Annotated in this window: 44 protein-coding genes (2 of these 44 only partly in view); 19 read left to right on the forward strand and 25 right to left on the reverse strand. The window is 69.4% G+C overall.

What is annotated here, in order from left to right:
* From EJP67_RS12420 to EJP67_RS12450, 7 genes are all read left to right on the forward strand, one after another.
* A protein-coding gene (locus EJP67_RS12420) for an FAD-dependent oxidoreductase (RefSeq protein ID WP_126022012.1) crosses the window boundary here: on the forward strand, positions 1-887 show its 3' portion. Its footprint begins 568 nt before the window's first position; 887 of the gene's 1,455 nt are visible here — the last part of the coding sequence; the start codon falls outside the window, past its left edge; it ends in the stop codon at positions 885-887.
* A gap of 105 nt (positions 888-992) precedes the next feature.
* The gene (locus EJP67_RS12425; RefSeq protein WP_126022013.1) at positions 993-1,856 is read left to right on the forward strand and encodes an IclR family transcriptional regulator; all 864 of its coding nucleotides are present in this window, start codon (positions 993-995) and stop codon (positions 1,854-1,856) included.
* Positions 1,857-1,911: 55 nt separating this feature from the next.
* Complete coding sequence (locus EJP67_RS12430; protein WP_126022014.1) at positions 1,912-3,207, forward strand: aconitase X; 1,296 nt, start codon at positions 1,912-1,914, stop codon at positions 3,205-3,207.
* Positions 3,204-3,659: an aconitase X swivel domain-containing protein gene (locus EJP67_RS12435; RefSeq protein WP_126022015.1), complete on the forward strand. Its 456-nt coding sequence runs from the start codon at positions 3,204-3,206 to the stop codon at positions 3,657-3,659. Before EJP67_RS12430 ends, EJP67_RS12435 begins: the two co-directional genes overlap by 4 nt.
* Positions 3,656-5,356 carry a dihydroxy-acid dehydratase gene (gene ilvD / locus EJP67_RS12440; protein ID WP_126022016.1) on the forward strand — a complete coding sequence of 567 codons (1,701 nt, stop codon included), beginning with the start codon at positions 3,656-3,658 and terminating at the stop codon, positions 5,354-5,356. Before EJP67_RS12435 ends, ilvD begins: the two co-directional genes overlap by 4 nt.
* Before the next feature lie 120 nt (positions 5,357-5,476).
* Complete coding sequence (locus EJP67_RS12445) at positions 5,477-6,610, forward strand: porin (protein WP_126022017.1); 1,134 nt, start codon at positions 5,477-5,479, stop codon at positions 6,608-6,610.
* Positions 6,611-6,627: 17 nt separating this feature from the next.
* The gene (locus EJP67_RS12450) at positions 6,628-7,593 is read left to right on the forward strand and encodes a Bug family tripartite tricarboxylate transporter substrate binding protein (protein WP_126022018.1); all 966 of its coding nucleotides are present in this window, start codon (positions 6,628-6,630) and stop codon (positions 7,591-7,593) included.
* On the opposite strand, the gene EJP67_RS12455 is transcribed toward EJP67_RS12450, so the two are convergent.
* Positions 7,580-8,518 (reverse strand): aldo/keto reductase, encoded by a 939-nt coding sequence (locus EJP67_RS12455; protein ID WP_126022019.1) that lies wholly within the window; start codon positions 8,516-8,518, stop codon positions 7,580-7,582. The genes EJP67_RS12450 and EJP67_RS12455 overlap by 14 nt on opposite strands.
* A 137-nt stretch (positions 8,519-8,655) precedes the next feature.
* On the opposite strand from EJP67_RS12455, the gene imuA reads away from it, so the two are divergent.
* From imuA to EJP67_RS12475, 4 genes are all read left to right on the forward strand, one after another.
* Positions 8,656-9,456, forward strand: a complete 801-nt coding sequence (gene imuA / locus EJP67_RS12460; RefSeq protein WP_126022020.1) for a translesion DNA synthesis-associated protein ImuA — start codon at positions 8,656-8,658, stop codon at positions 9,454-9,456.
* Entirely contained in the window at positions 9,425-10,786 is a 1,362-nt protein-coding gene (locus EJP67_RS12465) for a Y-family DNA polymerase (protein ID WP_126022021.1), read from the forward strand. Before imuA ends, EJP67_RS12465 begins: the two co-directional genes overlap by 32 nt.
* The gene (locus EJP67_RS12470; RefSeq protein WP_126022022.1) at positions 10,779-14,150 is read left to right on the forward strand and encodes an error-prone DNA polymerase; all 3,372 of its coding nucleotides are present in this window, start codon (positions 10,779-10,781) and stop codon (positions 14,148-14,150) included. Before EJP67_RS12465 ends, EJP67_RS12470 begins: the two co-directional genes overlap by 8 nt.
* A 77-nt stretch (positions 14,151-14,227) precedes the next feature.
* Positions 14,228-15,154 (forward strand): hypothetical protein, encoded by a 927-nt coding sequence (locus tag EJP67_RS12475; RefSeq protein ID WP_126022023.1) that lies wholly within the window; start codon positions 14,228-14,230, stop codon positions 15,152-15,154.
* A gap of 10 nt (positions 15,155-15,164) precedes the next feature.
* Here the strand turns inward: EJP67_RS12475 and EJP67_RS12480 are convergent, their stop codons facing one another.
* The 4 genes from EJP67_RS12480 to EJP67_RS12495 form a co-directional block, all read right to left on the reverse strand.
* Positions 15,165-16,184, reverse strand: coding sequence for a phosphotransferase enzyme family protein (locus EJP67_RS12480; protein WP_126022024.1), 1,020 nt, complete (start codon positions 16,182-16,184; stop codon positions 15,165-15,167).
* 32 nt (positions 16,185-16,216) lie between these two features.
* Positions 16,217-16,738, reverse strand: a complete 522-nt coding sequence (locus EJP67_RS12485; protein ID WP_126022025.1) for a 2'-5' RNA ligase family protein — start codon at positions 16,736-16,738, stop codon at positions 16,217-16,219.
* 21 nt (positions 16,739-16,759) lie between these two features.
* Positions 16,760-16,963, reverse strand: a complete 204-nt coding sequence (locus EJP67_RS12490) for a hypothetical protein (protein ID WP_126022026.1) — start codon at positions 16,961-16,963, stop codon at positions 16,760-16,762.
* Between the two features lie 103 nt (positions 16,964-17,066).
* Positions 17,067-18,347 (reverse strand): SGNH/GDSL hydrolase family protein, encoded by a 1,281-nt coding sequence (locus EJP67_RS12495; protein ID WP_126022027.1) that lies wholly within the window; start codon positions 18,345-18,347, stop codon positions 17,067-17,069.
* A 108-nt stretch (positions 18,348-18,455) separates the two neighbouring features.
* Here EJP67_RS12495 and EJP67_RS12500 point away from each other — a divergent pair, with 108 nt between their 5' ends.
* Positions 18,456-19,364: a LysR family transcriptional regulator gene (locus EJP67_RS12500; RefSeq protein WP_126022028.1), complete on the forward strand. Its 909-nt coding sequence runs from the start codon at positions 18,456-18,458 to the stop codon at positions 19,362-19,364.
* Positions 19,365-19,500: 136 nt separating this feature from the next.
* Here the strand turns inward: EJP67_RS12500 and EJP67_RS12505 are convergent, their stop codons facing one another.
* Entirely contained in the window at positions 19,501-20,172 is a 672-nt protein-coding gene (locus EJP67_RS12505; protein WP_126022029.1) for a GntR family transcriptional regulator, read from the reverse strand.
* A 196-nt stretch (positions 20,173-20,368) separates the two neighbouring features.
* On the opposite strand from EJP67_RS12505, the gene EJP67_RS12510 reads away from it, so the two are divergent.
* The 5 genes from EJP67_RS12510 to EJP67_RS12530 all read left to right on the forward strand — a co-directional run bounded on the left by EJP67_RS12510 (position 20,369) and on the right by EJP67_RS12530 (position 24,836).
* Positions 20,369-21,250, forward strand: coding sequence for an NAD(P)-dependent oxidoreductase (locus EJP67_RS12510; RefSeq protein ID WP_126022030.1), 882 nt, complete (start codon positions 20,369-20,371; stop codon positions 21,248-21,250).
* Between the two features lie 80 nt (positions 21,251-21,330).
* Positions 21,331-21,969 carry a 4-carboxy-4-hydroxy-2-oxoadipate aldolase/oxaloacetate decarboxylase gene (locus EJP67_RS12515; RefSeq protein ID WP_126022031.1) on the forward strand — a complete coding sequence of 213 codons (639 nt, stop codon included), beginning with the start codon at positions 21,331-21,333 and terminating at the stop codon, positions 21,967-21,969.
* 28 nt (positions 21,970-21,997) lie between these two features.
* Positions 21,998-22,972: a Bug family tripartite tricarboxylate transporter substrate binding protein gene (locus EJP67_RS12520; RefSeq protein WP_240650629.1), complete on the forward strand. Its 975-nt coding sequence runs from the start codon at positions 21,998-22,000 to the stop codon at positions 22,970-22,972.
* 23 nt (positions 22,973-22,995) lie between these two features.
* Positions 22,996-23,949, forward strand: coding sequence for a tripartite tricarboxylate transporter substrate-binding protein (locus tag EJP67_RS12525; protein WP_126022032.1), 954 nt, complete (start codon positions 22,996-22,998; stop codon positions 23,947-23,949).
* The gene (locus tag EJP67_RS12530) at positions 23,946-24,836 is read left to right on the forward strand and encodes an amidohydrolase family protein (RefSeq protein ID WP_126022033.1); all 891 of its coding nucleotides are present in this window, start codon (positions 23,946-23,948) and stop codon (positions 24,834-24,836) included. Before EJP67_RS12525 ends, EJP67_RS12530 begins: the two co-directional genes overlap by 4 nt.
* A 92-nt stretch (positions 24,837-24,928) precedes the next feature.
* Here EJP67_RS12530 and EJP67_RS12535 read toward each other — a convergent pair whose 3' ends face one another.
* From EJP67_RS12535 to EJP67_RS12575, 8 genes are all read right to left on the reverse strand, one after another.
* Positions 24,929-25,534, reverse strand: a complete 606-nt coding sequence (locus EJP67_RS12535) for a hypothetical protein (RefSeq protein WP_126022034.1) — start codon at positions 25,532-25,534, stop codon at positions 24,929-24,931.
* 74 nt (positions 25,535-25,608) lie between these two features.
* Positions 25,609-26,928: an MSMEG_0569 family flavin-dependent oxidoreductase gene (locus EJP67_RS12540; RefSeq protein WP_126022035.1), complete on the reverse strand. Its 1,320-nt coding sequence runs from the start codon at positions 26,926-26,928 to the stop codon at positions 25,609-25,611.
* A 40-nt stretch (positions 26,929-26,968) separates the two neighbouring features.
* On the reverse strand, positions 26,969-27,256 hold the full coding sequence (locus EJP67_RS12545) for an MSMEG_0570 family nitrogen starvation response protein (RefSeq protein ID WP_126022036.1): 288 nt from the start codon (positions 27,254-27,256) through the stop codon (positions 26,969-26,971).
* Complete coding sequence (locus tag EJP67_RS12550; RefSeq protein ID WP_126022037.1) at positions 27,247-28,260, reverse strand: sll0787 family AIR synthase-like protein; 1,014 nt, start codon at positions 28,258-28,260, stop codon at positions 27,247-27,249. The genes EJP67_RS12545 and EJP67_RS12550 overlap by 10 nt, the downstream gene beginning before the upstream one ends.
* The gene (locus tag EJP67_RS12555) at positions 28,257-28,817 is read right to left on the reverse strand and encodes an MSMEG_0567/Sll0786 family nitrogen starvation N-acetyltransferase (RefSeq protein WP_126022038.1); all 561 of its coding nucleotides are present in this window, start codon (positions 28,815-28,817) and stop codon (positions 28,257-28,259) included. Before EJP67_RS12555 ends, EJP67_RS12550 begins: the two co-directional genes overlap by 4 nt.
* Positions 28,818-28,819: 2 nt before the next feature.
* Positions 28,820-29,902 (reverse strand): MSMEG_0568 family radical SAM protein, encoded by a 1,083-nt coding sequence (locus EJP67_RS12560; protein ID WP_126022147.1) that lies wholly within the window; start codon positions 29,900-29,902, stop codon positions 28,820-28,822.
* Positions 29,865-30,917, reverse strand: coding sequence for a Nit6803 family nitrilase (locus EJP67_RS12565; protein ID WP_126022039.1), 1,053 nt, complete (start codon positions 30,915-30,917; stop codon positions 29,865-29,867). Before EJP67_RS12565 ends, EJP67_RS12560 begins: the two co-directional genes overlap by 38 nt.
* A gap of 143 nt (positions 30,918-31,060) precedes the next feature.
* Positions 31,061-31,543: an MSMEG_0572/Sll0783 family nitrogen starvation response protein gene (locus EJP67_RS12575; RefSeq protein ID WP_126022040.1), complete on the reverse strand. Its 483-nt coding sequence runs from the start codon at positions 31,541-31,543 to the stop codon at positions 31,061-31,063.
* A 355-nt stretch (positions 31,544-31,898) separates the two neighbouring features.
* On the opposite strand from EJP67_RS12575, the gene EJP67_RS12580 reads away from it, so the two are divergent.
* Positions 31,899-33,308 (forward strand): aminotransferase-like domain-containing protein, encoded by a 1,410-nt coding sequence (locus tag EJP67_RS12580; protein WP_126022041.1) that lies wholly within the window; start codon positions 31,899-31,901, stop codon positions 33,306-33,308.
* A 20-nt stretch (positions 33,309-33,328) separates the two neighbouring features.
* Here the strand turns inward: EJP67_RS12580 and EJP67_RS12585 are convergent, their stop codons facing one another.
* Genes EJP67_RS12585 through EJP67_RS12630 form a run of 10 tightly spaced genes read right to left on the reverse strand, consistent with a single transcriptional unit; the run spans position 33,329 to position 47,497 of the window.
* A complete protein-coding gene (locus EJP67_RS12585) occupies positions 33,329-35,179 on the reverse strand; it encodes an FAD/NAD(P)-binding protein (RefSeq protein WP_126022042.1) in 1,851 nt (616 codons plus the stop codon).
* A complete protein-coding gene (locus tag EJP67_RS12590) occupies positions 35,169-36,098 on the reverse strand; it encodes a DMT family transporter (protein WP_126022043.1) in 930 nt (309 codons plus the stop codon). The genes EJP67_RS12585 and EJP67_RS12590 overlap by 11 nt, the downstream gene beginning before the upstream one ends.
* The gene (locus tag EJP67_RS12595) at positions 36,091-39,135 is read right to left on the reverse strand and encodes an AMP-binding protein (protein ID WP_126022044.1); all 3,045 of its coding nucleotides are present in this window, start codon (positions 39,133-39,135) and stop codon (positions 36,091-36,093) included. The genes EJP67_RS12590 and EJP67_RS12595 overlap by 8 nt, the downstream gene beginning before the upstream one ends.
* Entirely contained in the window at positions 39,132-40,919 is a 1,788-nt protein-coding gene (locus EJP67_RS12600) for an NAD(P)/FAD-dependent oxidoreductase (RefSeq protein WP_126022045.1), read from the reverse strand. Before EJP67_RS12600 ends, EJP67_RS12595 begins: the two co-directional genes overlap by 4 nt.
* On the reverse strand, positions 40,916-41,941 hold the full coding sequence (locus tag EJP67_RS12605) for an ABC transporter ATP-binding protein (protein WP_126022046.1): 1,026 nt from the start codon (positions 41,939-41,941) through the stop codon (positions 40,916-40,918). Before EJP67_RS12605 ends, EJP67_RS12600 begins: the two co-directional genes overlap by 4 nt.
* A 4-nt stretch (positions 41,942-41,945) precedes the next feature.
* Positions 41,946-42,959 carry an ABC transporter ATP-binding protein gene (locus EJP67_RS12610; protein WP_126022047.1) on the reverse strand — a complete coding sequence of 338 codons (1,014 nt, stop codon included), beginning with the start codon at positions 42,957-42,959 and terminating at the stop codon, positions 41,946-41,948.
* Entirely contained in the window at positions 42,956-43,873 is a 918-nt protein-coding gene (locus EJP67_RS12615) for an ABC transporter permease (RefSeq protein WP_126022048.1), read from the reverse strand. The genes EJP67_RS12610 and EJP67_RS12615 overlap by 4 nt, the downstream gene beginning before the upstream one ends.
* The gene (locus EJP67_RS12620; protein WP_126022049.1) at positions 43,870-44,847 is read right to left on the reverse strand and encodes an ABC transporter permease; all 978 of its coding nucleotides are present in this window, start codon (positions 44,845-44,847) and stop codon (positions 43,870-43,872) included. The genes EJP67_RS12615 and EJP67_RS12620 overlap by 4 nt, the downstream gene beginning before the upstream one ends.
* A gap of 32 nt (positions 44,848-44,879) precedes the next feature.
* Positions 44,880-45,908 carry a M14 family metallopeptidase gene (locus tag EJP67_RS12625; protein WP_126022050.1) on the reverse strand — a complete coding sequence of 343 codons (1,029 nt, stop codon included), beginning with the start codon at positions 45,906-45,908 and terminating at the stop codon, positions 44,880-44,882.
* Positions 45,905-47,497: an ABC transporter substrate-binding protein gene (locus EJP67_RS12630; protein ID WP_126022051.1), complete on the reverse strand. Its 1,593-nt coding sequence runs from the start codon at positions 47,495-47,497 to the stop codon at positions 45,905-45,907. Before EJP67_RS12630 ends, EJP67_RS12625 begins: the two co-directional genes overlap by 4 nt.
* A gap of 310 nt (positions 47,498-47,807) precedes the next feature.
* On the opposite strand from EJP67_RS12630, the gene EJP67_RS12635 reads away from it, so the two are divergent.
* Positions 47,808-48,542 (forward strand): helix-turn-helix transcriptional regulator, encoded by a 735-nt coding sequence (locus EJP67_RS12635; protein ID WP_165909622.1) that lies wholly within the window; start codon positions 47,808-47,810, stop codon positions 48,540-48,542.
* A 42-nt stretch (positions 48,543-48,584) separates the two neighbouring features.
* Here EJP67_RS12635 and EJP67_RS12640 read toward each other — a convergent pair whose 3' ends face one another.
* Positions 48,585-57,671, reverse strand: the 3' portion of a protein-coding gene (locus EJP67_RS12640; RefSeq protein ID WP_126022053.1) for a DUF4781 domain-containing protein. Its footprint extends 783 nt past the window's final position; 9,087 of the gene's 9,870 nt are visible here — the last part of the coding sequence; its start codon lies beyond the right edge, outside the window; its stop codon occupies positions 48,585-48,587.

Raw genomic sequence — 57,671 nt, forward strand, 5'->3', positions numbered from 1 at the left:
TCAAGGGCATGGTGTTCGAGAGCAAGGAAGGCCGCATGGCCATCATGGCCGACGTGGTGGTCGACGCCACCGGCGACGGCGACCTGTTCGCCCGCGCCGGCGCGGAGTACGTGAACGACATCGAGGAGGCCGACGTGCATCACTGCATGAACACCTCGTGGCTCTTCGGCGGCGTGGACATGAACCGCTGGATCGAATTCAAGGCCGGCCAGCCCGAGGCCTTCACCGCCTTCATGGCCGGCGGGCGCGAGCAGTGCGGCCTGTTCGAGCGGCCCTTCGTCTCGTGGCGCAACGACGTGGCGCTCTTCATGGGGCCGCGCCAGTCGGGCTACTCGGCGCTCGACGTGGACGACCTCACCGCCGTGGAGGTGCGCTCGCACCGCGCCATGGCCGCGCACCTGGACTACTTCCGCGCCCATGCGCCCGGTTTCGAGAACGCCTACCTGATGCTGAGCGCGCCGCAGATCGGCGTGCGCCACGCGCGGCGCCTGGTCGGCGTGGGCTCGGTGCTGCGCAGCCAATGGCCCGACGGCGTGCCGCTGGCTGACGAGATCGGCGTGTCGCCCGCCGTCTCGCCCAAGTTCCCGAACATCTCCATTCCCTACGGCGCGCTGGTGCCCAGGCAGCTCGACGGCCTGCTGGCCTGTGGGCGCCACATCTCCTGCGACCGCAACTCGCATGGCTTCATGCGCGAGATCCCGCAGTGCTGGATCACCGGCCAGGCGGCAGGCGTGGCCGCGGCGCTGGCCTCGCGCGGCGACATCGCGCCGCGCTTCGTCGACGTGGGCGCGCTGCAGTCCGCGCTGCTGGAGCAGGGCGTGCACCTGCGTGCCGGTGCCGGGCAGGGCGACAGCGCTCCGCTGGCCACGGCCGAGGCCGGCGCCTGATGGGCCTGCACTGGAACTCGCGCGGCCATGAACCCGGCAACCCTCCGTCCGCGAGCCTCTACATTCGGGAGTCCCGATCCTGAGAGTCTTGCGAAGGGTTCCTCCATGTCCACCGAAAAGAACGACACCTCTTTCCCCCAGGCCGAACAGCAGGCCGACGCGCGCGGTGAGCGCTCCGACACCGTGAGCGCGCTGGAGCGCGGCATCTCCGTGCTGCGCTGCTTCAGCGAAGACCGTCCGGTGCTCGGCCATGCCGACCTGGCGCGCATGACCGGCATTCCGCGCGCCACCGTCAACCGGCTGGTCGCCACGCTGCTCTCGCTGGGCATGCTCAAGCCGGCGCAGGCGGCCGACCGCTTCATGCTCGGCCCGGGCGTGGTGTCGCTGTCGCGCGTGTTCCTCGGCAGCCTCGACGTGCGCGCCGCCGCGCGGCCCAGCATGCAGGCGATGGCGGAAGAGGTCGGCGCCTCCGTCTACCTGGCCGTGCGCGACGGCATGGAGATGGTGCTGATCGAAGCCTGCCGCCCGCGCTCGTCGATGCTCTCGGCGCGGCTCGACGTGGGCTCGCGCGCGCCGCTGGCCAACTCGGCGCTCGGCCGCGCGTACCTCTCGGCGCTGCCGGAGGCGCAGCGCAACCAGCTCATCGATTCGATGCGCCTGCTGCGCGGCCCCGAGTGGGACAGCATCGCGCCCGGCATGAACCGCGCCATCGGCGAGTCGAAGCGGCTGGGCTACTGCCTCTCGCTGGGCGAGTTCCACCGCGAGATCAACTCGGTGTCGGTGCCGCTCATCGGCCCCGACGGCGAGGTGATGGCGCTCAACGGCGGCGGCGCCGCCTTCGTCTTCACCGAGGAGCGCCTGCGCAACGAACTCGCGCCGCGCCTGCACGACATCGCGCTGAGCATCGCGCGAGACATCGGCGGCCACGTGCCGACGCCCACACCCACACCCACACCCTCGCCGGGCTAGCAGGCCCGGCCGGGGCCCGATCCCCACGACACAAGAAAGAACGGAGACACAGGTCATGCACCTGAGCGATGAAGAAAAGGCCATGTACGACGGGCGAGACGGCCCGGCCGTGCAGAAGGCGATGGACCTGCTGGTGCGCTACGGCGAAGCATTGGGCGCCGAGCGACTGGTCGAGACGCGCAACGTCTGCGCGTCCATCACCTCGACCACGCCCTTCCAGCGCGACTTCGCGCTCGCCAAGGGCGGCGGCATGGACGCGGTGTTCTCCGAATTCAGCCTCGACAGCCAGGAGACCGTCGAGATCCCGAAGTTCAAGGTCTTCACCAGCCACCTCCAACTGGGCTTCGACCCCGGCCAGCCCGAGCGCATGGGCGTGAGCGAGGAGATCGTGCGCTTCTACGAGAAGAGCGAGCGCCATGCCGCCGGACTCGGCGCGCAGATCATGAACACCTGCACGCCCTACCAGGTCGGCAACATCCCGACGCGCGGCGAGCACTGCGCATGGATGGAGTCGTCGGCGGTCGTGTACTGCAATTCGGTGCTGGGCGCGCGCACCAACACCGAAGGCCGCGAGAGCACCGGCGCGGCCATGCTCACCGGCCGCATTCCCTACTGGGGCTACCACCTCGACCAGAACCGCCACGCCACGCACGTGGTCGAGCTCGACATCGATGTCGAGTCGGTACAGGACTGGGGCCTGCTGGGCTACTACATCGGAGAGCACGTGCAGGAGCGCGTGCCGGTGGTGCACAGCCGGCGCGGCATCTCGCGGGTGCCGAACCTGCCGAGGCTCAAGCACTTCGGCGCGGCGGCGTCGTCTTCGGGCGGCGTGGAGATGTATCACATCGCCGGCGTCACGCCCGAGGCGCTCACGCTCGAACAGGCACTGGGCGGGCGCGCCCCGGTGCAGGTGCTGCGCTACGGCGAGGCCGAGCGCCGCGCCACCTACGAGAAGATCAATATCACGGCGAAGGACGCCGAGGTGCAGTACGTGATGCTGGGCTGCCCGCACTACACCATCGAGCAGATCTGGGAGGCCGCGCAGCTCATCGAAGGGCGCAAGGTGCACCCCGACTGCGAGCTGTGGATCTTCACGCCCCGCGCCATCAAGGCGCTGGCCGACCGCAACGGCTACACCAAGATCATCGAGGACGCGGGCGGCATCATCATGGGCGACAGCTGCTCCGCCATGAGCCGCGCCGTACCCAAGGGCACGAAGACCGTCGCGCTCGATTCCGCCAAGCAGGCGCACTACCTGCCTGCCATCCTCGGCGTGCAGGCCTGGTTCGGCAGCACGGCCGAATGCATCGACGCGGCCTGCACGGGGCGCTGGAATGGAGCCTACGCATGAACGCCGCAGTCTTGAACGAACAACAAACCATCGTCATCCGCGGCCGCAAGGTGGTGGGCGGCGTGGCCGAAGGCGAAGCGCTGGTCACGCGCGACCGCATCTCGGGCTGGGGCGGCATCGACCCGCGCACCGGCACCGTCGTCGAGACGCGGCACGAACTGCGCGGCCAGAGCTTCGCGGGCAAGGTGCTGGTGTTTCCGGGCGCCAAGGGCTCATCGGGCTGGTCGGCCATGTTCCACATGACGCGGCTCATGAACTCGGCGCCGGCCGCGTTCCTGTTCAACGAGATGACGACCAAGATGGCGCTGGGCGCCGTGGTCACGCACGCGCCTTCGATGACCGATTTCGAGCGCGACCCGCTCGAATGCATCGAGACCGGCGACTGGGTGCGCGTGGACGCCGACCGCGGCGTGGTCGAGATCACGAAGAAGAAACAGGAAGGTGCCGAATGACCCGACCGCTACGCAGCAACTTCCCGCGCGGCTCCTACCTCTGGTCGGTGCGCAACGCCCACTGGCGCGCGCTAGGCATTCCGGAAGAGGACTGCGAGAAGCCCAAGATCGCGATCGTCAACAGCTCCTCCGAGCTGGCCGCCTGCTTCAGCCACCTCGACCGCGTGGCGGCGGAGATCAAGGAGGCCATCCGCGCGGCGGGCGGCGTGCCCTTCGAGATCCGCACGGCCGCGCCCAGCGACTTCATCACCGGCGCCGGCGCGCGCGGCGCCTACATGCTGGCGGCGCGTGACCTCGTCACCAACGACATCGAGGTGGCCGTCGAAGGCGCGCAGCTCGACGGCATGGTCTGCCTCACCTCCTGCGACAAGACCGTGCCCGGCCAGCTCATGGCGGCCGCGCGGCTGAACATCCCGACGCTGCTCGTGCCCTGCGGCTACCAGCCCAGCGGCGAGTACAAGGGCCACCACATGGACATCGAGGAGGTGTTCATCGGTGCGATGCATGCCGTCACGGGCAACCTGCCGGTGGAAGAACTGGTGGGCATGAGCCGGGAGGCCATCCGCGGCCCCGGCGTGTGCTCGGGCCTGGGCACGGCGAACTCGATGCACATCGTCTGCGAGGCGCTCGGCATGGCGCTGCCGGGCAGCGCGCCGGTCGCGGCGCTGAGCCCGAAGATGATGGCCGACGTGCGCGCGGCCGGCACGCGCATCGTGCAGATGGTGTGGGACGACCTGAAGCCCCGCGACATCCTCACGCCCGGCGCCTTCGCCAACGCGGTGCGCGCGGTGCTGTCCATCGGCGGCTCGCTCAACACCGCCAAGCACCTGCAGGCGGTGGCGACGGAGGGCGAGACCGGTGTCGACGTGTACGGCATGTTCGAGCGCCTCGGCCCCGAGACGCCGGTGCTGGCCGGCGTGCGGCCCATCGGAAGCGATTCCATCGAAGCCTTCGAGGCGGCCGGCGGCTGCCGCGCGCTGATGAAGCAGCTCGAGCCGCTGCTCGACACCGGCGCGCGCACCGTCACCGGCGGTACGGTCGCCGACAACCTGCGCGATGCCGAGGTGGCCAATGCTGAGGTGATCCGCCCCATCGGCCGGCCTGTGGCGCCGCTGCCGGCCATCGTGCTGCTGCGCGGCAACCTCGCGCCCGAGTCGGGCCTCATCAAGACCGGCATCGCCGAGCGCAAGGTGCGGCGTTTCACCGGCCCGGCCGTGTGCTTCTGGACTTCGGACGCCGCCATCGCCGCGCTGAAGAAGGGCGAGATCGTGCCCGGCCAGGTCGTCGTGATGCGCGGCGCCGGTGCCTGCGGCGGCCCGGCCATGGGCGGCGGGGCGTCGCGCGTGGTCTTCGCCGTCGACGGCGCGGGGCTGGGCGACCAGGTGGCGCTGCTGACCGACGGGCATCTCTCGGGCCTGGTCTGCAAGGGGCTGGTGGTGGCCGAGGTGTCGCCCGAGGCCGCGCTCGGCGGCCCGCTCGGGCTGGTGCGCGACGGCGACACCATCACCATCGATCTCGACGCGCGCCGCCTCGACATCGACCTGAGCGACGCCGAACTGCAGGCGCGCCGCGACGACTGGCAGGCGCCGCCGCCGGTGCACGACACCGGCTGGCTGCAGCAGTACCGGCGCAACGTGGGGCCGCTTTCGAAGGGCGCCGTCCTCGTGCGCGTCGAGCGCACCGCGCCCCCGGGCTAGACCTCTTCCGATCACGGCTTTTGCCAACCGGTGCGGACCCCCGTCCGCATCCGGTGGCGCAGCCCTGCGCGGTCGTTCCGAGTTTTTCAACCCAAGAGAAGAAGCAGGAGACAAGAAACCATGAAGAGAATCTTGATGTGGTCAGCGCTGGGGCTCGCCAGCAGCGGCGTCGCACAGGCGCAATCCAGCGTGACCGTGTTCGGCGTGATGGACCTCGGCATCCAGTACACCAGCGGGGCGGGTCCGGGCGGCGGCTCGGTGAAGGCGCTGTCCAACGGCGGGCTTTCCACCAGCCGGCTGGGCTTTCGCGGCACCGAGGACCTGGGCGGCGGCCTGCGCGCGGGTTTCTGGCTCGAAGGCAGCCTGAACCCCGACACCGGCACCGGCCGCCCGAGCAATTCCAACAACCAGGCAAGCGGCGCGGGCACGGCGGGCCCGATCACCTTCGACCGCATGTCCTTCGTGAGCCTGTCGTCGGACAAGCTGGGCGAGCTGCGGCTGGGCCACGACTTCATTCCCACGCACTACAACAGCATCTACTTCGACCCGTTCAACGCCAACGGCGTGGCGCGCGCGGGCAACCTCACCTTCGCGGCCGTGGGCACCGGGCCGCTGCCCACCACCATCACCGGCAGCAACACGGTGAGCTACTGGCTGCCGCCCAACCTCGGCGGCTTCTACGGCATGGCGATGGTGGGCACCGGCGAGAACGACTCGACCCTGGCGAACCGCCACGACGGCAACTTCGCGGGCGCGCGCTTCGGCTTCGCATCGGGCGCCTTCGACGTGGCGGCGGCCGTCACCCGCTCGAAATTCAATGCCACCGCCACCGTCGGCAACTACACGCACGCCAACATCGGCGGCTCGTGGGACGCGGGCTTCGCCAAGTTCTTCGCGCTCTACAACAAGGTGACGGTGAAGCTGGCGGCCGGCACGGTACGCAAGAACACGGCCGAGATCGGCGCGCACATCCCGGCCTTCGAGGTGGGGCGCATCCGCATCAGCTACGCCTACCTCGACGACCGCAGCGACGAGAGCCTGCGCAACGCCAACGGCATGCCGCGCAACCGCGACGACGCGCGGCAGTTCGGCATCGGCTACGTCCACAACCTCTCCAAGCGCACCGCGCTCTACGGCACCTACGCACGGCTGATGAACAGCGGGCAGGCGCGCTACGTGGTCAGCGGCGGCGTGGCGCCGGCGGCCGGGCATCGCTCGACCGGCTGGGAATTCGGCGTGCGCCATCTCTTCTGAAGCGGAGGGCCGTCATCATGCGACGCAGAACACTCGCCCTGGCGGCCCTTGCCGCCGCCACGGCATTGCCCGGCACGGCGGCATGGAGCGCCGACACATTCCCCAACAAGCCGCTGAAGCTGATCGTGGGTTTCGCGGCCGGCGGCGGCGCCGACGTGCTCACGCGCATCATCGCGGAGGGCCTGGCCAAGCAGCTCGGCCAGCAGGTGATCGTGGAGAACCGCCCCGGCGCCGACGGCGTGCTGGCCGCGCAGGCCACCTCGTCGGCCAGGCCCGATGGCTACACGCTGCTGATGGGCACCAACACCGCGATGGTGGCCGCGCCCACGCTGCGGCCGACGCCGCCCTACGACCCCTTCAAGGCCTTCACGCCGATCAGCTCGGCCGGGCAGTTCTCGATGTTCCTGGTGGTGCCTGCGAGCCTGCCGGTGAAGAGCGTGAACGAGTTGCTCGCGCTGGTGGCGTCGAAGCCCGGCGCGCTCAATTCGGCGTCGAGCAACAGCGCCTCGGAGCTCGCGATGCTGCAGCTGCTGGGTGACCGCAAGGTGGTCAACGCGCGCTACAAGGGCGACATGCAGGCCATGACCGACCTGCTGGGCGGGCAGATCCAGATGATGTTCACCACCGGCACGCTGGCGCCGGGCTTCGTGAAGGAAGGGCGCATCCGCGCGCTGGTGACGCTGCTGCCGCAGCGCAGCGCCCTGTTGCCCGACGTGCCCACGGGCGGCGAGCTGGGGCTGGGCAAGCTCACCATCACGCCGTGGGCCGGCTTCTTCGGGCCGCCGGGGCTGCCGCGGGAGATCACCGACAGGCTCTCGCAGGAACTGCAGAACACGCTCAAGCGCCCCGAGGTGCACGCGCAGCTGGTGCAGCAGGGCTTCGAGGGCTATGGCATGAGCCCCGCGAAGTTCACCGAGTTCTTCCGCACGCAGTACGACGCCTTCGGCGCCACCGTGCGCGAGCACAACGTCAAGTTCGAATAGCAGCGGCCTCGCGGCGCCAGAAGGCCGCGTCGGGAAAGCTGCCCGCGCCGGCGGCCGCGTTGTCGGCCATGTGCTCGCGGCGGCTGGTGCCTGGAATCGTGCATGTCACGGCCGGGTGGCTCAGCACGAACTTCAGCAGCACTTGCGCCCAGCTGGTGCAGCCGATCTCGGCGGCCCAGGGCGGTAGCGGCTTGTCGCGCAGCCGGCGCAGCAGTCCGCCGCCGCCGAAGGGCATGTTGACGATCACCGCCACGCCGCGCTCGGCGGCCAGCGGCAGCAGGCGCTGCTCGGCCTCGCGCGCGTCGAGCGAGTAGTTGATCTGCAGGAAATCGAGCTTCTCGGCCTTCAGCACCGCCTCGACCTCGCCGTAGGCCGAGGCCGTGTAGTGCGTGACGCCGATGTAGCGCACGCGGCCCTTTTCCTTCCAGCCGCGCAGCGTGGCGAGGTGCGTGCGCCAGTCGACGAGGTTGTGCACCTGCATCAGGTCCATGTGCTGCGTGCGCAGCCGCGCGAAGGACTGCTCCATCTGCGCGATGCCGGCCTCGCGGCCCGAGGTCCAGACCTTGGTGGCGAGGAAGGGCCTGACCTGCTGCTTCGATGCTGCCAGCAGCTCGCCGGTGGTTTCCTCGGAGCGGCCGTACATGGGCGAGCTGTCGATCACCGTGCCGCCGGCCGCGAAAAGGGCATCGAGCACGCCGGGCAGGCGCGCGTATTCCTCGGTGCCGGGGCGCTGGTCGAAGCCGATCCAGGTGCCGCAGCCGATCACGGGCAGCGCCTCGCGGGTGGAGGGGATGGGGCGGGTGTTCATGGCTGGCTTGGACTGGGGTTGGGCGAAGGCGGGGAGCGCGGCGCCGGCGCACAGCGCGGCGCCCATGCGCAGCAGTTCGGCGCGGGTGAGGTGGAAAGGAATCGTCGGGGGCTGCATCCGTGGCCAGTATCCGACGATGGGAAAGGCGCAGCTCGCCGCAATGTGAAACGCTCTGTGAAGAAGAAACGGCTTTTCCGGGCTTCGGGTTGTGGCTCATGAAATACTGTATGAAAATACAGTTAACAGTCATCGCCATGGGCCTCCCTTTCCTCGATTCCTTCTCCGCTGCCGCGGGCCGTGGCGTCTGGCATGCCGACGAACTCGGCCTTGCCGACGCGCAGGTCGTCGCCACCGGCCATGCCGCGCTCGACGCGGAACTGCCGGGCGGCGGCTGGCCGGTCGGCGCGATGACGGAACTGCTGCTGCCTGCGCCCGAAGCCCATGTCTGGCGGCTGCTGCTGCCCGCGCTGGCGCAGGCGGTGGCCGCGCGGGGCGGGCCGGTGGTGCTGATCGGCGCGCCCTACGAGCCCTGCGGCGCCTCCCTCGCGGCGCAGGGGCTGCCGGTGGAGGCGCTGATGTGGGTGCGCAGCGAGGCCCCGGCCGCGCGGCTGTGGGCCTGCGAGCAGGCGCTGCGCTGCGCCGACGTGTCCGCCGTCGTGGCCTGGCTGCCGCAGGCGCGGGTGGGCGAACTGCGGCGGCTGCAGCTGGCGGCCGCACAGCACGAGGTGCTGCTCTTCGTGTGCCGGCCCGAGTCGGTGGCGCTGTCGGCATCGCCTGCGCGGCTGCGCATCAGGGCCGACCGCAGCCAGGCCGATGTCTCGCAGATCGAACTGAACATCCTCAAGCGACGCGGCCCGCCGCTGGCCGCACCGGTGATGCTGCCGGCGCGCAACGAGCGCATGGCGGCACTGCTTGCCGCCGCCCGGCTGCGGCGCAAGCTGCGTCTGCAGCAGCAGGGCACGGTGCCGGCCGGTGCGGCGTCGGCCACGGTGGTGCGCATCGACGCATGGAAAGGAGGCCCGGATGCACTGGATCGCCTTGCGGTGGTTGCCTGAAGCCGACGCGTCCGACGCCCCGACGCTTCCCACGCTCGAAGCCCTGGGCTGGTGGGCCCTGAAGTACACGCCCCACGTCGCCTGGCTCGACGAAGCCCTGATGCTCGAAGTCTCCGCCTGCGAGCGTCTCTGGGGCGGGCGCATGCAGCTGATGCGCCTGCTGGTGGCCGACAACCCCGTGCCCGACGCGCGCATGCTGGGCACGCAGGGCGCCACCAGCCTGATCGCATTGGCGCGGCTGCGCCTGTTCGCGCGCGAGGAGAAGCGCCCGAAGGACGTGCCCGCCGGCCTTCCGCTCGACACGCTGAGCGCCGCGCGCGAGCACCTCGACCTGCTCGCGCGCCTGGGCTGCCGCACCTGGGGCGAGGTGGCGGCGCTGCCGCGCGGCGGACTCACGCGGCGCTTCGGCGCCGGGCTGCGCGAGGCGCTCGACATCGCCTGGGGCCTGCGTCCCGAAAGCCATTGCTGGCTCACGCTGCCCGACGTGTTCGAGCAGAAGCTGGAGCTGCCCGCGCTGGCCGAGACCGCGCCCGAGCTCATGTGGTCGGCCAACCGGCTGCTGGCGGCGCTGCAGATCTGGCTGCGCGCCCGCCAGCGCGGTGCGCGCGCGCTGGAGCTGCAATGGACGCTCGACCTGCGGCGCCTCAACGGCGTGAACCTGCCGCCGCACGAGCAGCTCATCGTGCGCACGGCCGAGCCTACGCAGGACATGGCGCACCTGCGCCGCCTGCTGTCCGAAAAGCTGGCCCTCGCCACGCTGGCAGCGCCCGCGAGCTGGATCAGGCTGCGCACGCTCGAAACCGACCCGTGGGCCGGCGCCAGCACCAGCTTCCTGCCGGAGGACAACCGCAAGGGCGACAGGCTGCACGAGATGGTCGAGCGGCTCAGCGTGCGGCTCGGTCCGCAGCAGGTGGTGGTGCCGGCTGCGCAGGCCGACCACCGGCCCGAGCGCAAGCAGGCGTGGCAGCCTGCATTGCAGAAGGAAAAGGGGAAAGAGAAAGCGGCCGACGACAGGAGCCGGAAGCAGGCTGCCGCAGTGGCTTCGCAGCCCGACGCCGTCTACCCGCCGTGGCTGCTGCCCGAACCGCTGCTGCTCGAAATGGATGGCGAGCGCCCGTGCTACCGCGGCCCGCTGAGCCGGCTGATCGGCCCGCAGCGCGTCGAGACCGGCTGGTGGGGCGACAAGGAAGAGGGCGGCCAGCCCGCGATGCGCGACTACTACGTCGCGGAAAGCCCCGAGGCCGGGCTGGTGTGGATCTTCCGCGAGCGGCCCGCCGCGCGCTTTTCTTCCGGCGAGGTCCGCTGGTACCTGCAGGGCTTCTATGCCTGAGCTCAGCGGCAAGCAGGAAAGCAGGCGGCAGCCCGCCAAGGTGCATGCGCTGCCGGTGCCGCTGCGCAAGGCACCTGAGTCCAGGCTGCCCGACTATGCAGAGCTGCACTGCCTGACCAACTTCAGCTTCCAGCGCGGCGCCTCGACGCCCGAGGACATCGTGGACCGGGCCTACCAGCTCGGCTACAAGGCGCTGGCCATCACCGACGAGTGCTCCGTGGCCGGCATCGTACGGGCGCATGTGTGCCTGCGCGACATGGAGAACAAGCTTTGCGAATACGAGCGCGAGCACCCGGACGAGCCGAAGATCCCGCGCAACCCGAGCTTCCGCCTGCTGTTCGGCAGCGAGTTCCGGTTCGAGCGCTTCAGGCTCGTTGTGATAGCGAACGACACCGAGGGCTGGGGCAACCTCTGCGAGTTCATCACCGCCGCCCGCAACACCGAGCTGCCCAAGGGCGAGTACCGCGTGGGCTGGGAAGAAAGCGACGTGGCCTCGCTGCAGCATTGCCAGATTCTTTTCGTGCCCAACCGAAACCCCGGCGGCGCGATGGATACGGCCACGCTGCACGAAGACCTGCTGGCCGCCAAGGCGCTGTACGGCGGGAACCTCTGGCTGGCGGTGGAGCTTTTCAACGAACTCGACGACGACCTCTGGCTCGTCACGCTGATGCAGGCGGGGGAGGAGGCGGGCGTGCCGCTGGTGGCAGCCGGCGACGTGCACATGCATGCGCGTTCATGCAAGCCGCTGCACGACATACTGACGGCCGTTCGCGAAGGCAAGACGGTGGCCGAGTGCGGCTTCGCGCTGCAGTCGAATGCCGAGCGGCACCTGCGACAGCGCGTGCGGCTTGCGGAGATTTATCTGCCGCAGATGCTGGAGAACACGCTGGTGGTGATGGAGCGGTGCAGGTTCGATCCGAAGGTGATCCGGGATACCTACAAGTACCCGCTGGAGACCGTGGGCAACCACGAAACGCCGGCGCAGACGTTGGTGCGAAAGACGTGGGAGGGGGCGCTCGAGAAGTACCCGCTCGAAAGATACGCCTCGGGCATTCCGGAAAGCGTCTGCAGGCAGGTCCGCAAGGAGCTCGACCTGATCCTGGAGCTCGAATACGAGATGTTCTTCCTGACGGTCGAGAACGTCGTGAGCTTCGCCAAGTCTCGCGGCATTCTTTGCCAGGGGCGCGGCTCCTCGGCTAACTCGGCGGTCTGCTTCTGCCTGGGCATCACTGCCATCAACCCGGACAAGGGCACGCTGCTGTTCGAGCGCTTCCTGAGCCGCGAGCGCCGCGAGCCTCCCGACATCGACGTCGACTTCGAGCACCAGCGGCGCGAAGAGGTCATCCAGTACATCTACGAAAAATACGGCCGCCATCGCGCAGCCATCGCCGCCGTCGTCATCTGCTACCGCTCCCGCAGCGCACTGCGCGACGTGGGCAAGGCCATCGGCATCGACGAGCGGCTGATCGACGAGTTCGCGAAGGACCACTACTGGTTCGACGACACCGTGCTCGGCGAGCAGCTGCAGCGGGCGTCGGCGCGCGCAGGCGTGCAGGAAGACGAGCTCAAGCTGGAGCACTGGATCGAGATGACGCGGCGGCTCAAAGGCTTTCCGCGCCACCTGAGCCAGCACGTGGGCGGTTTCGTGCTCACGCACACCAAGCTCACGCGGCTGGTGCCGGTGGAAAAAGCGTCGATGAAGGACCGCTCCGTCATCCAGTGGGAGAAGGACGACCTCGAGGCGATGGGCATGCTCAAGGTCGACGTGCTGGCGCTCGGCATGCTCAGCGCGATCCGCCGGGGGCTTGCGCACATGAACAGCTGGCGCAACTCGGCCATCGAGATGCATCAGATACCGGCCGACGACCAGAAGGTGTTCGACATGATCTGCGACGCCGACACCATCGGCGTGTTCCAGATCGAGAGCCGCGCGCAGATGTCGATGCTGCCGCGCCTGAAGCCGCGCACCTACGAAGACCTGGTGATCGAGGTCGCCATCGTGCGGCCGGGGCCCATACAGGGCGGGATGGTGCATCCGTATCTCAAGCAGCGGGAGCGGGTCGCCAAGAAATTGCCCATCCGCTACGAGAAGGACGAACTGCGCCCAGCGCTGGAGCGCACGCTGGGCATACCGATCTTCCAGGAGCAGGTGATGCAGATCGCGATGATCGCGGCCAAATTCACCGCCGACGAGGCCGACCAGCTGCGCCGTGCCATGGCCGCGTGGAAGCGCAAGGGTGGCCTCGGCAAGTTCCACGACAAGCTGGTGGACGGCATGGTTCTCAACGGCTACAAGGCCAGCTTCGCCGAAGCCATCTTCAAGCAGGTCATGGGCTTCGGCGACTACGGCTTCCCCGAGAGCCACGCCGCCAGCTTCGCGCTGCTGGTGACGGTGAGCAGCTGGCTCAAGAACTACGAGCCGGCCTGTTTTCTCGCCGCACTGCTCGATTCGCAGCCGATGGGCTTCTACAGCCCCTCGCAGCTGGTGCAGGACGCGCGCCGCCATGGCGTGGAGGTGCGCCCGGTCGACGTCACGCGCAGCGGGATCGACACCACGCTCGAAGCCCGCGACCCCGGCGCGCCGCGCATGCCGCCCGGCACCGACGAGCGCTATGCCGACCGTCTCGGCAGAGAGAACCAGCCCGCGGTGCGGCTGGGCCTGAACCGCATCGCGAGCCTCAGCGATGGCGGGGCCAAGCGCCTGCTGGAGGCACGCGCGCAGGCGCAGTTCACGAGCACCGAGGATCTCGCCCTGCGTGCCGAACTCGACGGCAAAGACATGGCCGCGCTGGCCGCGGCCGATGCGCTGATCTCGCTCTCGGGCCATCGGCGCCAGCAGGTGTGGGACGCCACCGCGCAGCGGCGCGCGCCGGCCCTGCTGCGAGGTGTGCCGATCAACGAGCAGGCGCTGCTGCTGCCGGCCGCGTCGGAGGGCGAGGAGATCGTGGGCGACTACGCGGCGCTGCGGCTCACGCTGCGCCGTCATCCGCTCGCGCTGCTGCGCCCGCGCCTGGCGCGCATGAAGCTGATGAGCGCGGCGGAGCTGCGTTCGCTCTCCAGCGGGCAGACCGCGCGCGCCTGCGGCATCGTCAAGGGGCGGCAGCGCCCGCAGACCGCCAACGGCACCATCTTCGTCACGCTGGAGGACGAGACCGGCAACGTCAACGTGATCGTCTGGAGCCACGTCATCGAGGCCTGGCGCGAGCCGCTGCTCAAGTCGCACCTGCTCGCGGTGCAGGGCACCTGGCAGCGCGACGACGACAGCGGCGGCAAGGTGCAGCACCTGATCGCCACCGGCTTCAAGGACCTGACGCCGCTCATGGGGCGGCTCGCGCAGAGCAACACGAGCCGGGATTTCCATTGACACGGCAGAGGAGTCGAATGCAACCGATCGTTTTGCGCCTCGCGCCTTGCGGCTCTTTTCGCTAACCTGTTTCCGCCATGTCCGAATCCGCCGTTCTCGCACCCCCCGCCGCCGGCCCCATCGGGCCGCCGCCTCCCGCGCCCGACGTGCCCATTCCCGTGCCGCCGCCGCACCAGCCGCCTTTTCCGCCGCCGGAGGGCGATCCGCCTCCGGCCGAGCCGCCGGTGACCGACCCCGGCTTTCCGCCTCCGGTGACGGAGCCGCCGCCGATGCAGCGTGCCGAGGCGGCAGTGCCCTTCGGAAAGCTGCATGCGCGGCGCCTGCGCGAGATCTACCGCTCGGCCGGCTGGCCGTGCTGCGACACCATCGAGGTCGAACTGCTCGCGGGCGGCTACCTGGAGCGCGTGCGCACGGCGCATGGCCACGAGACGCTGCGCGTGACCGATGCCGGCATCGCGCGCATCGCCGCCACGCTCACCATCAACCGCGCTGCGCTGTCGCCGCACGAGGCGCTGGTGGAACGCGTGGCGCGAGAGATGACGCGCGGCGGCCGTATCGCCTGGCGCGGCCTGGGCCTGCGGGCGCGCCTGCCGCCGCTGGAAGAGGGCGGCAAGCCGCGCTGGTGCATGGCGCGGCCCGACGTGTTCTCGATCCGCAATACCAGCGTGGAGGCCTATGCGCACCCCATCGTTCACGAGGTGAAGGTGAGCCGCGCCGACCTGCTGGGCGACCTGCGCAAGCCCGACAAGCGCGCGGCCTACCTCGACCTGGGCGGCGAATGCTGGTACGTGCTGGGCAACGATGCGAAGGGCCGCTGCATCGCCAAGCCGGATGAGATACCTGCCGAATGCGGCGTGATGGTGCTGGAGGGCGATCGCCTGGTGGTGGCGCGCGCGGCGGTGCATCGCGCCTTCGAGCGCATTCCGTTCGCGGTATGGCTGGCGCTGGCCAAGGCCCAGCCGATTCCGGGCTTCGAGGACGACGCGCAGGACATGCTGGCCTGAAGAAACCAGCTCAGGTGATGGCGTCGTAGCTCCGGTGCGCGATGGCGACCACGTCGTCGGGCAGGAACTGGTTCTGCATCTGGCGCAGGCCCTCTTCGCGGTCTTGCGTGCTGGCGGTGCCGTCGAACATCTGGTCGCAGAACTCGAGCAGGTCCTTCACGATGCGTTCGTGGCGGTAGTAGGCGAGGGCCACGGCGTCGATGTCTTCCTTCTTTGCGCCATAGCCTTCGTGGAACAGCGCTTCTTCGTGCGGCTGGTTCCATGCGTGCCCGACGCCGCCGCCGATGAACATCAGGTCGCGCTCCTTCGGCGCGAGGATGAGCGTGTCCCAGTCGACGATGGCCAGGCGGTCGTCGTCGCCGACGAGCACGTTGCCCGCGTGCAGGTCGGAGTGGCACGGCACCAACTGCGGCGGGCGTTCGAGCAGGATGGATGCGAGCTGCTCGCTGCGGTAGACGATGTTGTCGATCTCTTCCGCGTGCTCTTCCCAGAAGGCGAGGAAACGCATGGCGATGTCGTCGCCTTTCACGTCGTTGATGAAGCGGCGCTGGTAGCGGCGCACGCCTTCGCGCCAGTGATGGTCGTAGCGTTCTCGGGGAAGGGCGGCCGACAGTGCTTCGGGTAGTTCGGTGCGATGGATGGCGCCCAGCGCAGCGCCGAGCGCAACCCACTGCCGGCTCGTCAACGCGCGTTCGAAGCCGTTTCTGCCTTCAAAGAAGGGATAGAGCGCCCAGTCGAAGCCGTGACCTTGCACGCTCAGCTGGCCGCCGGTTGTCGGCAGGGGCGCCATCACCGCTTCGATGCCTTTGTCGTGGTGCAGGAAAGCCGGCACGGCGACCACGCTCCGGTCAAAGCCATTGCGGCGCAGCTTGAGGAAGTACGTGGCGCCGTCACTCGCGTCGATGCGAAAGACGGCGGAGTCCACATCGGCGCCCAGCGGCAGGAACTCGGCGCGGATGTCGTGCAGTTTGTAGGCACCGGCAAGGCATTGCGCGATGGCTTCGTGCGGCAGGTCGGGAGGCGTGAGCATCCGGGGACTTTAGCGCCGGACGAAAGGCAGCCTCAGTGCAGCGGGTAGGAGGCGAGCGCTTCGTGGCGGAACGGGTGTGTGAAGTGGGAGCGGACCAGGCGGAATTCCGTTGCGGTCCAGCGAATGGGCTTCAGCGAAATGGGCCTTGCGGCTCGCTCGGAGTCTCGCGCGATGGTGACGTGTGGATTCCATCCGCGCCCACGGACCTGGAGGGAAAAGCCCGCTTGCAGCAGCACGCAGCTGATATCGCGCTGAAGACGGCGCAGGCCTTCGTGCTCCGAGGGCTGAACCACCGAGACGTCGTTGTTCCACGTGCAGGAACTGTCGAGCGTCAGTTGCAGTCGCCGCGCGCACACTGCGGCGAGCGCAGCGCGCAGCCGGCGTTCGGCATCGCCTTGCTGATCGTCGAGATACTGAAGCGTGAGGTGCAGGCGCTCTTCAGGTGGAAAGGAGCAGTCCTTGGGCCACCACCAGTCCTTGCGATGCGCTTCGATTTCGGCCTGCACCTGAATGGTGGGGAAGAGTCCGACGAGAAGTTGATTCGGCTCGGTCACGGCGTGCTCCTTCAGCTGGTTTCAGGATTCCGGCGGCCACCAGCTTTCGGCCGTCGTGCGGATGACGCGCGCCGCCTGGGCGCGGATGTCGCTCGTGCTGTTGTGGCCCACCTTGAAGGGCCAGGTCGAGATGCGGCCTGTACGGGTGCGGGGTGGCTGCAAGCGTTGCAGCCTGGAGAAGAAAAGAACCTGCGCCGTGGGCGCAGGTGGACTGGCGGTGGTCATGGGCGTCGCCTCGATGTTGTTCTTGGAGACGACGAATTCTAGAGAAATACTGTATGTATGTACAGTATTCGGAGGGTCCGCAAACCCTTGAGAAAAAGGTTCCTCAGGGCTGCGCGGATGTGCCCAGAAGGGCCTCCAGATCGACAGCCGCAGCCATCGCCCTGTAACCGGCATCGCCCGGATGCAGGTGGTCGCCGGAGTCCATCGAGGCCTTGAGCCGGGAGGGGTTCGCCGGGTCGCGCAGCAGGGCGTCGAAGTCGACCACGGCGTCGAAGGCGCCGCCTTCGCGGATCCAGCGGTTCACGGCCTGGCGAACCTTGTCCTTGGCGGGCGAATGGTGGCCTTCGAGCGGCGTGCCCTGCAGCGCCCGCTCGTTCGGCGGGATGGTGCCGGCCATGATGCGCACGTTGTGGGCGCGGGCCATCTCGGCGAGCTGCCGCAGGCCCTGGACGACGGCTTCGGCGCGCATGGCCGGCTCGTCGGGCGCGAAGGGGCCGCCGGGCCAGCCGATGTCGTTGGTGCCCAGCAGCACGATCATGGCGCGCACGCCCGGCTGGGCGAACACGTCGCGGCCCGCACGCTCCAGGCCGGCTCGGCCCATGCCGTCCTTCAGCAGGCGGCCGCCGGAGATGCCGGCGTTCAGCACCGCGACATTGCGCCCCGCCAGCCGCTCGGCCAGCGCGTCGGGCCAGCGGGTGTTGGCGCCGGGCGTGGAGCCGTTGCCGTCGGTGATCGAGTCGCCGAGCGCGACGACGGTGGCCGGCGCCCGGGGTGTCTCGACGATCAGGCCGCTGAAGTAGACGCGGGTGCTCCATTGCGTGGCCGCCGAGGGCAGGCGGGCCGCACCGCTCAGGTCGCCGTCGGCGACGTAGGCGGTCTGTCGCGCGTCGAAGTGGAAGCCAGCCGGCTGACTGGGCCGCGGCAGGTAGAGCGACACGGCAAGCTCGGCGAGCGCGGGCAGGGCGATGTCCACCGGGTCGCTGACGAGGCGCGCACCGGGCGGCACGGTCACGTCGGCCTGCCTGCCGAAACGTAGCGGCCGGTCCGTGCCCTCGACGATGGCCGAACCCTCGCCATGGCGGGCCACGCGTGCGGCGCCGATGTACAGCGGCGTCGTGCCGCCTTCGTTGCTGATCACCACGCGCAGGCGCGATCCGCCGATGCTCAGGCGCGCGACCTGCCGCACGGTCTGGCGGTTGAACTGGAAGGGCAGGCCGGAGGGCAGCACGAAATCGCCGTTCCAGACGGGCTGCGTGCTGGCCATCCAGCTGGGGCTCCAGTAGGTGACTGGGGCGGGTTCGGCTGTCGAAGTTGCGGCCGAGCCGACAAGGGCGAGCGCGAGAGCGCCGTGGCGCAGGGCCGAGGCGAGAGCGGAGGTGGTCATGGAGTTTTTCCGGATGAAAGGTGAAGCGAGGCCACGACTTTCATTCATGCTCGTCCGGATGGGTAGAAGGCAGAATGGCATCCAGACCATTCCATACTCGAATACATCATGGATACCCTGCGCGCCCTCGAAGCCTTCGTGAACAGCGTGGAACTGGGCAGCCTCTCGGGCGCGGCCCGCGCGCTCGGCACCACGCAGCCGACCGTCAGCAAGCTGGTCGCCGGACTGGAACGCTCGCTGGGCGTGCGCCTGCTGCGTCGCACCGCGGCGGGACTGAGCCTCACCGAAGAAGGCCAGCGCTTCCACGAGCGCTCCCGGCGCGTGCTGGAGGACTACGGCGACGCGGTGGCCGACGCGCGCCAAGGCATCCGGCAGCCGCGCGGCCTGCTGCGCGTGAGCGCGCCGGTGACGCTGGGGCAGCGGCACCTCAACGCGATGGCGCTGGAGTTCCTGGGCCTGTACCCCGACATCGAACTGGAGCTGGTGCTCGACGACCGCTTCGTCGATCCGCTGGAAGGCCGCATCGACGTCTCGCTGCGCGTCGGCGGCACCTTGCCGCCCGATCTGGTCGCGCGCTGGCTGGGCTCGTGGCCGCGCGTGCTGGTGGCCTCGCCGGAATACATCTCGTCACGCGGCAAGCCACGCACGCCGCAGGACCTGCTGTCGCACGACTACCTGCGCTACGCGGCGGGCGACGACGGCGTGCTGCTCGACGGCCCCGAAGGCCCGGTCTCGGTGCCGGTGCGCAGCCGCTACCGGGTGAACAACGCGGTGGCCATGCTCGATGCCGTGCAGGGCGGCGCAGGCATCTCGCTGCAGCCGACATGGATGGTGGCGGAGCTGCTCGCGCAGGGCCGGCTGGTGCGCGTGCTCGGCCGCCACACTGGTCCCGCGCAGGAGATGCACCTGCTCTATGCACCGCGCCGCCACCAGCCGCAGCGGGTGCGCGTGCTGGTGGACTTCCTCGCCGAGCGGATGGCGAAGCTGCCGGGGGCGTCGGCGCGTCAGGCAGCCTGACAAGGCCGAGGCCGGCAGCGCACCCACCGGCGAAGGGAGGCGGGCGCAACGCCCGGTGTCTCCGGGTCGGTGCGCACCGCGAGGCAGGCTGATGACCAACGCCGAGCTTGGCTCAGGCGTCATCAGGGTCGGGCGATCAGGCCGCGTCCCGGTTCCGTGCGCGGGCGAATTCGTCGCGGTGCTTCATGAAGCGGTGGTAGGACATCCGCAGATGCAACTGCATCACCTGCCGCGCCAGCTCGCCGTCGCGTGCTTCGACCGCGAGCGTGAGATCGCGATGGTGATGCAGGCTCTGTTCCAGTTCGGCCGTCGTGTAGATGTAGAAGGAGCGCACGATGATGGGCATGTCGATCATCGTCTCCAGCATCGCCCTCAGCCGCGACGACCCCGAGGCCTCCAGCAAGGACCGGTGAAATGTGCGGTTGGCGTCCTGAATGGTCGCAACGCTTCCCGCGCCGCCGGCGGCGATGGCCGCGGCCATCCGGTCGTTGCTGGCCGTGAGTTGGGAAACCAGTTGCTCGCCGCCGCGCTGCGCCGCCAGCGATGAGGCGTACGGTTCGAGAAGCATCCGCAGCTGAAACGTCTCCTCGATGTCCCACTCCGACCACTCGGCCACGTGGATGCCTTGGCCCACGCTGTCGGTGGCGAGCCCGTCTGCCACCAGGCGCCTGAGCGCCGTGCGGACTGGTGTGCGGCTCAGGCCCAGCTCGCGCGCGAGCGGCTCCTCCTTGAGCTGGGTGCCTGGGCTGTAGTGCCCCCCCACCAGGCGCTGCCTCAGGACTTCATATGCCTTGTCTCTGCCTTGCATGTCGTGATCTTCGTTGGCCCTCGTGGATTCTAGGCATGGGCCAAGTTCGCACGACCTGATGTGATGGCTTGAGTGTTTGTACTTTGTTTGTTCTTTTTGGATGCTGATTGTTTTCAATATTAGGTGAAAACCCTTGAAGTGTTGATCCGATTGCTCTTTGTTTGTATTATTTTTGTACTTTCAAGGAGCGAATTCGATGCGTATCGCAATCATTGGTCTGGGTGAGCTGGGTCGTTGCTTCGCTGCCCCGCTGCACGCCGCTGGCTTCGAGGTCAGCGTCTGCGAGGTTCGGCCTGCTGCCGCGGCCGAGGAGCTTGCCGCGTCCATCGGCGCGCCCATCCATCCAGGCCCCGGAGCCTGGCTGGCCGATGCGCAGTGGGTGCTTTCGTGCGTCACCGGCACGACGGCGCTGCCGGTGCTGGAGGCGGTCCTGCCCCATCTCGCGAACGGCGCATCGGTCGCCGACTTCACGACCGCCAGTCCGGCAGTCAAGCGCGAGGCTGCGGCCAGGGCGGCGGCCGCGGGCATCAGATACGTCGACACGGCCGTGATGGGTGCCATCTCGTTGAATCTGGTGCGCACGCCGCTGCTGGTGTCCGGCGAAGGTGCCGGCGACTTCAAGGCCTTCATGGAGCAGGCTGGTGGGCGTGTACAGGTGATCGAGGGCGCCAAGGCGGGCGATGCCATCTCGCTGAAGATCCTGCGCAGCATCTTCACCAAAGGCATGGAAGCGCTGTGCGTGGAACTGCTGATGAGCGCCGAGAAGCAGGGCGTACGCAGCGAGTTGTACGCCCAGCTTGCCGACATCGACCAGACGCCGCTGCGGTCTTTCATGGACATGCTGGTACGAACGCACGTGGTGCACGCCAGGCGGCGAGCGCATGAGGTCCGTGACGCCCAGGGCGAACTGACGGCCCAGGGCCTGTCGTCCGTGGTTCTGCCCGGCGTGGAGCAGCGATTCGTGGCAACCGCATCGGCGCTCGAGCACACGCCGCTGCCTTGCGACGACCCGAGCGTCGAACAGGCGCTCGATTGGTTGCTCACAACCGCCACCGCCACCGCCACCGCCGGCTCCTAGGCTGACCTTCAACCCCTGCTTGTTCCGGGTGCCGAACGCCCCCGGTGCTCGTCCTCGCTCATTTTCTTTTGGAGAACACATTGGCAACCAAAGACCAGATCAAACAGCTTCGCGACCTCGGAGCCGCAACCGTCTACGAGGCCCAGGGCGCCAAAGGTGCGCTCGACCAGGGCATCAAGCCGATCGACCCGACGCTGCGGCTGGCGGGCCCCGCGCTCACCGTCGATTGCCGTCCTGCCGACAACCTCATGCTGCACTACGCCGTGCAGAAGGCCGCGCCCGGCGACGTGCTCGTGGTCGATGCCAAGGGTTTCATGGAGGCCGGCCCGTGGGGTGACGTGCTGACCATCCAGGCCATGAAGGTGGGCATCGCGGGCCTTGTCATCAACGGCTGCGTGCGCGACGCGAACCTCATCATCGACCTCGGGTTCCCCGTGTTCTGCCGCGGCCTGTCGATCAAGGGGACAGGCAAGAACCAGCCCGGCAGGCTCAATGTGCCGATCACCTTCGGCGATGTCCTCATCCATCCTGGCGACATCATCGTGGGCGACCGCGACGGTGTTGTCGTCGTCCCCAGGGACGAGGTGGCCTCGGCCATCTCCAGCAGCCTGGCCAGGGAAGAGAAGGAAGCCGGCCAGCGCAAGGCGATCGAGCAGGGCGCGATGACGGCCGAGCTCCTCAACCTGACCGACACCCTCAAGCGATTCGGCCTCGTCTGAGCGCCCCCATACAAAAAGGAGACATCACGTGCGCAAGTTCATGACCATGGCGCTTTCCTGCGCCGCCTTTCTGGCGCCTCTGTCGCAAGTCCAGGCCGCAGATGCCTACCCGTCGAAGCCCATCCGCATGGTGGTGGGGTTTGCCGCGGGCGGCTCGGCCGACATCAATGCGCGCATCGTCGCCCAGGAATTGGGCAAGGAGCTCGACGGCACCATCGTCGTCGACAACAAGGGTGGCGCCGGAGGCAACCTCGGCGCGGTCGAGGTCAAGCGCGCCGCGCCGGACGGCTACACGATGTTCTACGCGACCTCCGCCGTCGTGCTTGCGCCTTCCCTTTACGCCAGGCCCGGCTTCGACCCCTATGCGGACTACACGCCCATCTCGCTCACCGCGACCATCCCGCTGCTGCTGGTAGTGAACCCCAAGGTTCCTGCCAGGACGGTCAACGAGTTCATCGCTCTCGCCAAGGCGAAGCCCGGGGAAATGAACTACGGCTCGTCGGGATCGGGCGCCTTGCTCCACCTGGGCGGCGCCCTGTTCACCAAGGAGGAGGGCATCCAGGCGACGCACGTGGCCTACAAGGGCAGCGCCCCCGCCGTTGCCGACCTGCTCGCCGGCACCACCCAGTTCATGTTCCTGCCGATCAACGAATCCATTGCGCACGTGAAGAGCGGCGCCCTCCGTGCCTTGGCCATCACCAGCGAGAAGCGATCCGCGCTGCTGCCGGACGTGCCCACGATCCGCGAGGCGACAGGCAAGACGACCATGGACATGGGCGCCTGGCAGGGATTGATGCTTCCCAGGGGCGCTCCCAGGGAGGTCGTCGACAAGGTGACCGCTGCGCTGAAGAAGACGCTCGCGGACAGGCCCACACAGGAGCGGCTCACAGGGCAGGGCTCGGTCGTCCTGGGTAGCGGCGCCAAGGCGTACTCGGACTACATGAAGGTCGAAGGCGAGCGTTGGGCCAAGGTCATCAAGGAGACCGGCGCCAAGGTCGAATGACAACCATAGAGGAGACAAACATCATGCTGAAGAAAAGAACGCTGATCGTGGGCGCCGTCGCGGTATTCGCCGCCCTGGCCGCGGGTGCCCAGGATTTCAAGACCCCCATCAAGATCGTCGTGCCGTTCGCGCCCGGCGGCGCCACGGATGCACTCGCCCGGCTGCTCGGGCCCAGGCTGAGCAAGGAACTGAACCAGGCTGTCATCGTGGACAACCGGCCCGGTGCCAGCGGCCAGATCGGTACTGCGGCCGTCAAGGCTGCTCCCGCCGACGGCTCCACTTTCCTTCTGGCGCTCGATCATTCGGTGGTCGTGGTTCCACTGATCACGCCCACGGCGGGGTACGACGCGGTACGCGACTTCGTGCCCGTCGGCCAGGTGGCCCGCTTCCAATGGACGTTCGCGGTACCGCTGACCAGTCCTGCCAAGTCACTTCCCGAGTTCGTGGACATGGTCCGCAAGGATCCGCAAAGCGGCAACTACGGTGTACCGCTCCAGGGCGGTGTGCCGGACATCATCGGTGCGGCCATCACGCGCAAGGCGAATGTGAAGATGGAGTCGATCGCCTTCGGCGGTTCGGCGCAGCTGATGCCCCAGCTCATCGGTGGCCAGCTCGCCTCCGGGGTGACCGGGGAGCCGGAGGGCGTCCAGATGGCGCGTGGCGGCAAGGTCCGCATCCTGGCCATCTCGGGCGGCAAGCGCTCCTCGCTGCTGCCGGAGGTCCCGACCTTCGAGGAGCTGGGCTTCACCGGTGTCGACGTGAACAGCTTCAACGCTTTCTTCGCGCCCAAGGGCCTGTCACCGGTGCTGGCCGAGAAGTTCAACACTGCGTTGCGTGCCGTGCTCAAGGACACCGAGGTCCAGGCACGCATCAAGGAGATGTCGCTCGATCTGGCGCCCACCGACCTGAACCAGTCCGCAGCCGAGCTGGCCAGGTCGTACGCGTTCTGGAACGATGCCGCGAAGCAGAAGAAATGACGTCCATCGCTTCGGCGGCGTCGGGGCGGGATGGCAGCATGGACGCACCCTTCTCGACCGGCACGCACGCTCCGGCATTTGCCGTGCCGGAAGGCGCCTGCGACTGCCACATGCACCTGTTCGACAACGCCTCGCCGTATGCCGGCCCCGATGTCCTGAAGCACCAGGATGCGACGCCGCAAGACTACCGGGCGCTCCAGCGGCGCCTGGGCACGTCTCGCAACGTGGTGGTGCAGCCCTCCAGCTACGGATTGGACAACCGCGTTCTCGTGGCCGGCCTGAAGGCGTTGGGCGACAGTGCCAGAGGCGTTGCCGTCGTCGATCTGACGGCAACCGCGTCGCAGCTGCGCGATCTCGAGGACGCTGGCGTCGTCGGAGTTCGATTCAATCTGGTGCAGGCCGGTGCCACGCACGAACGCATGCTCGAAGATGTCGCCGAACTCATCCGGCCCTTTGGATGGCACATCCAGATCCATGCCCACGCAGCCACGCTGATCGGCCTCGCTGACCGCCTTGCTCGACTGCAGGTTCCGGTCGTGATTGACCACTATGCACGCCTCAATGTGTCCCCGGAGCTGAGGCCAAGCCTGGAAGACAGCGTCTTTCGTCTCCTTTCCACCGGCTGCGCGTGGCTCAAGCTGTCGGCGCCGTACATTGCGTCGCCCCAGTCGACGGGCTACGAAGATCTTGAGAGTTTCGCGCAGAGGCTATCTGCCATGTACCCCGACCGGCTGGTGTGGGGAACGGACTGGCCCCATGTGACCGAGGGTGGGCACAAGCCGGACGACGCTGTGCTCATGGGGCTGCTCTCGCGATGGTTCTCTGCAGACGAAATCACCAGAATCCTGGTCGACAACCCACGCGCCCTGTACGGATTCGACATCTAGTGTTCTGTGCCAGTAATTCGCTCGCAGAGTCGCGCGAGTGTTTCAAGGATTGAATCGGCTGCGCGCTGGCCGCGGAGGGTGGGCGCCCCGGCTCAGGTGCTGCGTAGCTGTCGCGTGCCGACGGGCGTGTCGGGGCCGGTGCGCACGTTGCGCTCGATGAACTCGCGCGAGATCGCATCCACGTTCGCCGGTGCGGGCGTGTTGAAGGACATGCGGTACTTCAGCAGCTTGCCGTTGCGCACCGCGAGGTAGGTGAACGAGTCGTAGGCCTTGCCGTCGCGCGCGTGCACGAGGCGGAACGAGACGGTGCGGAAGGTCAGCCCTTCGATGCGCACGTCCTTCGTCGGGCCGATCTTCACGCTGGCATACACGCCCTGCGCGGCGGCGCGCTGCACCTCGGCGATGGTGCTTCGGAAGTGATCGTCGAACTGCGGATCGGCGACGCCCGGCTGCCAGCTGCGCTTCATGTCGTAGACGTAGACGTCGATCCAGCCGACGCTGCTCTCGAAGCGATGGCTGTTGCCCAGGCCGGCGTTCGCCGCTTCGTACGACTTGGAATTGATGTAGCGCCACTGCACACCCGTGGGCTGGGCTGGCGCGGATTCGGTCGCCGGCTCCGTGGCCGACGGCGCCGTGCCCGGAGCGCTGGCGCATGCGCACAGAAGCACGGAGAGAAACGCGGCGATCAGCAGTCTCATGAACTGGCTCCGGGAGTGGGGAAGCCGGATGCTACGTGATCGGCGAGGCAGGGTGAAGGCGTCTTCGCGACCCGCTAGGCGGCATGAAGTCCTCGCAGCGGCATCTCTTCTGTGCGCGCATCGCGGCGTTCCGTCTTCCGCCGCTCGATCGCCTCCGCGAGGAACTCCGCATCGCGCGCCACGCCCGAGAAGCGCCCCGATCCCCAGGTGTGCAGCCACGGCAGTCCGAGGAAGTAGAGCCCCGGCTCGTTCGTCACGCCGCGCAGGTGCACGGGCGCGCCGCGCCCGTTGAACACGGGCGCATCGACCCACGCGAAATCGGGTGAGAAGCCGATGCACCAGACCACGCTGGTGATGCCTGCCGCCGCGAGGTCGAGCCGCGTGCGCTCTTCCGGCGGCTCCCACACCGGCGTGTAGACCGAAGGCGGCGGCGCATCGATGCCCTGCGCGGCGATGTGCCTGTCGATCGATGCGTTAATGCGGTTGTAGGTGTCGTCGGCCTGGTCGAGGTTGTCCCGCAGGTTGGGCTGGAACTCGAAGCGGCCGCCATCGAAGCCTTCCAGCAGCCCGTACAGCTCCATGCCTTCGAGCGCGAAGCGGCGCAGGTCGATGTCGCGGCCGCCGTCGCGGCCGGTCACATAGTGGTTGGTGTTGTCGCGCACACCCTCGCGCAGCGGATGCTCGGTGACGGGCATGTCGTAGTACTTCATGTCGGCGAGCCAGTCGACCACCTCGCGGCCCCGGTAGAAGCGCGCGCAGCGCGGCGCGTTGCCCGTTGCCAGGTGAACCTTTCGCCCGGCCAGGTGCAGATCTTCCGCGATCTGCGCGCCCGACTGACCGCAGCCCACCACCAGCACCGCGCCTTCCGGCAGCTGCGCGGGGTTGCGGTACTGCGCCGAGTGGAACTGCGCGACGTCCGTCGGCAGCTTTTCCGCCAGGCGCGGCACGATCGGCTTGTGATAGCCGCCCGAGGCCACCACCACCTGGTCGGCGGTGTAGAGGCCCGCGTCGGTCTGCACGGTGAAGCGCTCGTGTTCCCGCCCGCCGGCGCCCGGCACGCGGAACACGCGCTCCACGGTCACGCCCTCGATGGCCGGCGCCTTCACATGTTCGACGAAGCCCGCGAGCCATGCGTTGATCTGGTCCTTGACCATGAAGCCGTGCGGATCGCCGCCGATGTAGCCCCAGCCCGGCAGCTGGCACTGCCAGTTGGGCGTGACGAGGCAGAACGAGTCCCAGCGCTGCGTGCGCCAGGTGTGGACCAGGCTGCGCTTCTCGATCACCAGATGGTCGATGCCGCGCTGCTGCAGGCAATGGCTCAGCGACAGGCCGGCCTGGCCGCCGCCGACGATGACGACGCTGTAGTGGCTGCGTCCGCCGTAGGGGTGTGACATGGGTGCTCTTTCCTTATCTCTGTCTCTGGATGTGGGCGGGTCAATCGTCGAAGGCGACGACGGTGACTTGCGCATCGGCTGTCGCCGAAAAGCGCGCGGCGATGCCTTCGATCTCGGCCAACTGGTCCATCGCCTGCGAGCAGGCGAAGCCGTACTTCGCGCGCACCCGCTCGGAGGCAATACCCAGCGCTTCGCGTGCGCGTTGCAGAAAGTCGTCGAGGGCGTAGCGCCGGCCGGGCGCGAGGTGTTCCCGCACCACGCTGGAAGGCGAGTAGCAGCGGGTTTCGCTGGCGTCGGGCCAGCGCACGCGGAAGTGCGTCACTGGCATGCGGCGGGCTCCTGCAGCGTGGTGGACGGCTGGATGAAAGCATCGCTGCCGAAGTCCCACAGCAGCGCTTCTTCACCTTCCGTGCGCAGACGCACCTGCCGTGTGGCGTCGACCTCGCCGATCACGCCGCAGGCGATGTCGCGGGCCGAGAAGCGTGCCATCACCGCCGCGACCTGCGCGGGTGCCACGCTGAGCACGAAGCCATAGCTCGGAAACGAAGACAGCCACCGCAGCAGCGGCACGCCATCCGGCCGGGGCAGCGCGTCGAGGTCGATGCGCGCGCCGACGCCCGAGCATTCCAGCAGCATCATGGCCGTGCCCACCGCGCCGGCCATGCTGATGTCCTTGGCGGCGCAGCAAAGCCCGTCCTCGGCGATGGCTGGCAGCAGCTCCAGGTCGGCGCGCAGCCGCGCGGCAGGCGCGCGCGTCGAGGCGTTCCAGTACGGAAACGGCTCTTCGTAGGCGCCGCGCAGGTCGGCCGCCATCACGAGCAGGTCGCCCGGCTTCGCGTCGAAGCTGGTCAGCAGCCGGCGCGCATGCCCGAGGATCGCGACCGCCAGCTGCGGCCTCTCGCTGCGGTTGTTGCTGTGGCCGCCCACGATGGGTACGCCGTAGCGCACGGCCGCTTCGGCGAGTCCGCGCAGCACGTCGTCGGCCGGGTTCATGCCGGTGCTCCACAGCGCGTCGACCACGGCCGTCGGGCGCCCGCCCATGGCGTAGACGTCGCTCACGTTGACCATCACGCCGCAGTAGCCGGCGAACCACGGCATGCGCACGATGAAGTCTTCCACCAGCCCCTCGATGGCGAACAGCAGGTAGCCGCCATGGCCGTCGGGGATGGCGGCGCAGTCGTCGCCGATCGGTACCGCCTGCGCGAGCGCGCCGTGGCCGCCGGGCAGCGAACGGCCCAGCGCCGATACCACGTCGCTGATGTCGCGCTTGTGGGCGAAGCCGCGCGTGGTGCGAAGAGCCTCGGCGATGTCGTGGACGTTCTGCTGCGTCATGCCAGCACCTTCGCGCGCGTGACGAAGCCGCTCAGCGGATCGTGGCAGGGCGGATACCAGCCGAGGTCGGCCCGCATGCGTGCGTGCGGGCGGCCGTGCACCGTGGTTTCCTCGAGCGCGGTCCAGCCCAGCTTCTCGAACAGCGGCACGTTCTGCACCTGCACCTGCGCGAGAAAGATCCTGCAGCCCAGCGCATGGGCGCGCGACACCGCGAGCCGGATCAGCGTCGCGCCCAGGTGCCCCTGGCTGCGGAAGGCGGGGTGCACCGCAAGGCGCGAGCCCCACCATTCGCCGGCCGCTTCGCCGCGATGGATGCGCACCGTGCCCACGACCTGGTCGGGCATGCCGCCGTTGCACGACATCGCCACCAGCAGCCGCGAATGTTCGTCGACGGCATCGCGGTCGTCGCGCGCGAAGATGCCCTGCTCGATGCAGAACACCGCGCGGCGCAGCGCCATCGCTTCGTCGCGCTCCCATTGCTGGGCGGCCTCGCGCACCAGGTACTCGACGGGTGCGTAGTGGTCCGCCATCTCGCAGAGGTCGTCGATGCACAGCATGGTCAGATTTCGCTTTCCTTTTCGTAGATCGACAACGACGAACAGGCGCCGCACTTGCCGCAGCCGGCCTTGATGTCGGCCGAGCGCAGGCCCGCCGCCACCACGCGCTCGCCCAGCGGCGCGAGCAGCGACTTCATGAATTCCGGCGTGGGCGCCGGGTGGTCTTCCAGCGGCGTGCCGCTGATGGGCACGAAGGGCACGACGAAGGGGTACACGCCGCGCGCCAGCAGCTGGTCGCAGGTGTCGAGGATGGCTTCGCGCGTGTCGCCCAGCCCGGCCAGGATGTAGGTGCTGACCTGCCCCCGGCCGAACACGCTCACGGCCGCCTCGAAGGCGCTCATGTAGCGCGACACCGGCACGCTGGCCTTGCCCGGCATGATGCGTTCGCGCACCTCGGGCGTGACCACTTCCAGGTGCATGCCGAGCGTGTCGATGCCCGCGGCCTTCATGCGGTGGAACCACTGGTCGTCGTCCGGCGGCTCGCACTGGCCCTGGATGGGAATGTCGACCGCCGCCTTGACGGCGAACGCGCTCTCGCACAGCACGGCCGCGCCGCGGTCGGTGGCGTTGGGCGTACCGGTGGTCATCACCATGTGCTTCACGCCGTCGAGCAGCACGGCGGCGCGCGCCACCTCCGCGAGCTGCTCGGGCGTCTTGCGCGCCACGGTGCGGCCGGCCGCGAGCGACTGGCCGATCGCGCAGAACTTGCAGCTCTTCCTGCGGCTCTCGTAGCGGATGCAGGTCTGCAGCACGGTGGTGGCCAGTACGTCGCTGCCGTGCAGCGTGGCGATGTGCGAGTACGGCACGCCGTCGAAGGTCTGCATCGCATAGAAGCGCGGCTGCTTCGGAAAGCTGATGCTCGCGATGGGGATGCTGCCGCGCATCACGCGGCTCACGCCGGTGGCGTCGGGCGCCTCTGCCGTGAATGGCGAGTGCCAGGCGGTCGAGGTGTGGACCGGCACCATGATCGTGTGGCCGTCCACCGTCACGGCCTTGTGGTCCGAGGGGCCCGCGCCGCCGCGCCGGCTCGCGACGCCGGCCGAAGGGTCAGCCAGCCGCAACCCGAAGGACTGGAGTTCGGTCATCAGCTGCCGGCTGTCGGGCTGCTGCGTCGTCGAGGGTGTGGTCATGGTCGGGGCTCCGGTGAACGAGGGGTTGCGTGGGGTGCATGGGCACGGTGGTCTGCGCCGGCCGGTCGTTGATGGCGAGCGACAGCAGCTCCGGTCGCGCGTAGTGGCCGACCGAATCCATCATTCGCTTGCGCTTGGCGATCAGCGCCATGTCGAGGTCGGCCACCACCATGCCTTCGCCTTCGGTGAGCGGCGGCGCGAGGTGCTTGCCCTCGGGCGAGACGATGGCCGTGTGGCAGCCGCCGCGCAGCGCCTTCTGCAGGTCGGCATCGGGCGTGACGGCGCGGATCTGCTCGTCCGTGAGCCAGCCGGTGGCGTTGACCACGAAGCAGCCCGATTCGAGCGCGTGGTGGCGGATGGTCACTTCCATCTGCTGCGCGAAGACCGGCCCGACCAGCGAGCCGGGAAACTGCGCGCAATGGATCTCTTCGTGCTGCGCCATCAGGCTGTAGCGCGCGAGCGGGTTGTAGTGCTCCCAGCAGGCCAGCGCGCCCACGCGGCCGACGGCCGTGTCGACCACCTTGAGGCCGGCGCCGTCGCCCATGCCCCAGACCATGCGCTCGTGGTACGTGGGCGTGATCTTGCGGCGCTTCAGTGCCAGCGTGCCGTCGGCATCGAACACCAGCTGCGTGTTGTAGAGGCTGCCGTGGTCGCGCTCGTTCACGCCGAGCACGACGACCATGCTCCGGGCGCGGGCCCGTTCGGCCACCGCCTGCGTGACGGGGCCGGGCACGACCACCGCGCGCTCCGCCAGCCGCAGGTGCGGCGCGCCCTGCAGCACCGGCGGCAGCACGAAGCTGAAGTAGGGGTAGTAGGGCACGAAGGTCTCGGGAAAGACCGCGAGCTGCGCGCCCTTGGCAGCGGCCTCGTCAATGGCGCCGCACACCCGCTCGAGCGTGCCTTCGGGCCGCTCGAAGTCGGGCGCGATCTGGATCGCCGCGGCGCGCACGATGCGGTGAGAAGAGGTCATGGTCATCCCCTGTCCACGACGGCGAGCGCAGCGAAGCCAATTCGGGGAACACCGCAGAACCGGCTTTGCCGGGCTGCAGGTGTTGCCCCCGGCGAGGGGGTTGGCGAAGCGACACGAAGTGCGCGAAGACTGGGGGTGGACATTTACAGCGTCCAGGTGTCGATGACGACCGCGCCCGCCTTCTTGTGCAGCAGCACGAGGTCGAGCACGTCCAGCGGGTTGATCGGCGTGATGCCCTCGATCAGCGCGCCTTCCCCGTGGCCGTACAGCGCCTGCAGCGCGAAGCGGCAGGCATACACCTTGCCGCCTTCCTCGATGAACTTGGCGATCTGCTTGTTGAAGTTCTGGTGACCCGGAAAGGCCTCGTCGCCCAGCGTGGGAAAGCCGCGCTGCACGCCCAGCGTCACGCCGGGGCCGTAGAGCAGGACGGAGGTGTCGTAGCCCTTGCGCTTGAGCCGCGTGGCCTGCAGCAGGTTCACGAAACCGATCGAGCCTTCGAAGGCCACGGTGTGGAAGGTGACGAGTGCCTTCTCGCCAGGCTCTGCCTTGACGTCTTCGAACACCTTCTCTTCGTAGTCGACGAGGAACTCGCCTTTTTCGTTGCGGGGGCGGGTGACTTTGGGCATGGGGTACTCCGGGTTGGGTGGTGGGTACGCAGGTCTTGCGTGCCTTCTCCTTCGCAGGCGATGTGCCAGCGCTCCGGCGGCCTCGTGCGATCAATGCGCGATCAACACGCGGCGGCGCGGGCCGCGCGGGCGAAAAAATCTTTGAGGCCCCCTCGAACGCGGGAACGGTGCGGCCCCGGAAGGCCTGTCGCGCACCGTGACGACGCGCATCCCATGCGATCAATGCACCCGATCAATGGGGTTGATCGCACCTGATCGAAGCATTTCTCTCCCGAGGAGCGGGCGCGGTTCATGCATGTTGATCGGTGGCCGGATGCAATCAATGAATGCGATCAACTTCGCCGGAGCGCCCACCATGACCACGATCACCGCCCACTGGCGCAAGCAGCTGCGCAACACCTCGCGCCCGGCCTACCTGCTGCTGGCCGACCTGATCGCGGACGACATCAAGACCGGCCGCCTCGGCGTGCGCGACCGCCTGCCCACGCTGCGCGACCTGGCCACCGAGCTCGAGCTGAACTACACGACCGTGGCGCGCGGCTACGCCGAGGCGCGCAAGCGCGGGCTGATCGACTCGCGCGCCGGCACCGGCACCTTCATCCGCTCGGGCAGCCCCAGCCTGCGGCTGCGCGGCGGCAGCGGCGCCGAGATGACGATGAACATGCCGCCCGAGCCCGACGACGAGCACCTGATGGCGCGGCTGCACGACAGCGCCAGCCGCGCCTTCGCGCAGATCGACTTCCACGACCTGCTGCGCTACCAGGATTTCGGCGGCACCGCGCACGACCGCGCCGCGGGCATGCACTGGCTGCGGCGCTTCGTGCCCGATGCCGGCATCGACCGCATCCTGGTGTGTCCCGGCATCCATGGCGTGCTGACCGCGCTGTTCTCCCAGCTCGCGCGACCGGGCGAGCTGGTCTGCGTGGAGTCGCTCACCTATCCGGGCGTGAAGGCCATCGCGGCGCAGCTCGGCGTCCAGTTGCATGCGCTGCAGATGGACGACGACGGCCCCATCGCCGACGCCTTCGAGCACGCCTGCAAGACGCTCAAGCCCAAGGCGCTCTACTGCAACCCCACGTTGCTGAACCCGACCGCCGCGACCGTCTCGCGCGCGCGGCGAGAAGCACTGGCCGACGTGGCGCTGCGCTATGCGGTGCCGATCATCGAGGACGACGCCTACGGCATGCTGCCGCGCCAGACGCCCGCGTCGCTCGCCACGCTGGCGCCGGGGCTCACGTACTACGTGAGCGGCTTTTCCAAGTGCTTCGGCGCGGGGCTGCGCAGCGCCTACGTGTGTTCGCCGACGGTGGTGCAGTCGCAGCGGCTGGCGGGCGCGATGCGCGCAACCACCGTGATGGCCTCGCCGATCACCAATGCGCTGACCACGCTGTGGGTGGAAGACGGCACGGCCGAGGAGATGCTGCAGGCCGTGCGCGCGGAATCGGTGGCGCGGCAGGCGCTTGCGGTGCGCTACCTGGGCGACAGCGGGCTGCAGGCGCACCCGGAGGGCTTTCATGCCTGGCTGCCGCTCACGCCAGGCTGGAGTCCGGTGGAGTTCGCCTCGTACCTGCGCACGCAGAACGTGGGCGTGGTGGCGAGCGCGGCTTTCTCCACCGACGGCGATCCGCCCGACGCGGTGCGCATCTGCCTGGGCGGGCCGATGTCGCGCGAGCAGTGCGACCAGGCGCTGCGGCTGATCGCCGACACGCTGGCGCATCCGATGCATCCGCATGCGACGCTTCGAGACGGCAATCACGGTGCGTGAGCGGCACCGGAAGGGTGAACTCACACGGGATTGATCACTTGTCGCATCACGATCTGGGGGGCTGGCCGCTCCCACAGCGCGTCGAGCGCCGACTGGATGCTGTCGAAGGCCCGCGACCGGCTCTTGGGCGAAGGCAGGTAGTGGTTGAAGTAGCGCCGGCCCTCGGTCGGCACGCCCAGCAGCGTGAGTTGGCGCACCGGAAGGCCTGTCGCGTCGACCGGATGCCCGAGGGCGTCGATGAGCGGAACCGCCATTCGTTCGTCCGCCGGAGGCGGCGGCGACGAGCCGGCGCACAGGCCCGAGCGGCACAGCGCGGCGAGCAGTGAATCATCCGTGGTGTCGATCGCGCCGTACCCCGCGCGTCCGTGCACCAGATGGTCGAGGCAAGCGACGAAGGGTGTCTTGAAGGCGCTCGATCGCGCCCGCCAGACGCCGAGCGCGGCGTCGCGCTCGAGCGCGGGGGCCGGGCCGAGGTCGACGCGCAGCAGGCCGGCACGCATCAGCGCCAGCCATTCGAGCCCGCGCGAGATCGGCGGCCCCACGACCAGTTGCGAGATCCGCGGCGCCACCACGTCGAAGAAACGGCGGCGAGACGCCGGCGCGAGTGTGTCGAACTCCACCGCCTGGCGGATGAAGCCGCGCAGCACGCGCAGCATTTCCACCGCGTACTTGTACGGGCTGTGCGCCTCGCCCTTGCGCGCCTCGTCCACGTCGAAGCGCAGGCGCGCTGCAAAGGCTGCGCTGAATTCCGCGCCGCTGCGCGGCGAAGGCGCGGGCCTGGGGACGGATTCCGATGCGAGAAGCGTTTCAGGCGAGAACCCGGCCATCGATGGCAGGGTCTTCTCGCACAAGGCCTTCACTTCGGCAGGCGCTAGCAGTCCGAGCACGCCCCGGCAAGCCGCCGCCGCGTCCGCGCCTTGCGACAGCGCCATTGCTCGCATCAGGTAGGCCGCGCGCATCTCGGCCGAGAGCACGGTCAACAGGTCTTCCTCGAGCAGCAAGCCTTCGGGCCCGCGCGCCGCGCGCCGCAAGGCCAGGTAGGCATCGGTGCAGAAGATCGGCGCGAAGCTGCCCGACAGGTCGAGCGATTGCGCCGGCCGGCACGCGAACGGCATGCCGCTGCGGGAGTGCACGAACATGACGGGCTCACGGCCGCTCGGCAAGTACTGCAGCTCGCCGTCGTCCTCGCGCACGAAGCGGCCGCCACGGCCCGTGGTGAGCGCCGCCACCACGTCCACCGCCACCAGACCGGTGCCCGAGATGCCCACCGCAGACCCGGCCTCGATGCGCGCCTGCAGCGGTGCCGGCGGGTAGGGGGCCATCGGCCTTGCAGGCGATGCCGGCCGTTCGCCGCCGGAACGTGCCAGACCATGGCCGGTGCAGAGGAAGACGTGATCCACCGTGAGTGCCGAACCGTCGCCCAGACGCACGTGCACCCGCTCGTTGGCCACGAGCGAGACATCGAGCGCGCGATGGCGCACCTCCGAGATTCGAAGATGCGAAGGCGCGTTGTCGCACAGCACCGCGTACACGTGCCGCAGGTAGGCGCCGAAGAGCGCGCGCGGCAGGAAGCCGTTGGGGTCGGCTGCGATGTCGCGCTCTTCGCGCAGCCAGTCGATGAACGACATCGCGCCGGTGAGCGGCGCTTCGCCGAAATGGCATGCGCTGAAGCTGTCGAGCTGACCGGTGACGGTGTTGAGCAGCAGGAAGTCTTCCTGCTGCGGCTTGTGCAGGCCTGGGCCCGGCTCGTCGGGGTCGATCACGTGCACGGTGAGCGCGAGCCGTGGCTGCTGGCGCGAGGCGGTGACCAGCCGGTCGAGTACCGCCAGGCCCCAGGGGCCGGCGCCGACGATCGCGATCTCAACCCGCACGGCGCAGCTCCCTGTCGGGCCTGCCCGGCAGCGTGACCAGCATCACCCCGGCGACGATCAGCGCGCTCGCGGCCAGCAGGCTCCAGCTCAGGGGCTCGGCGAGAAAGACCACGCCGAACGCCACGCTCACCAGTGCCCGCAGATATGCGTTGCTGGTGGTGGTGACCGGGCCCAGCGTGCGAATCAGCCTGAAGAAGATCACACTGGCCAGCGCGGTCGACAGCACCGCGAGGGCCAGCAGTGCCAGCGTGGCCTCGAGGCTTGGTGTGAGCGTCCAGGGCCGGTCCATGGCCAGGCTGAAAGGCAGCATGGTGAGCCCGCCGCACAGCAGCGAGCCGGCCGCGGTGACCACGGCGGGCTGGTCGCCGAAGCGATGGCCGAACACAGCCCCGCACGCATACGACGCGCTCGCCCCCAGGACCGCCATGACCGCGAGAAAGTCGCTGCCGCCCAGCGCAGCGTGGGAACCGAGGCCGGCGATCCCGGCGACGCCCGCAAGGCCGAGCAGCACGCCCACGAACTTCGTGAACACGAACGGCGCCGAGCCGACGACGAACACCGACAGCATGAAGGCGAACAGCGGCACCGTGGCGTTGAGCACGCCCGCGAGCCCGCTTGCGATGTGCTGCTCGCCCCAGCCGATCAGCGTGAACGGCAGCGCGCCCTGCAGCAGCCCCTGCACCCAGAGCGCCCCCCAGCGGCCGGGGCGCGTCGGGAGCGTGAAGCCCTTCGCCAGGGCCAGCGCCGTCAACAGCGCCCCGCCGAGCAGGATGCGCGCCGCAGCCAGCGTGGCCGGCGGATAGTCGGCCACCGCCACCTTGATCAGCGTGAAGGAGCCGCCCCAGAGGATCGCGAGCAGCATCAGCAGCATGTATTCGCCCGGCGGCGCCGGGGTTCTTGTCCCTTGTTTCTCAGGCATGGCTCAGCGCCTCCAGGTGTGAGCAATAGTCGGTGAAGCACTCCTCGATCTCCGAGGGCGAAAGCAGGCCGGCGCGGTACTGGAACTCGAGGTGCGTGGCGTCGTGCCATCCGCGGATCAGCATGAGCAGGTCGTACTTCAGCCGGTAGCCGCGATCGGCGTGCCGCGGCGTCGCAAGTCCGGGCGCGTCGCCATCGGCCTGGGGCATGAAGTTGAGCGAGAAGCCGGTCAGCGGGTTGCGGTCCGCGCCGGGCGGCAGGCCGAGTTCGTCGAGCACCTGGTCGAACTGGAAGTCCTGGTGGCGCGCTGCCAGCGCGATGCCGTCGCGCACGCGCTCGACGAGCTGCCCGGGCGACAGCGCACCCAGCCCCGTGACGCGCAGCGGCACCAGGTTGATGAAATCGCCGATGGCCTGCGCGACCTGCGGGTGGGCACGGCCGGCCAGCGGCGTCACGACCACCAGGTCGTCGCATTCGGTCAGCGCCGCGAGCCAGCGGAAATACGCGCCCACGTACAGCACATAGGGCGTGCACTTCAGGCGCCGCGCCGCCGCCACGACCGCATCGCGCAGCGTGCCGCGCACGGCGGCCTCGATGGCATGGCAGCGTTGCGGATCGTCGCAGCGCAGCCTGTCGGGCAGGTAGCGGTGGCGGTAGGGCGCGGCGAGCAGCTCGCGGAAATGCGAGCGCGCGGCCTGTGCCGAGGCGTTGCGCGCGCCGGCCCAGGCCGCGATGTCGCGCATCGACGGCGGGGCATCCGTCGTCCAGGGTCGGCCCGCGAGCCGGGCGGCCAGCTCGCGCCCGAGCAGGCCCTGGCTCGTGCCGTCGCTGACCAGGTGGTGGACGGTCCACAGCAGCCGGCGCCGCCTGCCGGGCAGGACGAGCAGGGTCGCGCGGAACAGCGGCGCGTCGGAGAACAGCGCGATCTCCGCCTCGCCCTCGGCCACGCGCAGCGCGTCGATGCGGCGCGCCAGTGCCTCCGCGTCGAGAGCGCTCAGGTCGCACAGAGCCACAGGAACGTCTTCCGTCGGCACGATCGACTGGCGCACGGCGCCTTCCTCGTCATGGCCGAAGCGCAGGCACAGGCTGTCGTGGCGCAGCGCGATCTCGGTCAGCGCGCGGCCCACCGAGTAGGCATCGACGCCGTCGGGCAGCTCGAACAGCGCGACCATGTTGCACCAGTTGCGGTTGCCGCCCGCGCAGAAGGTGCGGAAGTAGCGCCGCTGCTGCGGGCTCAGCGCGAACCAGCGGGTGCGCGGGGCGGGCGGGATCGGCGCCGGCGCGGCCGAACCGGCCTCCTGCAGCTGCCGCGCCAGCTCGCGCGCGGTGGGCGCGTGCATCAGCAGCAGCGGCTGCGCATGCACGCCGAGCCGTGCTTCGAGCTCGGCGCACAGCCGCATCGCCGCGAGCGAATCGCCGCCGAGAGCGAAGAAGTCCTCGTCGACGCCGACATGCGCCTGCAGCAGCACCCGTGCAATCGCGTCGGCCACTCCGAGCGCGAGCTCGTCGGCATCCGCGTCGGAGGCGGCGGCGTCCGCGCGCGGCGCAGGCGCGGGCAGGCGTGCGCGATCCAGCTTGCCGTTGGGCGTGAGCGGCAGCGCATCGAGCGCGATCAGGTGGCTCGGAATGGCCGCCGCAGGCAAGCGCTCCGCGAGGAAAGGGCGCAGGCTCCGGCGCACGGCCTGTGCATCGGCCCGCGTGCTGAAGTAGCCCACGAGCTGCGCGCCGCCTTCCTCGTTCGTCACGCACACCACGGCCGCGTCGGTCACCGACTCGTGCGACTGCAGCACCGCCGCGACGCCCGCGGGCTCGATGCGGGTGCCGAGGATCTTCACCTGGTGGTCCTTGCGTCCGCGCAGGTGCAGCGCACCCTGCGCGTCCAGAAAGCCGAGGTCGCCGCTCAGGTAGGCCGGCTGCCCGTCGAGCACGATGAAGCGCGCGGCCGAGGGCTCCTCCGGGTCCAGGTAGCCCAGCGAGCGGTGCACCGTGCGGATCGCGACCTCGCCGGACTCGCCCGGGCCTGACGGCTGCAGTGCCTCGTCGAGGATGCGCACGTCGACCCCGGGCAGCGGCAGGCCGCAGCACTGGATGCCCTCGGGCGCCGGGTCGGGCACGCGGGCGCAGAACTTGGCGAGCGTGGTTTCGGTCGGCCCGTACAGGTTGTAGACCGCGCTCGAAGGAAACGCCGCGCGCCAGCGCCCGACCAGCGCACTGCCCAGCGGTTCGCCCGCGAACAGCGTGTGGCGCAGCATGGCGTTGCGCGCGCCCGCGGGCAGCGCCGCCAGGCAGGCCTGCGCCAGCGACGGCACCGCGTGGAGCACGCTGACGCCCATCCTGGCGAGCCAGTCCGGCACTTCAGCCGGTGTCGGCGGGGCGTCTGCCGGCGGCAGGCAGCCGGTCACGCCCGCGACGACCGGCAGCAGCAGGTCGCGCAGCACCACGTCGAACGACAGGCGGGTGAGCACACCCACGCGGTCGCCGGGCTGGAGGCCGAGCATGCCGGCTTCCCAGGCCAGGAAATGCGCGAGGCCGCCGCGCCGCCCGAGGATGCCCTTGGGCCGCCCGGTCGTGCCGGAGGTGAAGAAGATGTAGCAGCCCGCATCGGGCGCGATCTCCGGCAGGCCCAGGTCGTCGAGCGTCCACCCGGCCTGCGGCGATGCGGCGCCCGCGACGCGCCGGATGCCGTCGGCCCCGAGCGGCGACTGCATCGCGAACTCGATGGCCAGCGTGGCGGCCGCCGCGTCCAGCATCGCCTGCTTGCGCGCCGGCGGCAGCGCCGCGTCGACCGGCACGGCGACCACGCCCTCGAGCAGGCAGCCCACGAGCATCGCCGCCAGCCCGCGCGAAGCCACGCCATGCAGCACCACGCGCTCTCCAGCCTCGACGCCTTGCCGGCGCAGCAGCGACACCTGCGCGACCACGAGCGCCGCGAAGTCGTCGCGCCTCATGGCGCCTTCGTCGTCGATCCAGAGCGTCGCCGCACCGGTGCGCAGGCCGTCTCGCAGCAGCGCGGTGAGCGATGGTTGCGGCGCGTTCACAGTGTCACCTCGAACACGTCGGCAAAGCGGCGTGGGTGGTAGAGCGTGTGCATCGCATGGGGGCGTGCCTCCAGCGCGCAGGCCACGGCCTCCGCGACGGCCGGCGACTGCGCGAAGCCGCCGGTGTTGTGGCCGCCGCTGAGCACCATCTTGCCGCCTGCGTCCGCTTCCTGAACTTCGAGCACTCCCAGGCCCGAGGGCGTCCAGGGCCGCACGCAGAAGCCCGGACGCTCGCCGAGCATGCCGGACTCCCTGGCACGCCTGAACTTGTCGCCGAAGAGTTCCTCCGCCGTTTCCATCACGCAGCGCGCGAGTTCGGGCAGGTCGGCCAGGCGCACGTCCTCGGCCGAGGCGCCGACGAAGCCGTGCCCCGAGCTGCAGTGCAGCACAGGCCGGCCGGCGGCATCGCGCCCGGGCACGACGTTGGCGCCCTGGGCCGCCTCGCTGCTGCCGAAGGCGCGCCGGCGCACCTTGAGCGGCGTCTGCAGCGGCGTGCCATCGTTCGGCAGCGTGACCCACATGCCGACCATCGCGCCGATGGCGGGCAGCCCCGCCGTCCTCGCGGCCAGGGTGTGCGCCTGCGCGCCGGGGGAGAGTACATAGTGGTCGGCTCGCCGCAAGGCATCGTTGACGACGATGCCTGTCACCGCGCCCGAACCGGCATGCCGCACCTCGCTCGCCTCATGCTGCCAGTGGAAGCGCGCGCCGAGGCGCTCGAGCAGCCCGATCAGGTTGCGGCAGAACGAGACGATGTTGAGCGAGAACCCTTGCACATCGAGCGCTCCCGCGATCGCTCCCTCGTCGATCGCGCTGCCCAGCGCGGGCTCGCGCTCGCGCAACCGCGTGAGCGGGACCGCGCCGATCAGCGCACCGATCTCGGCCTCGGCCGTCTGCGCCGCGCGCAGGGACGCCTCGCTCGGGTAGATGCGCAGCAGCCGGCCGACGTGGTGTGTCTCGCGCAGCAGCTCCGGATAGAGGCTGAAGAGCTCGCGCCACAGCCGGTGGCTCTGCCGGTTGAAGCCGACGATGTCGTTGCCATAGAGCAGCGCCGCCCAGGGCGGCACCTGTTCGAGCTGGTCGATCCAGCGGCGGTCGGCGTCCGACATCGTCTCGTAGTCGCGGGACAGCCAGCCGTCCTGCGAAATTCCAAGGCGGAAGCGCGGCGTGTCCCGCGGCGTGTAGAGCGGCGAACAGGCCAGGTGATGGCGCGACTCGTTGTACGAGAAGATGCGCGCGTCCCTGCCGCCGAAGGTCGCGCCGGCGCGCTCGGCGTGCGGCGTGTCGCCCCGGCGCGGATCGGCCATGCGGTCGTACACCGACACGCGATGGCCGCGCCGGCACAGCGTCAGCGCCGTGACCAGGTTGACGACGCCCGCGCCGACCAGCATCACCTCGCCCGGCGCACCGGCCACCGCCTCGGCGGCCGGCCCATGCCTCGGCCGGCACATGGATTCCGCAAGCACGAAGGCTTCGTACTCGGCGCGCTCCCAGTTCGATCCGGTCACGAAGGCGCAGCGCCCTTGGAGCGTCGACGGATCGATGGCGATCCGCGAGGCCGAGAGGCCGCAGAAGATGAAGCGGCAGCCGGGGAGCCCGGCCGCGATGGCCGAGACCGTCTCGTACTGCGCCTCGCGCGCGATCACCACGTCGGGCGCGAGCGCGGCGAGCTCCGCGGCGACCTGGTGCGGCGCCTTGGCCGCGAGGTCGGGCCTCAGCACGATGTTGCGCGCCACGAAGACATCGGCCGATGTCCGCGCGAGCCAGCACATGACGACGATCTTCATGCGCCACCCGCCCGGTCGACCAGGTGGCACGCGACCCAGCGGTCGCCGGCGACTCGCGCGAGCGCTGGCACCTCCTCGGCGCAGCGGCGCGTGGAGCGCGGGCAGCGCGGATGGAAATGGCAGCCGCGCGGCGGATTCAGAGGAGAGGGAATCTCTCCCCGGATCGCCACGAAGGTCTTCTTGCGCACCTCCAGCTTCGGCGCCTCGGCCAGCAGGCCTTCGGTGTAGGGGTGCAGCGGCTGCTCGAACAGCGCGTCCGCGCCGGCCGACTCGACCACCCGCCCGAGGTACATCACGACCACCCGGTCGCTGATGTGCCGCACCACGCCGAGGTCGTGGCTGATGAACAGGTAGGTGAGGGCCAGTTCCTCGCGCAGCGCCATGAACAGGTTGATCACCTGGGCCTGGATGGAGACGTCGAGCGCCGCCACCGCCTCGTCGCAGATCAGCAGCCGGGGCTGTACGGCCAGCGCCCGGGCGATGCCGATGCGCGCGCGCTGGCCGCCCGAGAACTGGTGCGGGAAGCGCCGCATGAAGCCGGCGTCGAGCCCGACCTTGCGCATCAGAGCCGCCACGAGTTCTTCCTGATCCTTCGCGTCGATCAGCCCGTGCGCCACGGGTGCCTCGCCGATGATCTGGCGCACGCGCATGCGCGGGTTCAGGCTCGCATAGGGGTCCTGGAAGATCATCTGCACGCCGAGCATGTCGCGCCGGTGCTCGGCAGCCGAGAGCCGCCGCCTGCGCAGCTCGGCGTCCTCTCCCTGCCACCAGCGCTCGCCTTCGCTCAGCGCCTGCAGGCCCGCGGCCATGCGTCCGAGCGTGGACTTGCCGCAGCCCGACTCGCCCACCAGCCCGACGACTTCGCCGGGACGCACCGCGAGCGAAACGCCGTCGACGGCATGGACGGTGCGCGCGGGCGCCTGGGCGCCGAAGAGGCGCGCGATCTTCGCCGCGGCATCGGGCTTGCGGACGAAACGCTTGGAGCTGGCGCGCAGCTCGAGCAATGGGGTGACGGATTCCATGGTGTCAGTTCGCGATCGCGGCGGAGGAGGGCAGAGGAGTCGGATGGAAGCAGCGCAGCCGGCGGCCGTCGAGCGCCACCAGGGGCGGCTCGTTGCGGCAGACGACATCGGCGTTGGCGCAGCGCGCCTGGAATGCGCAGCCCTGGGGCAGCGCGAGCAGCGAAGGCGTCATGCCGGGAATCTGCTGCAGCGGACGTCCGCGCGGGTTGCGCGACGGGGCGCTGGCGATCAGCCCTCGCGTGTACGGGTGGCGCGGCCGGTCGAGCACCTCGGCCACGGGGCCCTGTTCGACGATGCGCCCGGCATACATCACGCTGACCGTGTCGGCCAGGCCCGCCACCACCGACAGGTCGTGCGAGATCCAGATCAGCGCGGTGCCCGACGCCCGGCACAGGGCCTGCATCTCCGCGAGGATCTGGCCTTGCACCGTGACATCGAGCGCGGTGGTTGGCTCGTCCGCGATGATCACGTCGGGCTCGTTGAGCAGCGCGATGGCAATCGCCACGCGCTGGCGCATGCCGCCCGAGAACTGGTGCGGGTAGGCCAGCAGACGCTCGTGCGGCGACGCGATGCCGACTTTCGCGAGCGCGGCGGCCGCGCGTTCGCGCGCCACGCGCTCGCTGACCTTGTGATGCGCGCGCACCGCCTCGATCATCTGCGTGTCGATGCGAAGCACCGGGTTCAGCGTCATCATCGGATCCTGGAAGATCATCGCCACGCGGTTGCCGCGCACGCCCTGCAGCGCGCGCGGTGACAGGCTCCGCAGGTCGAGCACCTCGCCGGTGCGCAGCGCCAGGCGCAGGCGGCCCGCCACCACGCGGCCCGGCGGGTCGATCAGGCCGATCAGCGAGTAGCCCGTCATCGACTTGCCGGAACCCGATTCGCCGACCAGGCCCATGATCTGCCCGCGTTCGATGGAAAAGGACACGTCGTCCACGGCCTTCACGATGCCCGCGCGCGTGGCGAACTGCGTCTTCAGGCCCTCGACGAGCAGGACGGGTTGGGAGGCGTTCGTCATTGCTTCTGCAGCCGTGGGTTCGACACGTCCCGCAGCTGGTCGGCCACGAGGTTGATCGCCAGGATCGTGAGCAGCAGCAGGATGCCGGGATAGAGCGACATCCAGTACTTGCCCGCGAGCAGGTATTGCTGGCCGTTGGCGATCAGCAGCCCTAGCGAGGGCTCGGTGATCGGCACGCCCAGGCCAAGGAAGGACAGCGTGGCCTCCAGCGAGATCGCGTTGGCCACCTGCAGCGCGGCCACCACGATCACCGGCGGCAGGCAGTTGGGCAGCAGGTGCCGCAGCACGATGCGTGCGTCGCCCAGTGCCAGGCCTTGCGCCGCCTCGATGTATTCCTTCCTGCGCTCGACCAGCGCGGCGGCGCGAACGGTACGCGCGTAGTAGGCCCATTGCACCGCCACCAGCGCGATCGCGACGTTGCCTACGCCGGGCTTGAGCAGCGTGATCAGCACCAGCGCGACCAGGATCGCGGGAAACGACAGCTGGATGTCGACGATGCGCATGAGCAGCGCATCGAGCCGCCCGCCGGTGTAGGCCGCGAGCAGGCCCAGGACGGTGCCGAGCGACAGCGCCGCGATCGTGGCCACCACGCCGATGCCCAGCGAGATGCGCAGCCCGTAGAGCATGCCCGAGAGCATGTCGCGGCCCTGGTCGTCGGTGCCCAGCAGGTAGAGCTTGCCGGGGCCGGACGCGTGGTCGGCACCGTGCGAGCCGGGCGGCAGGCGCGAGTCGAGGATGTTGAGCTGGGCCAGGTCGTACGGGTTCTGCGGCGCGAGCAAGGGCGCGAGCAGGGCGGCGAGCAGCAGCGCGAGCAGCACGGCTGCGCCGAGCACTGCGAGCTTGGAGTGGGCGTACTGGCGCAACAGCCGGCGCAGCGGGGATTCGTCGTCTTCGGTCATGGTCGTTGTCGTCATGCGCCTTGTTCGTCGAGGCGAACGCGCGGGTCGAGGCTCGAGTAAGCGATGTCCACGAGCAGGTTGAGCAGGGTGAACATCGACACCACCACCAGCAGGTAGGCGACGATCACCGGGCGGTCGAGCGAGGAGATTGATTCGATGATCAGCTTGCCCGCGCCAGGCCAGACGAAGATGGTTTCGGTCACCGCGGCGAACGCCACCAGCGCGCCGAACTCCAGCGCCACCACCGTCACGATCGGCACGAGGATGTTCTTGAGAACGTGCACGCCCACCACGCGTGCCGGAGCGAGGCCCTTGGCACGTGCGAACTTGACGTAGTCCTGCGTCAGTGCCTCGTGCGTGCTGGCCCGGGTCAGCCGCGTGACCAGCGCGAGCTTGAAGAGCGCGAGGTTCACCGCGGGCAGCAGCAGGTGCTTCCAGCCCTCGAGGCTGAAGACCGACAGCGACAGCCCTAGCACTTCGCGCGTCGGTCCGCGTCCGCCCGCGGGCAGCCAGGCCAGCTGCACCGCGAACACGACGATGAGCATCAGTCCGACCCAGAAGGTCGGCAGCGAGAAGCCCAGGATCGAGCCGGTCATGATGCTCCTGCCGATCCACGACTGAGGCCGAAGCCCCGCCCAGAGGCCCAGCGGCACGCCGAGCGCGATCGCGATCAGCATCGCGACACAGGCGAGCTCCAGCGTGGCGGGCAGCCGTTCGAACACCAGCGCGATCGCGGGCACGCCGTGGACGAAGGAGTTGCCCAGGTCCCCGTGCAGCGCGTGCCGCAGGAAGTTCCAGTACTGCAGCGGCAGGGCCTGGTCCAGGCCCATGGCCTGCACCAGCCGCGCGCGCTCGGCCTGATCGGCGTCCATGCTGATCAGGATGTCGGCCGGATTGCCGATCAGGTAGACGCTGGCGAACACCAGCATCGACATCGCCAGAAGTACGCCGACGCTCTGCGCCAGGCGGCGGATCACATAAGCCAGCATGATGGTCCCGTGCTGATGGATGCGCGCACGGCCTACAGCGCGTGCGCGGGCACGCGCTGCATCAGGTAGCCGAGGCAGTCCTGGCGGATGGCGCGCAGGTCGCGGGTGAACATCGCGGCGACGGCCTGGGTCGAGAGACAGACGTCGGCGCCCTTGCGCACCAGCATGCCAGCCATCGCCTCGCCGTCGAGCCGGTAGGCGCGCAGCGGCTCGACGTCGGGGTGCGAGAGCGTGGTGGCGATCACGTGTCCCGGCTCGAGCGCCTGGAAATTGAAGGACTCGATCTCGGGCGGCAGCTGCAGGTCGGCGGCCTCGCCGTCGCAGCTCAGCGTGAGGCCCTCGGCGACCTTGAGCATCGCGAAGGCCTGGAAGATGTCGAGCGCCTTGGCGTCGTCGTGCGCCGTGCCCTCGCCGAAATCATCCGCGAGACAGCGCTCGATCAGCTTCGCAGCCTGCGCCACGCCTTGCGCGTTGCCGACCTCGCCGCACTCGCAGCACACCGTGGGGCATATCGACGTGAAAGCGGCGCCCAGCGACTGCGGCGCCTGGATCAGGACGGCCAGCGGCGAGAACATGCGCGCGAGCCGCAGATGCTCGGCGCCCGTGGCGCTCAGGCAGGAATAGAGCGGGTTGCGTCCCGAGTTGTTGTGCAGGTCGATGGCGAGGAAGACTTCGCGCTCGCGCATGGCGTCCATCACGCGCGCGGCCATGTGCTGGTGCGGCGTGGCCGGCGCGCTGCGCGGCCAGATGCGGTTGTAGTCCGGCTGGTCTTCCAGCCGGCGAACGCCCGCCCGCGCGGCTTCGACGTTGCCCACGAAGATCGAGAGCGCACGAGGCAGCGGGCGGCCTTCGTATCTTGAGAGCACCGACTGCAGCGCGAGCAGTCCCACGTCCTCGTTGCCGTGCAGCAGCACCGAGACGAAGACGGGCCGCGGCTGCAGGCCGGGCAGGTGGATCAACGCCGGGGAGGGCACGACCTCGTGGAGCGTGCGCGCCGAAGCGCTCATGAATCCGGATGGCAGGTGATCGAGCACCAGCGGGAGGCTGGACATTCCGCTCACTTGCGGTCCTCCACCTCGGCGCGGACCTGCTGGGCCAGCGTGAACTCGTCGACGCGCGGCACGATGGTCAGCCCCTTGCGCGCGGCCCAGGTCGACACCTGGTGATAGAGCGGGATGATCGCGTAGTCCTTCTTCAGCGCGAGTGCGGTGGCCTTCTGCAGCAGGGCCTCGCGCTTCGCGTCGTCCACCGTGTTGAGCGCTTCGTTCAGCAGCGCGTCGAACTGCGGATTGCTGTAGCTGCTCCAGTTGGTCGCGCCCATGCCGCGTTCCCTGTCGGGCGTGGCGAGCAGGCCACGAAGGGCCCCGGAGGGCTCGCCGCCGCCCACGCCCCAGCCGAGCAGGCCGAAGCCCAGTTCCTTCTTCGACGCTCGCCCGACGTAGGTCGCCATCGGCGAGACCTGGACCTTGGTCACGATGCCGCCGCGGGTGAGCATCTGGCCGATGGCCTGCGTGACCTGCTTGTCGTTGACATAGCGGTCGTTCGGGCCGAACAGCGTGAGACCGAAACCCGCCGGATAGCCCGCCTCGGCGAGCAGCTTCCGCGCGCCCTGCACATCGACGCTGTCGGGCTTGAGCTCGGGGTTGAAGCCGAACATGCCGTTCGGGGCCAGGTTGCCGGCAGGCACGCCGAGCTGATCGAGCACGCGCTCGGCGAGCACTGCGCGGTCGATCAGCAGGGAGATCGCCTGGCGCACGCGCGCATCCCTCATCGGATTGCGCTCGAGCGGTTTTCCGTCCTTGTCCGTGACGAAGGGCGAGGTCTCGCGATGATCGGTATAGAGGAACATCACGCGGCTCGACACCTTGGTGAAGACGCGCAGGTCCTTGCGCTGGCGGAACTGGGAGACCAGGTTGGCCTGCACGTTCTCGACCACGTCCACGTCGCCCGACAGCAATGCCGACATACGCGCCGATTCGGCCGGCAAGGCCCGCAGCGTGACGCCGGACCACATCGGCTTTTCGCCCCAGTACCCGTCGAAGCGCGCGAACTGCACGCCGGTGCCGGGCGTGAACTTCACGAGCCTGAAGGGGCCCGTGCCGGCCTGTACCTTCGCCTGGTTGAAGTCGTCGCTGGTGGCTTTCTCGGCCGCCTTCTTCGAGACGATGAAGATGCGTGTGAGATCGTTAGGCAGCAGCGGTGCGGGCGTGGCGGTCGTCAGCTGCAGCGTGAGGCGGTCGACGATCTTCTTGCCCGTGATGGAGCGCGTATAGGCGGAGAACGAGCTCGGGCTGTTGACGATGGTCGCGGGTCGCTCGAGCGAAAACACCACGTCCTGCGCGGTGAGCGGGCTGCCGTCGTGGAACTTCACGCCGTCGCGCAGCTTGAACTCCCAGGTGGTGTCGTTGATGGCGCGCCACGAGGTCGCGAGCGCGGGTGTCAGGCGCGCATCGGCGTCGAGCGCGACGAGGGTCTCGTAGGCATGGCTCACCACCGCGCTGATCGCATCGTTGTTCACGAAATGCGGATCGACAGACGAAGGATTGCTGCTCAGGCCGATACGCAGTTCCTGCGCATTGGAAAGGCATGCGAGGCATGCGAGAAGCGCACCGCACAGCAGTGCGCGCCAGTGACGCAGGATCGGTCTCATGGGTTCTGTCTCCGTTGGAATTCAGGTTGTCGCAACGGATGGGGATTCATAGAATCCAGCCCGCCATCGACACACATTCATGCGCTCGAATCGTTGGATCCGTGGGCGCAAATCGATGCTGGGACATTAGCAAGCGGCGGCTTTCCCGCCATGTAGATTCTTAGCTTCCATGGAACTTCTTGCATCTTCCTATTGGCGCGACAGAGAGTTGGCAGGCCTGCAGTTCACCGCCAACCGATTCGTTCAGCGAGAGATCCGGGCGCACCGGCATGGGGGCTACACGCTGTCGGTTTCCGACACCGAGTTGCATGTGAGAACCAGCGCCGGCGTCACTGTGGTGCCCCCTGGTGCACTGTTGCGCATCGGTCCGCAGGTCTGGCATTCGATCAAGGCGCGGAGCACGCCGTGGCGTGAGGATGCGATGTATTGCAGCGTGGCGGTTGCGCGCTGCGTGAATCCGGTGCCCGAGGCGGACGACGGCATGCCCGGCGCCGAGCCCGCACCGGTCTCGGTGTTCGCGTGCGAGCCCTGGGGGCGCGAGTTCTCGCAATGCCACAGGCTGCTGCACGAGATCGCGGACACCGGCCGCGAGGACGCGGGCATCGCGGCGCGCGCGCTGGTGCGTCGCCTGCTCGCGCAGTGGATACCGCTGCAAGCCGGCTGGACGACCGAGTCAGGTGACGCGGACGATCGTCTGCGCCGCTCCTACGGCCTGATCGCCACCGGCTTCCAGCAACGCCTGACGCTCGACGACCTCGCCGAGGCGGTCAACTGGCATCCGATCCACCTGCACCGCCGTTTCAAGGACACGTGGGGCTTCACGCCGCACGAACTGCTGGTGGGGCACCGCATCGAGTACGCGCGCGACCTCATGGCCGGCGGCGCTCGCGTGACCTATGCGGCGCACGCGGCCGGCTTCAGCGACCAGAGCCACCTGCACAAGACCTTCATGAGCACCTACGCCGTGGCGCCGAGCGAGTACCGGCGGCTGTCGGCGCTCGATGCGCTGCAACCGCCGGCGGCGAGGAACGGCATCGTCGATTGACGCTGCGCGACCCCACGCGGCCCCGCATGGGTCGCGTCCACGTCAGGCGAGCAATACCTCCGCCGCCTTCGTGCGCTGGGAGTGGCCCGGGTCGACGTTGAGGAAGTCCGACAGCGCCGGGTTGACGGGCTGCAGCGGGTCCTGAGCCGTACCCGCATCGAGCATCGCCTGGAGTTCGACGGCAGTGGGCTGCATCGTGTCGACGATGAAGCGTACGCCACCACGCTGGGGATGTGTCGGCGTCGGCGTCGGCGTCGGCGTCGGCGTCGGCGTCGGCGTCGGCGTTGGCGTTGGCGTCAGCTTGGGCGTCGGGGTCGGTTTCGGGTTCGGTGTCGGATTGGGCGTTGCCGTCGATTTCGGTATCGGTGTCGGAGTGAACGTCAGGGTAGGGGACGGGGTCAGCACCGGCGTGGTCGTCTGCGAAGGCGTGGGCGCCGGCGTGGGTGAAGGAGCCGGTTGGTTCTGCTGCGGCTTCTTGTTCTTCTCGTGCATCGACCATTCCTCGGCCGCCACCCGTGCAGCGACGGCCACACCCAGCAGCACGAGCGGCGCCGTGCCGCGGCGGATCCAGCCGTGCGAGGTCTCAGTCGGATTCGTCCTGGCCTCTCCGAGCGGGGCGTTGAAGTAGTTGGTCAGGCGCGAGTGATAGACCATCGGTCCCATCTGCCGGTTCGAGCGGTATTCGTCGAGGTAGTCCTTCTGCGTGCCGCGGAAGATGCCTATGTCGCTCGCCACCTTCAGCAACTGCGGTGTCGCGAGATCCCATTGGCCGGCGCGGATGTACATGTAGGCCTGGATGCTGTCGGAGATCGTCAGGCCGATGGTTCCGCTGGAGTCGCCCCACGACGAGAACTGCGCCAGGCGCTGCGTGAAGGTGCGCTTGACCATCGGGCCGCCATCGGGCGCTACGCCGTCGTGGGTGACGGCCTTCGGGTTGCCCAGGCCGATGAGGGCGCGCCTGAACCACGAGTAGCCGTTGGTGGCCTTGTAGACCGGCAGCGGATTGCCGTCCTTGTCGAGCGGTGGCGTGGTGGCCTTGGGTGGTGGCGTCTCGCCGGCCCTGGGTGCCGGCGCCTCGGTCGATCCGCGCTCGCTCATGACATGCCCGCCGCGCGCCTGCGCGATCGACGCATAGCGGTTCGCCACGCTGGCGCCGAGGCCGGTGGCGTTGCCCACGGCGTAGTGCAGGCTGCCTTCGTTGCTGATCCACTGGCGCACGCCGTCGAGCGTGGTGATGTCCCAGGTCCACTGGTGGCTCGGCGCGTCGAAGAAGGGGTTCAGGTACAGCCTCGTGCCCGCCGAATGGCTCAACCCGAAGCTCAGCACGCGTGCGCCAAACAGCGCGCGGCCCACCGGCGAGTTCGGCGAGGTGAGCTTGCCGGGGCTCTGGTCCAGCACGGCGCGCGAACGTTCGTCCGACGGGTTGGCGCGCAGTGTTTCCGTGGCCATCGCGATGGTCTGGCGGTCGGCCTTCGGAATGCCGCGGAATGCGCCGCGCGCGCCGGTGGTCTGGCGCGCGACGGTGTCGAGCGGAATGCCCTCGAGCGTCTTGAGCGCGGCGTTGACGTCGCCGGTCTTGTTCGCCATGGTCTGCACCGCGTCGCGGTAGCGCGCGCGGTCCGCGCCCGGCACGTTGCGCAGAAGGCGCCCACGCACGAATCCCGCATGCTGGGTGCCGCGTCCCACTTCCGGCGCGGTCATCAGCAACGCCGCAGCCTGGGTGTCGCGGGGGTTTGCGTTGAAGGCCTTCAGCGCTTGCGCGTAGTCGTTGCGAAGAGCTGGCGGTATCCGGTTCAGCCAGCCGCGCTTGCCGATCACCGGTCGAGCGCTGCGCTCGATGGCGCCCTTGTAGAGGGTGTCGAGGGCGGCTGTGCTGTCGGGGTTCCTCGAAAGTATCCTCAGCGCCTTGGCATAGTCGTGGCGGCCCTGGATGCCGCGCCGTGCCGCGTGCCAGCTGTCGAGCTGGCTCTTGAGCTGGAACAGCGAGGCCTCGCGCTTGGCCGGATCGGCGATGTTGGCGATCAGCGTGAAGGTGTCCTGGTCCTTGGGGTTGAGGTACTTCTGCAGCCGGATCTTGCCGCCCTGCTTCAGGCCCGCGATGCTGCCGCGATAGAAGAAGGCTTCGTAGGCGTAGCGCAGGAACACGGCGCGCGCACCGACGTAACCACCGAGCGAAGCGCCGGCAACGCCGAGCGCCGGATTGGTCATGTGCAGGCCCATTGCCGCGCCGCCGAAGCGGACCGCGCCATAGAAGGCCGCGCCGGTGCCGACCATGTAGCCGACAGACTTGAGGAAGATCTTCCTCTTCTGCGCCGGCGTCATGACCTGATCGTTCTGCTCCATCGTCTTGTGCGGATCGACGAACACCTCGCCGGGCTTCGGTGCATGCGCGGCCTGGCGGTTGCTGATGCTGACCGGATGTATCGCGCCGTCCGGCCGCACGCCGACGATGCCGTCGACCTGCGCCTGGGTGAAGCGTCCGGTGGCCGCGACCTGCGCCATCTCGGTCTTCGGGCCGATCAGCCGGACCACGCCCACCAGGCTGCTGCCTTCGGCGTTGGCATGCGCGGCCGCTGCCGCGCGCGCGGTCTCGAAGCTGGAGTACACGTGCGAGCGGTCGAGCAGCGAGAAGGTCGCGTCGGGCGCGCCCTGGTTGATTGCCGCGCCATCGCTGGCCAGCACGTAGCGCCCGCCGACGTAGTCCGGAGCACCGATGAACGAGGGCGCCTGGCCGCGCGCCCATTGCATGAAGCGCGAGCGCAGCGGAATGTCGCGCGCGGCATGGCCGTCCGGCGATCCGGCGCCTGCGAGGTAGTGCGTCTGTTCGACGTCCTCGGGCGTGGCCGGGGCCTTGCTCGCCTGGAGTTCGCGCATCGTGGCCGGGCCCGCGTAGGCCGGCCGCGGCTTGGTGTAGTCGCTGCCCCCTTCGAGCAGCGCGTCCATGTCCGGCTCGACCATCGCGAGCCCGGTGGATTCGCCGGCCTGGTGGTTGCCCGCCGCTTTGCTCGGTGCGGCGGGCGCGGTGGCGCCGTCGCGCCATGCGGCCGAATGCACGTTCGGAATGCCGATGGGCATCGGCCGTCCGTCCGCCCCGACGTGCACCGAACCCATGATCTCCTCGGGCGTCGCGCGGCCGCGCTTCGTCAGCGGCGCCATGCTCCCGTCGGGATGGATGCGGTACACCCAGGCGCCGCCCTTCTGCTGGGCCGCGGCGGAGGCCTCGGCGAAGGTCCCGAAGGTGTTGTTGCGCTTGGCGCGCACGCCGGTGCCGCCGTACATGGTCTCGCCCGGCGCCATCGGGTGGACCGCGAAGCGCACGTTCGAACCCGCATCGGGGTCCTCGGTGATGCGGGCCGTCACCGCGGCCTCGTCGGGTGACGGCTGCAACGGGCGTAGTCCCGAGCCGGGCTCGCCGGCGCGCTGGTGGAACGCGACGAGCTTGCCGCCGCGCAGCGCGACCTGCGGCCAGCTGCGCCCGCTGCCCAGCGTGGTCGGCGGCAGGGGAGCGCCGTGCGCGTCCACGCCGGTGGCAGCGGGGTCCCTTGGCTGGCCACCCGTCTTGACGGAGGGCGTGTCGGTGTCGCTGCGGCCGGTGCCGGCGGTGCGCGGCCGCTCGGGCGCGATCGGCCGTGCCGCGCGCGAAGGCTCCGGCATGGCGGATGCGGCATGCGGCGCGGCGGGTTGCGCACCGGCCGGCTCGATCGACAGGCCCGGGCGAAAGCGCGCGTATACCGGCGCACCCTGCAGCGCGATGTCGTCGTAGACGGTGCGCCCGTTCTCGCGGATTCCGACGATGGGCAGCGACTGCAGCGGCCCGGCCTTCAGCGCGCCCCCGTTGTAGGAGCTGCCTTCGTTGCTCAGGGAGACGCGCCGGGTGTAGACGAAGCCCGGCGCGGTCTGGTCGCGGTTGTTCATCACGACCGACTCGGTCGCCGCGTACACGTCGTGGCCCAGCAGCGTGGCCAGGCGCTGCGCCAGCGGTACCGCGCCATCGCCGCTCAGGCACGACAGCATCAGCACCGGCTGGCCGTGATAGTTCTCGTGCGCGACGATGGCCCGCGCCAGCCCTTCGGCCGTGAGCGGATTGCCGTCCGCACCGGTCATGATGCCCTCGAGCCCGTGGCCGTTGACCGCGAAATAGCCTTCGGGAATCGGAACCGCCTCGCTCGCGGGCTTGCCGTCGCCGCTGCGCACGGGGCGCTCGCCCAGCGCGAAGATGTCGAGATCGGGCACGCGGCGGCGGAAGGCGTTGATCCCCATTTCGCTGCGGCCGGGCTGCGTGTTGAGCAGGTCGACGCGCCGGCCGTTGGCACTGGTGTAGATCAACGGCTGGCCCGGTACATAGCCTTCCGGATAGGCGATGCGCAGGGCGGGCCTGTCCGTATGGGCGGTGACCTGCGTGGCCTTCGCGGGGCCGCCTTGCGTGGTTTCGACTTTCACGGTGGCCATCACGGCCGAGGGCGGGACGCTGTCGTCCGGCGCAATGCTTGCCGCGTGCACGATCGCGATCTCGTCGCCCAGCGCGACGAAACCCTCAGGCTGCACCGTCGCGAGCGCTTCGTCGAGGGTGGCGTAGTGGGCGGGCAGAACATTGGAGAAGTCGCCGCTGCTTTCGCCTCGTGCATGGTCTCTGGCGCGCTGGGCGGCACTGGGGCTGTCCGTGCCGGCAAGCAAGCCGTCGCGGTGCGCGGCGAAGACGAAGCCGTTGTCGTCAACGGTGCGCGGATAGACGTAGTAGCGCACGCCCTCGGCTTCGCCGCCGGCGGCGAACACGGTGAGCAGCGAATCCGACCAGTTGGTCTTGCCGAGGCGTTCGGTCGCCGGCAGCGGATAGCTCGTGGGTCCGCCGAGTTCGGGGTCCTGCGCCGGTTTGTAGGCGGGGAAGCTGCCCTCATCGCCCTTGGCGGGCGATGCCGGCGTGGACTTCACGCTCGTCTGATCCTTCGTGCCTGCGTTCTGCTTCTGCTCGATGCGTTGCGCCGAGCGCACGAAGGGTGCATTGGCGAGCGGTGCGTCGTCCACGGCGTTCGTAGTCTCGTTCCCGCGCTTGTCTTGCGGACTGCGTGAGCCCGCCGGTGCGCGAGCGGTTCCCGGCGCGTCGGCGCTGTCGCCCGCGCGCCGCACCGAGGCCATGGCCGGGTTGAACGAGGCATCAGTCACGATGGACGGCAGCGCCGCCGGGCCGGCCACGTCGGCGGGTACCGCGCGCGGCGTCGACGGCCACGCGATGCTCAAGCGTGGCGGCTCGCGGAACGGGGTGAGCGCATCGGGTGCCTCTGCGGGCTTCACGGCGCCTGCAGTATCGGCCGCATCGACAGGCTTGGGCGACGCGGACTGCGCCGGCCGCGCGGGCAGGGCCGCATCGGTGGGCGCCGTGTTCGCCGTCTCGTCGGTCACCGTGCCGGCCGGCCGGTTCGAAACCGCCGGCCGCGCCGTGCTCACGGCCGGCGGCTTGATGGCGTTGTGCACGCGCACATAGCCCTTGGCGAAGACCGGCGAGGCAAAGCCTGCGGCGTTGACGCCGAGCATCATGATCTGCTGCTCGCGCTCGGCCGGGGTCATGTGGTCCCAGTTCTTCGCCAGCGAATACGCGCCTTCGCCGGTGGCGTAGACACTGCCGGCGGCAAGCGGCTTGGAGGCCATCGCCGCGGGCTTGCCCCACGCCTGGGCGGTCTGCGCGTAGCGCGCGAAATCGGCTGCGCGCGCCTGTGCCGTCACGGCATCGCCGGCGGCTTCCGCGGCCGTGGCCGCCTTGGCGGCGCGGCCCGCGCGCAGCGCGGCCATGGTCGCGCGCGTGGAGGCGCCCACCACCGGCACGCTGACCGTCGACAGGCCGAGGTTCAGCCAGTCCATGCGCGCCTGCTCGCTGTTCGCCGGATTGATGCTCTGGCCGTGCGCGCTGAGCTTGTTCAGGTCCTCGACCGAGGTCGCGACGCCGTAGCCGGCCGCGAGCACGGTGAACGCGCCTGCCGCCAGCATCACGCCCGGCGCCGCGAGCGTGCCGAAGGAGCCCACCGTCAGCGCCACGCCGGCCACGAGGCCGACGCCTGCGACCACCAGGTCCAGGTGGGTCTCGCGCCGGAAGGTCTGCCACCCTGTCTCGGTGCGCGCATCGCCGGCGAAGAGCTTGACGTTGCCGTTGGCGTCCAGCGAGTAGCTGGCGTCCTCGGGCGTGACGAGCTTCACGCCTTCGACCGGCAGGCTGTTGTTGGCGCGGTAGTCGGTGAGGTCCTTGTAGGTCCAGGCCTGTTCGTCGATGAGCTGCGTCTCGCCGGGCTTGTCCTTGCTCTCCACCTTGAAGATCGCCGTCTTGATGATGCCGCCGTCGTCGCTGTCGAGCGCGTAGACCACGGGCAGCACGGTCACGCGCGCGTGCTCGCCGCCGACCTCCACCACCTTGTCGACCATCTTCGAGAGCAGGTCCTTCTGCGCGTCGCCGAGCTTGCCGAAGAGGCGCTCGTTCTGGCGGATGCGGTCGCTGTCGGCCTGGGTCGCGGCATCGAGCGAGCGGCTGGGGTTCCAGCCGAGCGCCAGGCCGATCTCGTTCTCGAGCTGCGTGCGGCTCTTCATCTCGATCGGGCCGCCGCCGTACTGCACGAACTGGTCGTTCATGATGGCCTGCGCCATGACCTGCGGGTTCTGCTCGAAGAGCCGGTAGAGCGAGCGCTTGTCCTCGCGCTGGTTGAACGGCAGGTTCTGGATGGTGAATTCCTGCTGCTGCGCGTAGGCGTTGTCCCGTGCGCCGGCTGCCTGGTAGCGCACGGCCGCGTCCGACTGGGCCTGCGTTGCCTGCAGCTTCTTCCAGGTGTCGCTGCCGGTCTCGGCCAGGCCGGGGTTGGCGCTCTTCCATTTCTCGTGCGCCGACTTTGCCGCGGCGAGATCGCGCGCCGCGGTGTCGGTGTGGAACTTGTTGACCGAGCTGAGCCAGTCCTTGCGCGCGGCGTCGGCCTTGTCGCGCGCATCGTCGGCGGTCTGCTGCGGCGAGGTGGCGTAGCACATCTGCGCGCGGCCCGCGCGCTTGTCGGCTTCGATTCGCTGGCGCGCGTGGTTGGCCTCCTGCCAGGCGATCGCGGCATCGACCGCGAGCTGCTCGTTCTGGGCGATGGTGACGCGCGCCTTGGCGTCGTCGAGGTCGTTGCCCAGCGCGGTGCGGTCGCCGGAGCCTGCGTCGTAGTCGGCCTGTGCCTTGTCGCGCGCCTTGATCGCATCCGTGAGGTTCTGGTCCACCGTCTTCTTGCGCGGCGCGAGGTCGTCGCCGAAGTTCAACGTGGGCGCGGGCTTGCCGTCGGGCCCGGGCGCCGGCTGCGCGCCGGGCTGCGGCGGCGCATCGGCCGCGGCCTGCGCCAGGCGCTTGTCGACGTCGGCGCGCGCACCGCGCGCCTTGGCCAGGTCGCCGTCGCCGAACTCGGAAGTCTTCCACCGCGCGGCCGTGGCGGGGTTCATCTTGTAGGTGCCGGCACGCACCGAGAAGTCGACCATCTTGCCCTGGTCGGACTGCTGCCACCCGAAGACCTTCGAATCCTTCTTGATCGTGACGTTGTAGCCGCCGTTGCAGTCCGCGTGCACCTCGATGTCGTCGGGCGAGAGGCCACGCGGCAGGCCCTCGGCGCTGACCTTGCCGTCCTCGCCGCGCTTGATGTTCCAGGTCGGGTCGTAGTTCTTCGGGTAGACGTCGCCGGTGGTCGACTTGTCGCCGTCCATGAACATCGTCAGCTGCGGCTTGGCGAAGGTCGTGCGATCGTACTGGTAGCGCGCGGCATACCATGCGCGCTCGGCGTCGATCAGGCCGAGCTGGGTCTCGATGTCGCGCTTGGAGAGGTCCAGCGCGTCGAGTTCGTCGAGCGCCTTCTGCTGCTCGGCCTCGGTGGCCTTGCTGCCGGGCGCGGTGAGCGTCGTCACCTCCGCGGCCTTCTTGTCGTAGGCCTCCTTCGCCGCGGGCAGCTGCGCCTCGCGCATCTTCTTCTCGTCGTCGGCCGAGAGCTTCGGCTTCGCGGCGTCTGCCAGGCGCTGGGCCTCGCGCGCGGCCACGCGCAGATCGTCGAGCTTGCCTGCGTCCACGGTCTTGCCCGCGGCCTGGTCGCGCTCGGCCGCGCGCAGGTCCTGCATGGCCTTCAGTGCCTTGGCGTCGGCCTGCGCGGCACGCTGCTGTTCGAGCGCCCGGCCCAGGTTCTCGGGCTTGGCGTTGGCGACGGCGTTGTCGGCGTCGGTGAGCCCCTGGTTGATCTTGTCCGCGCGATCGAGATAGCCGGCCTCGTCGAGCTTGGCGCGGCTGCCGTCGGCGCCGCCGAAGAGATCCTCCTTGACCGAGTTCAGCGCGGTCGCGGTCTGGTCGCTGCGGGCCTTGGCGGCATCGTGCTTATCGTTCGCGGCGTACAGCGCGGCGGTCAACGGATCGAGCTCGGTCTTCTTGTCGCCGTCGACGTAGAAGTACTTGCCCTCGATGTTCTGGACCTTCTTGCCTTCCTCGCTGCCGGGCTTGGCCCAGAACGCGGGATCGTAGCCATCGGGGTCGATGTTGCGCGTCGTGGTCTTGTCGCCGTCGTGCTCGGTCACCGTGACGCGGGCAGGGCGCTGCAGCGAAGCCGTATTCCATGCGCTCTCGGCGTCGGTCTTGGCGTTCTCCGCGTCGCTGGCGCCGAGCTTGGCGTCGAGGTCGTCGCGCAGCGCGTGCATGTAGCGCTGGCCCTGCTGCGCGTCGCGCAGTGCGGCGTCGGCCTTCTGGATCTCCTTGGCATTGCCGCCGGCCACCGCCTGATCGTACTTGAAGCTCAGCTCCTTGACCTCGGCGTCGGCAACGCGCGCGTTGTAGTCGGCATCGACCGTACCGAGGGTGTTCGTCTTCGGGTTCTGCGGGTCCGTCGGATCCGTGGTGCCGAAGGCTTTCTCGGCGCTCTGGAGTTCGGACTTGGCGCGGTTGGCCACGGCGCGCAGGCGCTCGGCTTCGCCCTTGGCGTTCTGCTGCGCGGTGATGATCGTGTCGTGGCCGCCGCCGGTGCCGAAGCTGGCGGCGTATTTCTCGGCCTTGGTCGCGGCCGCATCGGTGTCCTGAGCGTGGCTGCGCGCATCGGCCACGCGCGCCTTGCCCGCCTGGGCGGCGTCATATTGCTCGCCGCGCAGCTGGCGCACCTC

The organism is Variovorax guangxiensis (assembly GCF_003952165.1).
GTDB classification, from domain to species: Bacteria; Pseudomonadota; Gammaproteobacteria; order Burkholderiales; family Burkholderiaceae_C; genus Variovorax; species Variovorax guangxiensis.

Coding starts and splice junctions, on each gene's coding strand:
- EJP67_RS12425 (WP_126022013.1), top strand. CDS start 993: ATGTCCACCGAAAAGAACGACACCTCTTTCCCCCAGGCCGAACAGCAG.
- EJP67_RS12430 (WP_126022014.1), top strand. CDS start 1,912: ATGCACCTGAGCGATGAAGAAAAGGCCATGTACGACGGGCGAGACGGC.
- EJP67_RS12435 (WP_126022015.1), top strand. CDS start 3,204: ATGAACGCCGCAGTCTTGAACGAACAACAAACCATCGTCATCCGCGGC.
- ilvD (WP_126022016.1), top strand. CDS start 3,656: ATGACCCGACCGCTACGCAGCAACTTCCCGCGCGGCTCCTACCTCTGG.
- EJP67_RS12445 (WP_126022017.1), top strand. CDS start 5,477: ATGAAGAGAATCTTGATGTGGTCAGCGCTGGGGCTCGCCAGCAGCGGC.
- EJP67_RS12450 (WP_126022018.1), top strand. CDS start 6,628: ATGCGACGCAGAACACTCGCCCTGGCGGCCCTTGCCGCCGCCACGGCA.
- EJP67_RS12455 (WP_126022019.1), bottom strand. CDS start 8,518: ATGCAGCCCCCGACGATTCCTTTCCACCTCACCCGCGCCGAACTGCTG.
- imuA (WP_126022020.1), top strand. CDS start 8,656: ATGGGCCTCCCTTTCCTCGATTCCTTCTCCGCTGCCGCGGGCCGTGGC.
- EJP67_RS12465 (WP_126022021.1), top strand. CDS start 9,425: ATGCACTGGATCGCCTTGCGGTGGTTGCCTGAAGCCGACGCGTCCGAC.
- EJP67_RS12470 (WP_126022022.1), top strand. CDS start 10,779: ATGCCTGAGCTCAGCGGCAAGCAGGAAAGCAGGCGGCAGCCCGCCAAG.
- EJP67_RS12475 (WP_126022023.1), top strand. CDS start 14,228: ATGTCCGAATCCGCCGTTCTCGCACCCCCCGCCGCCGGCCCCATCGGG.
- EJP67_RS12480 (WP_126022024.1), bottom strand. CDS start 16,184: ATGCTCACGCCTCCCGACCTGCCGCACGAAGCCATCGCGCAATGCCTT.
- EJP67_RS12490 (WP_126022026.1), bottom strand. CDS start 16,963: ATGACCACCGCCAGTCCACCTGCGCCCACGGCGCAGGTTCTTTTCTTC.
- EJP67_RS12495 (WP_126022027.1), bottom strand. CDS start 18,347: ATGACCACCTCCGCTCTCGCCTCGGCCCTGCGCCACGGCGCTCTCGCG.
- EJP67_RS12500 (WP_126022028.1), top strand. CDS start 18,456: ATGGATACCCTGCGCGCCCTCGAAGCCTTCGTGAACAGCGTGGAACTG.
- EJP67_RS12505 (WP_126022029.1), bottom strand. CDS start 20,172: ATGCAAGGCAGAGACAAGGCATATGAAGTCCTGAGGCAGCGCCTGGTG.
- EJP67_RS12510 (WP_126022030.1), top strand. CDS start 20,369: ATGCGTATCGCAATCATTGGTCTGGGTGAGCTGGGTCGTTGCTTCGCT.
- EJP67_RS12525 (WP_126022032.1), top strand. CDS start 22,996: ATGCTGAAGAAAAGAACGCTGATCGTGGGCGCCGTCGCGGTATTCGCC.
- EJP67_RS12530 (WP_126022033.1), top strand. CDS start 23,946: ATGACGTCCATCGCTTCGGCGGCGTCGGGGCGGGATGGCAGCATGGAC.
- EJP67_RS12535 (WP_126022034.1), bottom strand. CDS start 25,534: ATGAGACTGCTGATCGCCGCGTTTCTCTCCGTGCTTCTGTGCGCATGC.
- EJP67_RS12540 (WP_126022035.1), bottom strand. CDS start 26,928: ATGTCACACCCCTACGGCGGACGCAGCCACTACAGCGTCGTCATCGTC.
- EJP67_RS12545 (WP_126022036.1), bottom strand. CDS start 27,256: ATGCCAGTGACGCACTTCCGCGTGCGCTGGCCCGACGCCAGCGAAACC.
- EJP67_RS12550 (WP_126022037.1), bottom strand. CDS start 28,260: ATGACGCAGCAGAACGTCCACGACATCGCCGAGGCTCTTCGCACCACG.
- EJP67_RS12555 (WP_126022038.1), bottom strand. CDS start 28,817: ATGCTGTGCATCGACGACCTCTGCGAGATGGCGGACCACTACGCACCC.
- EJP67_RS12560 (WP_126022147.1), bottom strand. CDS start 29,902: ATGACCGAACTCCAGTCCTTCGGGTTGCGGCTGGCTGACCCTTCGGCC.
- EJP67_RS12565 (WP_126022039.1), bottom strand. CDS start 30,917: ATGACCTCTTCTCACCGCATCGTGCGCGCCGCGGCGATCCAGATCGCG.
- EJP67_RS12575 (WP_126022040.1), bottom strand. CDS start 31,543: ATGCCCAAAGTCACCCGCCCCCGCAACGAAAAAGGCGAGTTCCTCGTC.
- EJP67_RS12580 (WP_126022041.1), top strand. CDS start 31,899: ATGACCACGATCACCGCCCACTGGCGCAAGCAGCTGCGCAACACCTCG.
- EJP67_RS12590 (WP_126022043.1), bottom strand. CDS start 36,098: ATGCCTGAGAAACAAGGGACAAGAACCCCGGCGCCGCCGGGCGAATAC.
- EJP67_RS12600 (WP_126022045.1), bottom strand. CDS start 40,919: ATGAAGATCGTCGTCATGTGCTGGCTCGCGCGGACATCGGCCGATGTC.
- EJP67_RS12605 (WP_126022046.1), bottom strand. CDS start 41,941: ATGGAATCCGTCACCCCATTGCTCGAGCTGCGCGCCAGCTCCAAGCGT.
- EJP67_RS12610 (WP_126022047.1), bottom strand. CDS start 42,959: ATGACGAACGCCTCCCAACCCGTCCTGCTCGTCGAGGGCCTGAAGACG.
- EJP67_RS12615 (WP_126022048.1), bottom strand. CDS start 43,873: ATGACGACAACGACCATGACCGAAGACGACGAATCCCCGCTGCGCCGG.
- EJP67_RS12620 (WP_126022049.1), bottom strand. CDS start 44,847: ATGCTGGCTTATGTGATCCGCCGCCTGGCGCAGAGCGTCGGCGTACTT.
- EJP67_RS12630 (WP_126022051.1), bottom strand. CDS start 47,497: ATGAGACCGATCCTGCGTCACTGGCGCGCACTGCTGTGCGGTGCGCTT.